General features: G+C 44.8%; 51 protein-coding genes, 1 tRNA gene and 1 riboswitch (2 of these 53 cut by a window edge). Of the genes, 10 read left to right on the top strand and 42 right to left on the bottom strand.

Going from position 1 to position 57,671, the window contains the following annotated elements; all coding sequences use genetic code 11:
- The 4 genes from H1230_RS22645 to H1230_RS22660 all read right to left on the bottom strand — a co-directional run.
- Positions 1 to 709, bottom strand: the 5' end (the start) of a protein-coding gene (locus H1230_RS22645; protein WP_239712129.1) for an ice-binding family protein. Its footprint begins 1,007 nt before the window's first position; the window shows 709 of its 1,716 coding nt (coding positions 1–709); its start codon is at positions 707 to 709; its stop codon lies off the left edge, out of view.
- Positions 710 to 838: 129 nt separating this feature from the next.
- On the bottom strand, positions 839 to 2,812 hold the full coding sequence (locus tag H1230_RS22650) for an FAD-dependent oxidoreductase (protein WP_239712130.1): 1,974 nt from the start codon (positions 2,810 to 2,812) through the stop codon (positions 839 to 841).
- 219 nt (positions 2,813 to 3,031) lie between these two features.
- A complete protein-coding gene (locus H1230_RS22655; protein WP_239712131.1) occupies positions 3,032 to 3,841 on the bottom strand; it encodes a MerR family transcriptional regulator in 810 nt (269 codons plus the stop codon).
- 162 nt (positions 3,842 to 4,003) lie between these two features.
- A complete protein-coding gene (locus H1230_RS22660; protein ID WP_239712132.1) occupies positions 4,004 to 5,962 on the bottom strand; it encodes an ATP-dependent DNA helicase in 1,959 nt (652 codons plus the stop codon).
- Between the two features lie 294 nt (positions 5,963 to 6,256).
- On the opposite strand from H1230_RS22660, the gene H1230_RS22665 reads away from it, so the two are divergent.
- Positions 6,257 to 7,915, top strand: a complete 1,659-nt coding sequence (locus H1230_RS22665) for a histidine kinase N-terminal 7TM domain-containing diguanylate cyclase (RefSeq protein ID WP_239712133.1) — start codon at positions 6,257 to 6,259, stop codon at positions 7,913 to 7,915.
- Between the two features lie 74 nt (positions 7,916 to 7,989).
- Here the strand turns inward: H1230_RS22665 and H1230_RS22670 are convergent, their stop codons facing one another.
- Entirely contained in the window at positions 7,990 to 8,424 is a 435-nt protein-coding gene (locus tag H1230_RS22670) for a MarR family winged helix-turn-helix transcriptional regulator (RefSeq protein ID WP_239712134.1), read from the bottom strand.
- Positions 8,425 to 8,516: 92 nt separating this feature from the next.
- Positions 8,517 to 9,554 (bottom strand): NADH:flavin oxidoreductase/NADH oxidase, encoded by a 1,038-nt coding sequence (locus tag H1230_RS22675; RefSeq protein ID WP_239712135.1) that lies wholly within the window; start codon positions 9,552 to 9,554, stop codon positions 8,517 to 8,519.
- Between the two features lie 149 nt (positions 9,555 to 9,703).
- On the opposite strand from H1230_RS22675, the gene H1230_RS22680 reads away from it, so the two are divergent.
- A complete protein-coding gene (locus H1230_RS22680) occupies positions 9,704 to 10,831 on the top strand; it encodes a GGDEF domain-containing protein (protein ID WP_239712136.1) in 1,128 nt (375 codons plus the stop codon).
- Positions 10,832 to 10,861: 30 nt separating this feature from the next.
- The gene (locus tag H1230_RS22685; RefSeq protein WP_239712137.1) at positions 10,862 to 11,695 is read left to right on the top strand and encodes a YihY/virulence factor BrkB family protein; all 834 of its coding nucleotides are present in this window, start codon (positions 10,862 to 10,864) and stop codon (positions 11,693 to 11,695) included.
- Between the two features lie 20 nt (positions 11,696 to 11,715).
- On the opposite strand, the gene H1230_RS22690 is transcribed toward H1230_RS22685, so the two are convergent.
- The 5 genes from H1230_RS22690 to H1230_RS22710 all read right to left on the bottom strand — a co-directional run bounded on the left by H1230_RS22690 (position 11,716) and on the right by H1230_RS22710 (position 17,825).
- Positions 11,716 to 12,159 (bottom strand): VOC family protein, encoded by a 444-nt coding sequence (locus H1230_RS22690; protein WP_239712138.1) that lies wholly within the window; start codon positions 12,157 to 12,159, stop codon positions 11,716 to 11,718.
- 52 nt (positions 12,160 to 12,211) lie between these two features.
- On the bottom strand, positions 12,212 to 14,041 hold the full coding sequence (locus H1230_RS22695; protein ID WP_239712139.1) for a UbiD family decarboxylase: 1,830 nt from the start codon (positions 14,039 to 14,041) through the stop codon (positions 12,212 to 12,214).
- Positions 14,042 to 14,070: 29 nt separating this feature from the next.
- Positions 14,071 to 15,570 carry a methyl-accepting chemotaxis protein gene (locus tag H1230_RS22700; RefSeq protein WP_239712140.1) on the bottom strand — a complete coding sequence of 500 codons (1,500 nt, stop codon included), beginning with the start codon at positions 15,568 to 15,570 and terminating at the stop codon, positions 14,071 to 14,073.
- 176 nt (positions 15,571 to 15,746) lie between these two features.
- On the bottom strand, positions 15,747 to 17,150 hold the full coding sequence (locus H1230_RS22705) for a flavin-containing monooxygenase (RefSeq protein ID WP_239712141.1): 1,404 nt from the start codon (positions 17,148 to 17,150) through the stop codon (positions 15,747 to 15,749).
- A gap of 321 nt (positions 17,151 to 17,471) precedes the next feature.
- Positions 17,472 to 17,825 carry a hypothetical protein gene (locus H1230_RS22710; RefSeq protein ID WP_239712142.1) on the bottom strand — a complete coding sequence of 118 codons (354 nt, stop codon included), beginning with the start codon at positions 17,823 to 17,825 and terminating at the stop codon, positions 17,472 to 17,474.
- A gap of 168 nt (positions 17,826 to 17,993) precedes the next feature.
- On the opposite strand from H1230_RS22710, the gene H1230_RS22715 reads away from it, so the two are divergent.
- Positions 17,994 to 19,262 carry a S8 family peptidase gene (locus H1230_RS22715; RefSeq protein WP_239712143.1) on the top strand — a complete coding sequence of 423 codons (1,269 nt, stop codon included), beginning with the start codon at positions 17,994 to 17,996 and terminating at the stop codon, positions 19,260 to 19,262.
- Here the strand turns inward: H1230_RS22715 and H1230_RS22720 are convergent.
- Positions 19,233 to 20,108, bottom strand: coding sequence for a glycosyltransferase family 2 protein (locus tag H1230_RS22720; protein ID WP_239712144.1), 876 nt, complete (start codon positions 20,106 to 20,108; stop codon positions 19,233 to 19,235). The genes H1230_RS22715 and H1230_RS22720 overlap by 30 nt on opposite strands.
- A gap of 170 nt (positions 20,109 to 20,278) precedes the next feature.
- Here H1230_RS22720 and H1230_RS22725 point away from each other — a divergent pair, with 170 nt between their 5' ends.
- Complete coding sequence (locus H1230_RS22725; protein WP_239712145.1) at positions 20,279 to 20,908, top strand: DUF1796 family putative cysteine peptidase; 630 nt, start codon at positions 20,279 to 20,281, stop codon at positions 20,906 to 20,908.
- A gap of 124 nt (positions 20,909 to 21,032) precedes the next feature.
- Here the strand turns inward: H1230_RS22725 and H1230_RS22730 are convergent, their stop codons facing one another.
- On the bottom strand, positions 21,033 to 22,922 hold the full coding sequence (locus H1230_RS22730; protein ID WP_239712146.1) for a substrate-binding and GGDEF domain-containing protein: 1,890 nt from the start codon (positions 22,920 to 22,922) through the stop codon (positions 21,033 to 21,035).
- Between the two features lie 204 nt (positions 22,923 to 23,126).
- On the opposite strand from H1230_RS22730, the gene H1230_RS22735 reads away from it, so the two are divergent.
- On the top strand, positions 23,127 to 24,218 hold the full coding sequence (locus tag H1230_RS22735) for a low temperature requirement protein A (protein ID WP_239712147.1): 1,092 nt from the start codon (positions 23,127 to 23,129) through the stop codon (positions 24,216 to 24,218).
- 82 nt (positions 24,219 to 24,300) lie between these two features.
- On the opposite strand, the gene H1230_RS22740 is transcribed toward H1230_RS22735, so the two are convergent.
- Positions 24,301 to 25,566 (bottom strand): alkaline phosphatase, encoded by a 1,266-nt coding sequence (locus H1230_RS22740; protein WP_239712148.1) that lies wholly within the window; start codon positions 25,564 to 25,566, stop codon positions 24,301 to 24,303.
- 133 nt (positions 25,567 to 25,699) lie between these two features.
- Here H1230_RS22740 and shc point away from each other — a divergent pair, with 133 nt between their 5' ends.
- Positions 25,700 to 27,595, top strand: a complete 1,896-nt coding sequence (gene shc, locus H1230_RS22745) for a squalene--hopene cyclase (RefSeq protein WP_239712149.1) — start codon at positions 25,700 to 25,702, stop codon at positions 27,593 to 27,595.
- 44 nt (positions 27,596 to 27,639) lie between these two features.
- Here the strand turns inward: shc and H1230_RS22750 are convergent, their stop codons facing one another.
- The 4 genes from H1230_RS22750 to nrdR all read right to left on the bottom strand — a co-directional run bounded on the left by H1230_RS22750 (position 27,640) and on the right by nrdR (position 29,800).
- Complete coding sequence (locus H1230_RS22750) at positions 27,640 to 28,077, bottom strand: hypothetical protein (RefSeq protein ID WP_239712150.1); 438 nt, start codon at positions 28,075 to 28,077, stop codon at positions 27,640 to 27,642.
- 12 nt (positions 28,078 to 28,089) lie between these two features.
- The gene (locus H1230_RS22755; RefSeq protein WP_239712151.1) at positions 28,090 to 28,527 is read right to left on the bottom strand and encodes a LytTR family DNA-binding domain-containing protein; all 438 of its coding nucleotides are present in this window, start codon (positions 28,525 to 28,527) and stop codon (positions 28,090 to 28,092) included.
- 597 nt (positions 28,528 to 29,124) lie between these two features.
- Positions 29,125 to 29,197 (bottom strand) — tRNA-Ala (locus H1230_RS22760).
- A gap of 129 nt (positions 29,198 to 29,326) precedes the next feature.
- Complete coding sequence (gene nrdR, locus H1230_RS22765) at positions 29,327 to 29,800, bottom strand: transcriptional regulator NrdR (protein WP_154118184.1); 474 nt, start codon at positions 29,798 to 29,800, stop codon at positions 29,327 to 29,329.
- A gap of 127 nt (positions 29,801 to 29,927) precedes the next feature.
- On the opposite strand from nrdR, the gene H1230_RS22770 reads away from it, so the two are divergent.
- Positions 29,928 to 30,146, top strand: a complete 219-nt coding sequence (locus H1230_RS22770; RefSeq protein WP_154117939.1) for an alpha/beta-type small acid-soluble spore protein — start codon at positions 29,928 to 29,930, stop codon at positions 30,144 to 30,146.
- Between the two features lie 80 nt (positions 30,147 to 30,226).
- Here the strand turns inward: H1230_RS22770 and H1230_RS22775 are convergent, their stop codons facing one another.
- The 17 genes from H1230_RS22775 to H1230_RS22855 all read right to left on the bottom strand — a co-directional run bounded on the left by H1230_RS22775 (position 30,227) and on the right by H1230_RS22855 (position 50,033).
- A complete protein-coding gene (locus tag H1230_RS22775) occupies positions 30,227 to 30,790 on the bottom strand; it encodes a lytic transglycosylase domain-containing protein (RefSeq protein WP_239712152.1) in 564 nt (187 codons plus the stop codon).
- Positions 30,787 to 31,383 carry a dephospho-CoA kinase gene (gene coaE, locus H1230_RS22780; RefSeq protein WP_239712153.1) on the bottom strand — a complete coding sequence of 199 codons (597 nt, stop codon included), beginning with the start codon at positions 31,381 to 31,383 and terminating at the stop codon, positions 30,787 to 30,789. The genes H1230_RS22775 and coaE overlap by 4 nt, the downstream gene beginning before the upstream one ends.
- Before the next feature lie 9 nt (positions 31,384 to 31,392).
- On the bottom strand, positions 31,393 to 32,145 hold the full coding sequence (locus tag H1230_RS22785; RefSeq protein WP_239712154.1) for a manganese efflux pump: 753 nt from the start codon (positions 32,143 to 32,145) through the stop codon (positions 31,393 to 31,395).
- Positions 32,146 to 32,264: 119 nt separating this feature from the next.
- On the bottom strand, positions 32,265 to 33,101 hold the full coding sequence (gene mutM, locus H1230_RS22790) for a DNA-formamidopyrimidine glycosylase (RefSeq protein WP_239712155.1): 837 nt from the start codon (positions 33,099 to 33,101) through the stop codon (positions 32,265 to 32,267).
- A gap of 51 nt (positions 33,102 to 33,152) precedes the next feature.
- Positions 33,153 to 35,822 (bottom strand): DNA polymerase I, encoded by a 2,670-nt coding sequence (polA, locus tag H1230_RS22795; protein ID WP_239712156.1) that lies wholly within the window; start codon positions 35,820 to 35,822, stop codon positions 33,153 to 33,155.
- Positions 35,823 to 36,014: 192 nt separating this feature from the next.
- Positions 36,015 to 36,674 (bottom strand): phosphate signaling complex protein PhoU, encoded by a 660-nt coding sequence (gene phoU, locus H1230_RS22800; RefSeq protein ID WP_154117944.1) that lies wholly within the window; start codon positions 36,672 to 36,674, stop codon positions 36,015 to 36,017.
- A gap of 71 nt (positions 36,675 to 36,745) precedes the next feature.
- Positions 36,746 to 37,501, bottom strand: a complete 756-nt coding sequence (gene pstB / locus H1230_RS22805) for a phosphate ABC transporter ATP-binding protein PstB (RefSeq protein ID WP_239712157.1) — start codon at positions 37,499 to 37,501, stop codon at positions 36,746 to 36,748.
- A gap of 270 nt (positions 37,502 to 37,771) precedes the next feature.
- Positions 37,772 to 38,500: a response regulator transcription factor gene (locus H1230_RS22810; RefSeq protein ID WP_239712158.1), complete on the bottom strand. Its 729-nt coding sequence runs from the start codon at positions 38,498 to 38,500 to the stop codon at positions 37,772 to 37,774.
- 137 nt (positions 38,501 to 38,637) lie between these two features.
- Positions 38,638 to 40,434 (bottom strand): two-component system histidine kinase PnpS, encoded by a 1,797-nt coding sequence (gene pnpS, locus H1230_RS22815; RefSeq protein WP_239712159.1) that lies wholly within the window; start codon positions 40,432 to 40,434, stop codon positions 38,638 to 38,640.
- A 275-nt stretch (positions 40,435 to 40,709) separates the two neighbouring features.
- Positions 40,710 to 41,930, bottom strand: a complete 1,221-nt coding sequence (locus H1230_RS22820; protein ID WP_239712073.1) for an IS110 family RNA-guided transposase — start codon at positions 41,928 to 41,930, stop codon at positions 40,710 to 40,712.
- A 239-nt stretch (positions 41,931 to 42,169) separates the two neighbouring features.
- Entirely contained in the window at positions 42,170 to 43,813 is a 1,644-nt protein-coding gene (locus tag H1230_RS22825; RefSeq protein ID WP_239712160.1) for a fumarate hydratase, read from the bottom strand.
- A 119-nt stretch (positions 43,814 to 43,932) separates the two neighbouring features.
- The gene (locus tag H1230_RS22830; RefSeq protein ID WP_239712161.1) at positions 43,933 to 45,810 is read right to left on the bottom strand and encodes a sensor domain-containing diguanylate cyclase; all 1,878 of its coding nucleotides are present in this window, start codon (positions 45,808 to 45,810) and stop codon (positions 43,933 to 43,935) included.
- A gap of 119 nt (positions 45,811 to 45,929) precedes the next feature.
- Positions 45,930 to 47,057, bottom strand: coding sequence for a 2-iminoacetate synthase ThiH (thiH, locus tag H1230_RS22835; RefSeq protein WP_239712162.1), 1,128 nt, complete (start codon positions 47,055 to 47,057; stop codon positions 45,930 to 45,932).
- 33 nt (positions 47,058 to 47,090) lie between these two features.
- Positions 47,091 to 47,858, bottom strand: a complete 768-nt coding sequence (locus tag H1230_RS22840) for a thiazole synthase (RefSeq protein WP_239712163.1) — start codon at positions 47,856 to 47,858, stop codon at positions 47,091 to 47,093.
- A gap of 155 nt (positions 47,859 to 48,013) precedes the next feature.
- Complete coding sequence (gene thiS / locus H1230_RS22845) at positions 48,014 to 48,217, bottom strand: sulfur carrier protein ThiS (protein ID WP_239712164.1); 204 nt, start codon at positions 48,215 to 48,217, stop codon at positions 48,014 to 48,016.
- 7 nt (positions 48,218 to 48,224) lie between these two features.
- A complete protein-coding gene (locus H1230_RS22850) occupies positions 48,225 to 48,833 on the bottom strand; it encodes a thiamine phosphate synthase (RefSeq protein ID WP_239712165.1) in 609 nt (202 codons plus the stop codon).
- 124 nt (positions 48,834 to 48,957) lie between these two features.
- Positions 48,958 to 49,059, bottom strand: a riboswitch (TPP riboswitch).
- A gap of 104 nt (positions 49,060 to 49,163) precedes the next feature.
- A complete protein-coding gene (locus H1230_RS22855; protein WP_239712166.1) occupies positions 49,164 to 50,033 on the bottom strand; it encodes an SDR family oxidoreductase in 870 nt (289 codons plus the stop codon).
- A 194-nt stretch (positions 50,034 to 50,227) separates the two neighbouring features.
- Between H1230_RS22855 and H1230_RS22860 the strand changes: the two genes are divergently transcribed.
- Positions 50,228 to 50,653 (top strand): NUDIX hydrolase, encoded by a 426-nt coding sequence (locus H1230_RS22860; protein ID WP_481857089.1) that lies wholly within the window; start codon positions 50,228 to 50,230, stop codon positions 50,651 to 50,653.
- A gap of 53 nt (positions 50,654 to 50,706) precedes the next feature.
- On the opposite strand, the gene H1230_RS22865 is transcribed toward H1230_RS22860, so the two are convergent.
- From H1230_RS22865 to H1230_RS22880, 4 genes are all read right to left on the bottom strand, one after another.
- Positions 50,707 to 51,132: a hypothetical protein gene (locus tag H1230_RS22865; RefSeq protein WP_239712167.1), complete on the bottom strand. Its 426-nt coding sequence runs from the start codon at positions 51,130 to 51,132 to the stop codon at positions 50,707 to 50,709.
- Between the two features lie 141 nt (positions 51,133 to 51,273).
- On the bottom strand, positions 51,274 to 52,215 hold the full coding sequence (gene mdh / locus H1230_RS22870; protein ID WP_239712168.1) for a malate dehydrogenase: 942 nt from the start codon (positions 52,213 to 52,215) through the stop codon (positions 51,274 to 51,276).
- Between the two features lie 172 nt (positions 52,216 to 52,387).
- Positions 52,388 to 53,683 (bottom strand): NADP-dependent isocitrate dehydrogenase, encoded by a 1,296-nt coding sequence (icd, locus tag H1230_RS22875; RefSeq protein ID WP_239712169.1) that lies wholly within the window; start codon positions 53,681 to 53,683, stop codon positions 52,388 to 52,390.
- A gap of 103 nt (positions 53,684 to 53,786) precedes the next feature.
- A complete protein-coding gene (locus H1230_RS22880) occupies positions 53,787 to 54,899 on the bottom strand; it encodes a citrate/2-methylcitrate synthase (RefSeq protein ID WP_239712170.1) in 1,113 nt (370 codons plus the stop codon).
- A gap of 404 nt (positions 54,900 to 55,303) precedes the next feature.
- Here H1230_RS22880 and ytvI point away from each other — a divergent pair, with 404 nt between their 5' ends.
- A complete protein-coding gene (gene ytvI / locus H1230_RS22885) occupies positions 55,304 to 56,419 on the top strand; it encodes a sporulation integral membrane protein YtvI (RefSeq protein WP_239712171.1) in 1,116 nt (371 codons plus the stop codon).
- 194 nt (positions 56,420 to 56,613) lie between these two features.
- Here ytvI and H1230_RS22890 read toward each other — a convergent pair whose 3' ends face one another.
- The 3 genes in view from H1230_RS22890 to H1230_RS22900 are tightly spaced (at most 41 nt apart) and all read right to left on the bottom strand, a layout consistent with a single transcriptional unit that may run on beyond the window.
- Positions 56,614 to 57,012: an FxsA family protein gene (locus tag H1230_RS22890; protein ID WP_239712172.1), complete on the bottom strand. Its 399-nt coding sequence runs from the start codon at positions 57,010 to 57,012 to the stop codon at positions 56,614 to 56,616.
- Positions 57,013 to 57,014: 2 nt separating this feature from the next.
- Positions 57,015 to 57,545, bottom strand: a complete 531-nt coding sequence (locus H1230_RS22895; protein WP_239712173.1) for an acyl-CoA thioesterase — start codon at positions 57,543 to 57,545, stop codon at positions 57,015 to 57,017.
- 41 nt (positions 57,546 to 57,586) lie between these two features.
- Positions 57,587 to 57,671, bottom strand: partial view of an MFS transporter gene (locus tag H1230_RS22900; protein ID WP_239712174.1) — the end only. Its footprint extends 1,091 nt past the window's final position; only the last 85 of its 1,176 coding nucleotides appear in the window; its start codon lies off the right edge, out of view; it ends in the stop codon at positions 57,587 to 57,589.

A 57,671-nucleotide genomic window follows, 5' to 3' on the forward strand; every position in this document is an offset into this window, starting at 1 on the left:
ATGCTGTTGCGGTTGGAGTTGGAGTAGCAGTTGCCGATGGATCAAGTGTACCAGCTGGCGCAGTTGCAGTCGGTGATGCTGATCCCCCTAAGAAGGCCATACTACGATCGAGCACCACTACTGCTTCTGCACGGGTGATTGAATTCGTTGGTTTAAAGCTATGGTCCGCTGCATACCCATTCAGTATATTACTGGTTGCTGCCGCATTAACCGCCCCTTTAGCCCAGGTAGCAATTAGGCCTGCATCTTGAAATGACGCTTCGGAGCTAGCCGTTGTTGGTAGACCTAGCAACCTAGCAATGATCACAGCAACTTCCTGTCTGCTGATCGGTTTACTCACCCCAATGGTTCCATTCTCATAACCTGTTATATATCCTGCTTTAACAGCTTTGGCAACTTCAACATACGCCCAGTTTCCTAGAGCTACATCACTGAATGAAATCGCTGCTTCTGTACTAAAGCCAAAAGAACGGTTGATCAAAGCCATAAATTCCGCTCTGGTTATTGTATTGTTCGGTTTAAAGCTGCCGTCCTCATACCCTTTAATGAAACCTTTGTCTATCCATTTACTGATTTGACTCTCCGCCCAATGCCCCTTTATATCTGCTTTTGATGGAGCAGTAGCAGCAAAGGCAGAACTCAGTGACAGCAACAACATACTTACGATTAAAAATGATGATAAAAGCCTTCGAAATGATTGGTTCTTCATATTTTTCCCCCTGATGATTTTGCCTTTTCAGCTATGGAGACAATAGACCTACATAAAAACGCAGAAAATTGTAGGCAAAATGTATTGTTCTTCAATCATCATATAACCTAATTAGGGACTTTTGAACCTTTATTGGACTTTCTTTAATGCACTGCTGGAGGCATCTTCACCGCCAAGACGCCCTGATGTGAAGGAATAGCCAATGCCAACCCCATTTCCAACATAAGTATCATTGAATAACACACCCTCAGATTCGAGACCTACTGCATATAGACCAGTAATCGGTACGCGCTTGTCATTAAGCACCTGGAATTTGGTATTGACTAACAATCCACCGACAGATCCCAAGTTATTGATCTCCGCAATAATTGCATAATAGGGGCCTTCAGTGCCCATAGGAATCAGATAATCCGCTGCTTTACCGAATTCAGTATCTACACCTGTTTTGGTCGCTTCCTGATATTTATCAAAGGTTTCCTTGAAAATCTCAGGATCCATACCGGCATTTTTGGCTAATTCCTCAATCGTATTCCCCTTGTATCCGTCACCGTTTTTAACCATTGCATCAAATACTTGGTCTGCATTGCTCCAAGGATTCTCCAAGGTAAATTGATCTGCAAATTCAGCATAGAATTCTGGAGGCATTCCCGGAAGACTTGGGGCCTTCACTCCACTCATCCCTTTAGCCATCAATGAATTGAGTTGTGATTTAGATACAATAACTAAATGATAGGCACCGTTAAAGGCACTGGTATTAGCCGCTGCAACCGATTCCAGCGTTGCTGCTTCATCTCTAAATCTTGCTCCGGAGGAACCTACATTCATGAAATTCGGTAGATAAGACAGCATAAGCGGATAACTTGCTTCGAACGGTTTATACTTTGTTTTCAAGTTTTTTGTGGCTCTGACTAAAGTTTGGTGCAGCATTTGTCCGCCAAAATTGTCCGGGACCTTCGCTCCAGCTTCCCAGGACATTTTTAAGCCTTCTCCTACATTTTGGCCCAATCCTCCATTGATCCCTTCGAAACCGAAACTCTCTTTAACCATTTCCGCATTAGCCGCATAACCGCCTGTTGCCATAACAATGCTCTTTGCTGTGATTTCCAGCGTAGTGCCGTCCAGTTTCTCGGCCGACACACCGGTAACATCCCCAGCTTCGTTCTTGATCAGCTTTTTGGCAGTAGTTTCAGTAATAACCTGACCACCGTTTTTTTCAACAGATTCAGCCAGCATTTTTCGCAATGTGACTTCACGAGTTTCATAGGCTGGCAGTACGTGCAATTGCTCTCCAGCAAAGTTGAGGAAGCTTGTAATATAGCCTTTTTTAGTAAGCCAGTCGTAGGTTTCTCCCGATTTGGTGACATATTGCCGTATTGCCGCTGCGTCTACTCGCCAGTGATTATTGACAATCCAATCCGAAATTTCTTTCTCGACATTTACTTTCACTCCATTTTCGGTAGCCGTGGAAGAATTATAGAACTTCCCGGCCCACGATAAATTACTCGCCCCACCAATAGTGGCTGTCTTCTCGATGATGATCACTTTCGCACCTTTATCAGCCGCGGTAACGGCTGCGGACACACCGGAGGCTCCAGCACCCACTACGACAACGTCGGCTTCCAGCTTTTCCGTCTTTCCCTCGCCAGCTTTCTTAACACCGCCTGCCTTTAAGGCTGCCACATCGCCGCCTCCTTGCTTAACAGCGGTTTCAACAGCTTCCATCATGGCCGTACTGGTAAGACTTGCACCACTGACTGCGTCAATAGCTAAGGTTTGCCCATCCAATATTTGCTTCTTAATTTGTTCAAGCGCAGCACCACCGATACCGCTGGTTTCCTGGCTGACAATCTTAATATCGCTAATCTCATGTTCACCCAGAGTCACTTCAACCTTGATAACCCCTTCTTTACCTTGGGCTTCGCCAGTGTATGTACCTGCTGTAAAAGACAAGGCCTCGGCTGCCGGTGAATCTGTCGGTGCTGATGTTTCTGCTGTAGTGCTATTGCCATTATTATTACCGTTACATCCACTCAGCATCGCTACCAGCAACAACATACAAATAGAGAACATGAGCATTTTGTTGGCATTATTCTTCTTACGCATTCTTTTTATTCCCCCTGTTTATAATATAGCTATAACCTGTTGATTACGTGAACATTTTCACAATATTCATCGCTCTCCCACAACATAAATAAATAGGCTATACGCTGCAGTATAAACATTGGTGCAACACCAATGTCAATGCACAAATGTTGGCCTGTACCGAGTTACAGCGAACAAAAAAACATCTGCTCCTCCAATGAGGAATGAACAGATGTTTTTTTAAATAGGGATATTCACTTCTAAATAGGTTCTACTTTCTCCCTCGATTTTTTCGGTAAGGATTATCTTCCCCACTATATCTCCTGCAATTGAATATTGATGTTCTTCTAGATAATCCAGCATAAATTGCAGGGAGTCTCGCCTGATAGATTCTTCACCAGAGCAGGCAATGACGGCCGATATACATGTAGTAGGGCTAATATATTCCACGTTCTCGTCTATTTCAACATTAAGCTTATGTACCTCATCTTCCAACAAACTAAGTCCCCAGTTATAATCACAGCATGTATTAGCCTCGGATAAAATATCACTATTCTCGATTCTGAAAGAATAAAAGGAGAACGGAAGCATATTCATCCACTCATTTACCGTATCCTTCAAATAATCATTGATCAACAAATCATTCTTATGGGTTTGTCTCAAGCGATAAATCCCCGGTACCTCCTTGAGTGTGCATATGTTTAATGATCTTTCAATCTGCTTGAACTCATTATTAATCTCAATTATCTTATTAAGCAGCATTGTGCTTCTCTTGATTTCTGCTTCCAGGTTCAACTGTGTCTCTTGAAATTTCTCTATGATATGTTCTGAAGAAGCATCCTTGATGAGCAATGCCACATCCTGTAATGGAATCTGCATGCTCCTATACCATCTGCTCATTAGCAAATCTCTAGCATCCAAATCATCAAAATATCGGTAATTATTGCTATTATCTTTTATCGGTCTGACAATATCATGTTTCTCATATAATCTCAGTGTGTCTGAGGTAACGCCTAGTATTGAAGCAAATTCACCAATGCAATATTTCAATCTATGTCCCCCCCTATCTTTTCCTAATTTAATGATATAGGGCCTTACCCAGATATGATATGAATTATTTTACGTCAATTGCCAACAACGCAAAAAACCACCTTCTTAGGAAGAAACGGATTCTACTCCGTCTAATCAGAAAGTGGTTTGTTTATATAGTTTTTAGTTTCGCTGTCCGGTCAAGATTTGAAGCTGAATCCCCTTCGGCAATACAGAGGTAATATACTCGTGTACCGGATGCTCTCCGTCCTCTTCTGCCAGCACGGTTACAATTCCCTTATCTTCACTGGTGCGAATCAGACGACCCATTCCTTGCTTCAGTCGCAACAGCATATAGGGCAGGTCTACATCCTCGAATGGAGAAGTTGTCTCCGAGCGCTTCGCCATAAACACAGGGTCCAGCGGAGGATACGGTAGCGACCAGATAATAACATTGGACAGTGATGGACCAGGTATATCAAGCCCTTCCCACAACGTAACAGCACAGAGCACACTGTGCTCATCCCGTTGAAATGCCGAGATCAAATAGCTAATCTCCTGATCTCCCTCATAAAGGAAGGAATACTTCCCGCTTTCCGGTCTAAGCAGACATTCCTGCTTAAATAAGAAGAGTTCCTCACGTGTACGGAACAGCAGCAGTGCTCTGCCTTCCGTCCGCTCAATGAGCTTCAGGGAAATTTCGAACTTTTCCGCAAAGTCACCCGTCAACGGCTCTGGCACATAGACATCCATCTGAGTGCCATAATCATAAGGAGAGTCTACCGAGAATGACAGGTAGTTCTGTACACCCAAGCCTTCTCTTAAATATTCGAATGATTTATCGACCGACAAGGTGGCTGAGGAGAATACGATCGGCATATTTTGGCTAAACATACTTTCCAGTACCTCTTTCACATCACGCGGCATTACGAACAGTGACACACCATCACTATCTTCTGTCGCCCAACAGATCAACGCTCCTGAATCTTCAAACAGCTTCAGGGCAACTTCCATCATCTCCAGGCGTTCTTCCACAATCCGTAATTGGTATTCATCCAACGTGTATAGCTCACTTTCAAACACCAGCTCTTCCTCGATGGAGGCAATGATGGTGCGCATGCGATGCACGTCACGCAATAAGCGCTCATTCAGTTCAATACTCATCCGATCTGAACCCGGAATACTGTGACTTTGGCGGCGAATGCTATCGAACATAATCTCACTTTGTTCAATCGCTTCATCAATAAGCATAGCCAGCGCTTCACGGATATCATTCTTCAGCAGACGGGAGATCAGCTCTTCAAATACGACATGTTTTATTTTATAGCCCAATGCCTTCATTGCCGCAGATTCGAGCAAATGCCCTTCATCAAACACAACAGCACAGTGGTCCGGCAGAAGTGGAATTTGTCCTTCTCGCTTACGGGCTTCATACGTCCACACATGCTCCATATAATAATCATGGGAACAAATAACCAGATCGCCGGCCTTACGATAATGATCACGTGAGAGTGTCTGGCCGCAGCGGTGGCGCACATCACAGGTAAAGCAATCCTGAAATGAATCCCAATTGATTTTGTTCCACTGTTCGTCATTCAGATCTGAATAATCCCTACGGTCGCCATATGCATGGAACTCCTGTAGCGCTGTATGTGAGTGCACGAAATCCGGCAAGCTCTCATACAGGTCCTCCAAAGGCAAACTCTCATCATCGTTATTCCGGGCCTGATCCAGCTTCTTTAAACACATATAATGATCCGGTGATTTGGCAAGTCTGGCGTCAATCTCCATATTCAAGTGCCGTGAAAGTTTGGCAATATCTCCTTCAGGCTTCACAAGCTGCTCAATCAACGACTCATCTGCACACGCGATAATAGCCGGTTTACCGGTATAACGTGCATAACAGATGCTGTATAGCAAATAAACCAATGTTTTACCGGTTCCAACACCTGCCTCGGCAAAAATCGTCTTCTTATCTGCAAAAGCCCGTTCCAGCTGATACGCCATATAAATCTGTTCATCACGGACTTCAAAGCCTGCCTTAGGAAGGATTTCATAGAACACTTCTCCAACCCATTCTCCCACCTGCTCGATAAAAGGTTTGGTACGATCATACGCAAAAGGATACTGATTCGCCAACAAGCCTACCTCCAATATTAAGATCAGGCACTTCTATCATGCCATGAAAGATTATAAACCAACAGGAAAAACTTAATTATCTCATAAATTCGAAATAAACACAAAGTTATTCTCTGTTTATAAAAATATAAATTAACTTAGCGCATTGCTGCTTTCCACTCCTAAGTTTTATTAGGTATAACGTGTGAATATTGTTGTATTATTTTCACTCTACTTATATATTGGTATTATAGTTATAAGCCTTTTGGCCCAAATTAGCTGAACAAATGACTACTATTACATAAGAGGTGTTATAAATTGGGCCTAATTCCATGGATTGACTTAACGTTGTGTTTGCTTTTATTTGTGCTATTTGTTTATGTGTTTGCGTCTGTAACCATTACTAACTTACATAAAGCTTATCTAGTCTTCCACTTCTCCATGATGTTATGGCCTTTCTGCCAGTTTGCTATTAAAACAACTGACAGCCCAAAGTATCAATTGTTTTACGTAAAGCTCGCTTTTATCGATACGTCTCTGCTGGCTATTGGCTGGCTTTTGTTCACCATTTTCCTCACGGGTCATTCGTCATTTTTACGAAGAAAAAATTCCTTACTACTGTTTATTCCAGCTCTATTAGTGGCGCTCGGTGTGATATTCAATCCAAACGGCTGGTTCGTTCAACCTGTGTATGGTACGTATATCCAGAGAACTTACGGGCCTCTTTTCTGGTTCAATATCACCATATTGATAGCTTATGTAATTGTTTCGCTTTACATTATGTATTTAGCTTTGGTATCCGACAAGGCACTCCGTATCAAAAAGCAAATTAAACGCGTGCTTCAAGGGATTATGGTGATGACTGCATTCATCTTGTCGGACATCATCCTCAATGTGGGCTTATCCCGTTTTCTACCGGTCATTCCAGGATTGACATCTCTGGGCATTCTTTTATCTGCCGTCTTTTTTATCATTGCCATTCATCGTGATAAAGTATTTGATATTGTGACCATCGCTCATCAGGACATTTTTGACACGATCGCGATTGGAATTCTGGTAATTGATGATAATGACACCGTTGTAGAAATAAATCATTCACTGCTACCCTACGTCCAATTGAAATTAGGGGACCGCTTCAATATCGAAGCTATTCTGCCAAAGAACTCTGACCAAACGGAAACATTCCTCGATACTTACCGGAACCGACCGCTGGAAAGAACGGAAATGGAATTAACATATCATGGAATTTCACAGCCACTCCATGTCAATATTCAGGCTGCCCCAATTATGGTTAGCGATTTAAGGGTAGGACGAATTATCACATTTCAGGATAGAAGTGAGCTTCGTCGTCTCATCGATGAGACTAGTAATCAGAACCAAATTCTGCAAGTCCGGAATCAATCTTTAATTGGAATTCAGACGGAACTTTTTCAAACCAATCAGAAACTAGAACAGATGGCGATAACCGACAGTTTGACCGGTTGTTATAATCGCCATTACTTGACCCAACAGCTGGAGCAGGAAGTTATGAAGAACATGAATTTCCAACTACCGTTTGCGATACTTCTCTTAGATATCGACTACTTCAAACTAGTCAATGATAATTACGGCCACTTGGTCGGCGATGAAGTGATATGCAGGACTGTGAAAGCCATCAATATGGCTCTGCGGCGGACTGATGTTCTGGCCCGTTATGGCGGAGAGGAGTTTATTATTTATTTACCCAATACGAATCAAGCACAGGCTACCCTCTTGGCTGAACGCGTCAAATCCGCAGTCGAATCCAATAAAATGATCATCCCTAATATAGCTACTTCAATCTCGATTACGATAAGTATGGGGTTGTTGTCCATTACTACGTTTGCCATTGAAAATCTCCAGAATTCATATATAAATGAGTTATATGAATCTGTGGACAAAGCCTTATACCAAGCCAAAAAAGAAGGCCGCAACCGGATTGTTAGTATCTCCAGATAAAACAAAAACTAACCGACCTGTAGCCTAAAGAAACGGGCTACGGAGTCAGTTAGTTATAGGAATATTATTATCTCTTATTGTTGTTTGACATGGAGCATGTCTTGCAGCAGCTGTGCTACTTCTTTTTCGGGAAAAGCCGCCACTAGAATCTCTTTAACTGTCCCTTGCGCTTTATCGATCTTGTCTTGGCCTATTTGGGTCAAAGATGTATAGATGCTTCTGCGATCATCGTCACAGGCAGTTCTTTGCAAGGCTCCACAGCCCTTGGCTTCAAAGCGGCTCACAAGTCGAGATACGGCACTCTGGCTTAAGCCCACCATCGACTCCAGTTGCTGCAGTTTCAATTTCTTCTCTGATGCCTCAGACAGAAACAGTAGCAAATAAAATTCCTTCAAAGACAAGTCATGCCTCTCTTGCAGCTTCGTTTCCAAGGCATTGGCAACGTTCATTTGTATATGTGTCAAAGTCAACCAGTTAGTTATAAGGTTACGTTCAAGGTTATCCTTCATCTCATTATTCCTTTCTCAGGCGTAAGTCCTACGATGAATTTTATTAATCTTTCCTTATCCCATTATAACACTGGCCACTGGTCACTAGTCACTCATCTCTTTATTCTTGGAAATCCCTGCTCATACTGTTTAGGAAGTCCAGCCTCTTTATCAAGCTGTACGCCTGCCTCCAACGTCCAATATGGATTTCTTAGCATCCCCCGTCCAATGGCAACAAGGTCTGCTTCATCATTACCGATCACGGCATTGGCAAGTACCGGCTCATCTAATCTTCCTACTGCAATAACTGGAACATTCAAGCTGTGCTTGATTTCTCTAGCCAATGGAACTTGATAACCCGCATGCGTGCCTGGTTTTCCTGCAGCGGCAATTGGACCTTCTCCACCTGCACTAATATGAAAAATATCTGCGCCAGCGTCTTTATACACCTTGCTGAATTCCAGACTCTCGTTAATTCCATAACCGCCCTCTACATATTCTTTAGCAGAAATACGCATGATCAAGGGCATACCTGCTGGCATTTCACTCTTAGCCGCCAGAATAACTTCTTTACCGAACAAGGTTAAATCTTGGCCATATTCATCCGTTCTATGGTTAGTCAGTGGGGAATGGAATTGGTGAATTAAATAACCATGCGCACCATGAAGCTCAATCACATCAAATCCGGCTTGAATAGCGCGTCTTACACCCATACGATATTTCTCTACCATGGCCTTCACTTCTTCAGTCGTTAATTCCTTGGGAGTTTTGGATTCCGCATTAAAAGCAATTGCCGATGGTGCTACTGGCACTGCAGCGTCTTCGGCTTTGCGCCCTGCGTGGGCAATTTGGATACCGACTTTGGCACCATACGAATGACATGCCTCAATAATTCTAGCCAATGCAGGGATCTGCTCATCAGACCAAATGCCAAGATCATAATCAGTGATGCGGCCATCCGGCTCTACATCAGTCATCTCAATAATAATTAACCCAGCTCCACCAATAGCCCGACTCACATAATGGTTATAATGCCAATCCGTAGCAATTCCATCTTTATTAGTAACTGAATATTGACACATTGGAGGCATAACCACACGGTTCTTCAGCTTCAAATCCTTCAATTCATAAGGGGTAAATAAATCCTTCATACTCTCTCTCCTCTTTGAATATTATATGCATGCTCATGCATTTAAATATATAGAACAAAAAAGCTTCTGTCAACTATAAAGAAGCAACTATGGTGGATTTACGTTATGGTATAATTAGTTGCCCGAATATATAAGGAGTGTTATTCATTATGAATGTCTTACTTCAGGTCCAAATAAATATTGTTTCATCTATTTTAACTACTATTATTTTAGGGCATGCTTATTTCAATATGAATAGAAAAAAAACACGCAATAGAATATTTCTTTGGATTCTCGGATTAACTTTGCTCACTTTAGTATTAGAGACTTTTAGTATTTTGTTGGATGGACCAGCTATGAAGCCATATATCGTATTACATAAGTTAGTCAATATATTGGGTTTTTCAATAGCTCCTGTTATTCCGTTTCTAGGGTATATATTTAGTAAAGAATGGGTTAATAGATATCAGAAAGAGAAGATCAAGAGCAACTATTTTCTACTCCTCCTCCCATTGGTCATTAACTTGGTAGGTACTTTGTTAAGTTATAAGGGAAGCGGACTCTTTCACATCACCGGTACAAATAATTATGAACGTGGGCTTTTATTTTTTATTTTACCCACTATCTCTTACATGTACTTCAGCTATAACTTATATTTCATCTATAAGTTACGCCAAAAATTCTCATCTGCGGAACTCGTTATCTTCAGTACATTTTATATTGTGCCTGCTATATCTACTTATGTTCAGTTGGAATACGCTGCTTATTTGACCATTTGGAATAGTTTGGCAATTATTCTTGTCTTTGCTTATATTTTCATCCAAAATGAACAAGCCTATCGGGATAATCTGACTGGACTTGAAAATCGCTTGTCCTATGAGCATTATGCTCAGAATATAAATAAAAAAAGGCTGCGAAAGCTGTTTATCGTTTATCTGGATTTAGATGAATTCAAGATGATCAATGATCAATTCGGACATCTCGAGGGGGATGAAGCGATTAAGATCTTTGCTGATTTGATCGTGGAGAGCTTTCGGGTTAAGCATAAACGCTTGATTCGTTTAGGAGGAGATGAATTCTTAATTCTACTAAACGCGCAGCAACAAGAACAGGTTGAAGTTTATATCCAACAACTAATTCAACAGGTTGAGATGTATAATACTAGAGCTTTGAAACCGTATCAACTTAAATTCAGTTTTGGTTTGGCTGGGTATACAAAAGCTGTTGATTGTATTCATCAAATCTTAGAGACCGCTGATCAAGCGATGTATGCGCAAAAACAAAGTAGAAAAGGCTAACTAGCGCTAATTTCCGAGAAGGAGTGAAATATGAAAAAGGCTTCAAAAATGGGGTTCTTCGTTTTTCTCAGACATTTATTCAAAAAGATTAAAAATGATGATGTTCAAGGGATAAGCGCACAATTAACCTACTATCTCATACTATCTTTTTTCCCTTTTTTAATATTCATTATGACGCTTATTGGTTATGCCGATATCTCTATGGGTGAGAAGATCAAATATCTTCAAGAAATAATGCCTACAGAAGCAGTAACGATCATCGAGGAAATTGTAAAGGAAGTTTCAGAGGGACGGAGTCAGGCTTTGCTCTCATTCGGTATGCTTGCTACGCTGTGGACTGCCTCCAAAGGGATTAATGCAATTATGAAAGGTCTGAACAGAGCTTACGATATCGAGGAGAACAGAGTGTTTTGGAAAGTAAGAGGAATTTCGCTGCTGGCAACGCTGGTCATTGGTCTTGTCATTCTGCTCAGTACTCTGCTGCTCATATTCGGAAGCTGGTTAAAGACGAAACTATTTTTGCTGACCAATTTACCCTATGGCCTTTATCAACTATGGAGTTTGCTGCAATATGCCATTCCTCTGCTCATTATGTTTATTGTGTTTAGCTTGCTCTATTGGATTGCTCCTAATCGGAGAATAACCTATAAAGAGGTACTGCCTGGAGCTGCTTTTACAACCATCAGCTGGGTTACAACATCTGTACTTTTCTCTATATATGTTAACCAATTTGGAGATTTCACAAGAACCTATGGGAGCCTTGGGGGAGTGACGATCCTGCTAATCTGGTTATATTTCAGCTCCATGATTCTACTCGTAGGCGGTGAAATTAATGCGATCCTATTACACCGCCGAGTACAATAAGCACAGGTTCTAATGCCTGCTTAAACCTTTGGCATCTTAGTTACATCCATATACAATATATTCCAGCAATGCCCATCCAAATCAGCAAAACCAGCACCATACATCCAGCTTTGGTCTTGAGGCTTCTTTTCTTGGAGCTTCTCTTCTTTTACTTTATTAAAGCTTGTCCCCCCTGCCTCGACCGCCTTCCTTACCATTTCATCTACTTCTTCTCTACTCGCCGCATCAATGGAGAACAATACTTCGGTTCCTTGTGTAGTATCGGCAATTTCGTTTCCGGTGAAATTTTTGAATGTGGATTCTGGAAAAAGCATCACCATGATCTTGCTGTCTCCGACAACCATACCAGCCATGTCATTGCTATTTTGATGTCGCGGATCAAACGAAAACCCAATCTTGCTGAAGAACTCTTTCGACTTATGGAGATCTTTGACCGGCAAGTTTATCCATAGCTCTTTTGTCATTGTTAATTGCTCCTTTATTCCCAGATATTGGTCACTGCGTTTGTTGTGTGTTCTAAATACCATTTAAACTCGCACCTTTAGCAAATAACCGTTCGATATTCTTGGCTACAGTTGGGTCCAATAGCAATGGAGGGGCCTGATGCGGCTTAACACGAGCATCAATAATTATATTATCACAAGCCCAATGCTTGTTCTCATTATAACTATTCACCCCATAAATATCATGTGAGGGATTGCTGCGGGTAAAGGTAGCCCACAGGAAATTATTGAGGGTCGCACACATAAAATCACTGTCATCACAGAGTATGATCATCGGACAAGTAGAGAGCTCGCCTTTTGCCAGAATAGCATCACTTAAGCCTTTTAGTTCTGTTTCCGCCTCTGTATAATTTGTGAATTTAGTTCCTTGAAGCGCCACAATTCCCGGTATCACCATTCGAGCCTCTTTAAATCCCTGCAGCTCCTGTAGAATATCTGGTACCTCTCTGCACAGCTCCCTTTTGGGTTCTCCAACGGCTGCAAATACAACCTTGCTACCACTGTTAATCCCTGTACCTGAATAATCAAGGGTGTCTATCGTCGTATTTGTATAAAAGTGTATATCCCGACGAAGATTGATCCGCTTCAGAATATAGGTTAAAAAACCTGCGATATCATGAATATCTATATTCTGATCCTCTTCTGCCGTAATAAACAAGAACTTCGCTAAGCTTAATTGGCCTGTACCCAGAATCCGATTCGCCATGGTGAGTATCTCTGCTGGCTGTTTCAATTGCTGGTAAGGCGTGTAACGTTCGCTGCCAATCGCTAAGAGCAATGGATGCACGCCCGCAGCATCTACTGCATGAACTTCCTTTACACCTGGGATTTCTTGCTTAATCGCTCCACCGGTCAGCTCATGAATTAATTCGCCAAATGATGTATCTTCCTGCGGCGGCCGTCCGACGACAGTAAAGGGGAATATAGCATTTTGTCTGGCATATACCTTATGCACTCTCATTACAGGAAAAGGGTGAGTCAGGCTGTAATAACCCAGATGATCACCAAAAGGTCCCTCTGGTTTGGTCTCGCCAGGATAGATCTCTCCGGTGATCACAAAATCGGCATCACTGCTAATACAATAACCATCTACATAGCTATAGCGGAAATGGCGTCCGGAGAGGAGTCCCGCAAAAGTTAATTCACTCATTCCTTCCGGCAATGGCATTACTGCTGACAGCGTATGCGCGGGAGGTCCACCTATGAAACAGCTTACTTTCAGCGGTAGCCCTTGTTTATTAGCCTTATCCTGATGGACACCTATCCCACGATGGATCTGATAATGAATTCCAACTTCTTTATTCAGTTCATATTCGTTGCCGTTAAGCTGTACACGATACATTCCCAGATTGGAATTCATAATTCCTGGCTTATCCGGGTCTTCTGAATACACTTGGGGCAAGGTGACAAACGCGCCCCCATCCTCTTTCCAGTGTTTAATAAGCGGAAGGTCGGATATTTGAATTTCCTGGAAGGCCGCTGACAGACCGCCTAATTTCCTAAGGGGCAGGGCTCTCCTTGCTGCCAATCCAGTCCCTATATATTTAAAAGGATTCTTAAGTGCTTTGATTGGATCGTTGCGCAATGCAATTACGTTCTGTGCTGTATTCCATGTGTGGCGAAATATAAACTTGCTACGCTCAATGGTCCCAAAAAGATTGGATACCGCACGAAACTTCGAACCTTTTACATTTTCAAATAGTAATGCCGGGCCACCAGCCTCATATACTTTCAGATGTATTGCAGCCATTTCAAGATCAGGATCAACCTCTTCTTGAATACGCAGCAAATGTCCATGCTTCTCTAAATCGATGATGCATTCTTCTAAATTACGATATGTCATTCTTTTACTCCAATCCATAGTTCATATTATTATACTGAAAGACTCTCCGTTAACACATTTAATTCATGCGCCAAATTATTCAGATCAGAAGTCGAATTATTCATATTATCTATCGAGATCTGAGTTTGCAGAGATGAGTCTGACACTCGTTGAACCTCTATTGCTGTATTCGCTGAGTTATTGGCTATATCCTCTATTGAGGCAGTGACCTGCTCGGAGCCGGCAGACATTTCTTCAGACGCAGCAGAGATTTCTTGGATTTGAAAAGTTACCTCTTTACTGCTCTCCAGAATCGTCTCAAACGAAACTTTTGCATTTTGAACCATAGAATTTCCTAGTGCCACCTCTTCAGCCCCTTCTTTCATAAGAATGGAAACATGGCTTGTAGAGGACTGTATCTTTTGAATTAATGCAGCGATTTTTTGGGCTGAATGATCGGTTTGACTCGCAAGTTTTCTCACTTCAGTTGCAACCACGTTAAAGCCTCTTCCATGCTCACCGGCTCTAGCTGCTTCAATGGATGCATTCAAGGATAAAAGGTTCGTTTGCGCCGCTATTTCTGATATGATCTCTGCGATACTCTCTACTTCATTGGATTGATTCTCCAAATCATGAACTGCTTGTGAAACCTTATCCGTGGATTGTTTTATTTTTGACAATTGTTGCATTGTGTCTTCCATAGATTCGTTTCCCAGCTCTGACTTTTTGAGCATGTTTTGCGCAGCTTCGGAGACTGCCGAAGAGTTCTCAGCTATTCTTTGAATACCTATAGCCATCTCTTCCATAGCCCTAGCACTTTCTTTCGAGGATTGTGCTTGATTATCCGTTCCTCGGCTTACATTTAGCATAGATTCAGTAACTTCTTGGTTCGCCTTCATAGTTCGCCCTGTATTTTCACTTAATGAATCTACCGATTCAACCAGTTTTTTGGAAGATAACATTAATTGATCTATAGTATTTTGAATCAGTACTTGTTTTTGTTCTTTCTCTTCTTCTAATCCCAATGTCACTTTCCGTGTACTAAGGATATGAATGATCGTTGCAGCCGACATCATAATTAAGAAGCCCGCGTGAATCAACATCATGGAGAACGTGTATTCATGATTCCCAAAAATAAACTCCGTAAGTATCCAATATCCTAAGATATGCTCGATCGCAAAGATGACTGTCATTATTATGATTAGTTTAATATCCTCATAGAACGCGATGATCGCAATAACTACGAAGATAGAGAAATGAAACTCAACCATACCATTGGCACCCACAACCATTGATATACTGGCAAAGGTCATACTTAGTGAATTATATAAGGGGATTTGTGATTCTGTCTTTATTAGTTTCGAATAATAGCTCAAAGCTAAGAACACTAGAGGCAATATAGCAACTATAATTGTCAGATATCTGTGTTCATTACTGCTTGTATGTTCAGTATGCTGCTGGTTCATTAAGAGAAATCCAATTTGAATAACTATCGACATAAGTGCTGTAAAGCTAGCGAACCCAAACATTAATCTTTTCTTATTACTCATAATATGACCTCCAATTATTTCTGAGCGCTGGTTTGTAATTCTTATTGTAGAGTAGACTCCTATAGGCAATATGTATAATTTATGAAAAAAGTATGAAGGGCTTCACACAAAAAATCCAGCTCTGGTCCAATTTATTGGAGGCTGGATTTTTGACAGTTTATTTTGTCCCCTGTCGATCATTGGCTGGTAAATTCGGCTTCATTATAAGTAATGAAATTATTTAGAATTTCTTCCTTGTCATCCAGGAACAGCTGATCTGCCACGGCTGAGACGAGCTTGGGCACTGCATTCTTTGTGCCTGAAATCGCTGAAGCTGAAAGACCGCAGCTGGCTAAAGCCGAATAGTTAAACACAAAAAGTCCATGCAGGAGCTTGCTGCCCGCTTCATCTCGACTTATGAACGCAAAGCCAGGACTGAGATAAGGATGCGCATCAAGCAGCACATTGCGCCTTTCAGCCGGAGCACTGTAGCAATCACTCCAGCGGGCAATATGACTTTCGACAAGCTGAAGCTCCGGACGTAACGCTGGGTCGCTAAGTAGACCGGTGCTGATAATCAGAAAATCAAAGGTATAATTGCCCTGTGGCGTAGTCACTACTGCTCCCTCAGCTGTTGCCTCGACATCAAGCCAAGGTGCGCCAAGATGTAGCTGAAATCCAGGCCAGGCAGCCGCACGCTCAAAGGTATCGTTGGTCGGTGGCTGATTGTACTTAAAGAAATGGGAAATCGTCGCATATTTATCAGCATCCGAAAGTACATGGAAGCGTTCGATCATGCCCGAAACTTCCATCTGGCGGATCGGGTTGACACTCGGCAGCTTATCACGGCGAACAAAGACATGGGCTTCTGACACACCTGTAGAGAGTAAGAAATTGGCGTTATCAAAGGCCGATGCCCCACCGCCCAGAATCGCTATTTTTTTGCCGCTCAGCGCTTCACAATCAATCATTTCCGAGGTATGTGCATAGAGGTGTTTTGGTAATTTCTCGGAAATCATCGGCGGTACATGCCATTCGCCACCCCCATGGATACCAGTGGCCAGAATGACCTTGCGCGCTAATAGTTGTGATGAGGGTGCTCCCGCCCCTTCAATATGTAGGTGATGAATGCCTTCTGCTGTAGGCTCGATTAACTTCAGTTTCACCTCATTAATAACGGGAAGACTCAGAACACGCCGATACCAACGCAAATAATTCATCCATTCCCCTCGCGGGATCTTATCCAGTTCATCCCAGCCCTGCGGTCCGAACTGCGCTTCCCACCATGAGCGAAAGGTCAGGGAAGGAATGCCAAGATCGACTGAGGTTAAATGCTTGGGTGTGCGTAAGGTCACCATTCGGGCGTAAGTTTCCCAAGGCCCTTCTAAACCTTCACTATTTTCATCAATGACCAGAATATTGGATATTCGCTCACGCAAGAAGCCAAAAGCCGCACCTAAACCGCTTTGACCCCCTCCGACAATCACTACATCATAGACATGTCCTGCAGGATGATCAATTGGGCGTACCCAATCCGTGCCTCCGAATGCGAGATAGGATAGATCGGTATTTACTCGTTTATTTAACGCCTCTAGACTCATAATTCCTCATACCCTTCAATAGCATATTTAAGATATATAATCATCCTCTAATTCGTATCAATGGACATATTATATCTTGTCTACTCTGTCATTTAAAAGTGTATGGCATGTTTATTGTCATTATATCTAAGTTTCTCTTTATGGATTGTATATAATAACTAACATATAGTGTCTAGGCTCTCGTCTTATTGACAAATAGATGTTTGCAGGTTCTTAATCTTCCTCATACTCTGGATCAATGCGAAGCAAAGCATGCAAAACAAGCAGCACACACCGATTAAATATCAGCACGTGCTGGCTGCTTTGCTTTTTAACTATTATTTAGAATCTAGCAACATAAAATTCTCGATCTGCTGGGATCGTTTTATTCGTTAATACGACTCCATTAGCATCTCTTATTCTCAAAATATAAGAAACGGTCGTTAAAGTAGTAATTGTAGGAAAGCGGACTACGCCGAAATCATCGAAATCCGCGGTAATTGTTGTTGTGCCAGTTGTTAATGAAGCTGTCCAACCCACAGAACTTTTAGGTACATTATTAAAATCCGTTGCAACTACAACGAATCTGTCTAATGTCTGTCTAATTCTCCGTTTCTTTGGAGTTGCAGATGCTCTCCGTTTGCTAGCCATAAGGGCTCTGTTATTCATTAATGGTTTCTTAACAACAGCTTTCATTTACTTCACCACTTTCTCATAGGATACAGTAATAAATGGAATAAGCGCGGTGCCTGAAACCCTCTATTGCCTATTAGTTGCGAAAATGAGCTTTTCTCCCAGATTAATAGAAATGTACCCACTGGTTCAGCAGTGCATACAATGCACTGGAGAGGTGAGCTATTAACCATGAATGGACAGATTTGGCTGCAAAAAAACACGGTAACAATCAATAGGCCTTTGCGAAAAAAGATTCAACAAGCGTATCTCCCCGGTCGTAAACAAGTGGAAATTCCAGTCATTATTCAATTCAAGCAAAAAATAACCTCAGTTGGGCTACGTGCCTTGCAGAAGCGATTAGGCCAACATAGCTTCCCCATTATCCGCCGTCTTCCCTTGCTTAATGCAGTATCGTCAAATGTTTCGGTAAAATGTCTGGAGCAGATGTGCAACTGCCATGAGGTTCAGAAAATATATTTGGATAGCATCAAAAAAACATCGCTTTATATTGCCACGCCTTCTATTGGTTCTACGGCTCTTCAAAGGAAAAAAGGGCTTACCGGAAAAGGGATTAACATCGCCATTCTCGACACTGGAGTATTTGCGCATCCCGATCTGACCCAGCCCGTGAACCGGATTATAGCCTTTAAGGATTATATCAATCACAGAAAACAGCCCTATGACGATAACGGCCATGGCACACACATTGCAGGGGATGCGGCAGGTAACGGTTGGATGAGTAAGGGGAAATATAGGGGGCCTGCCCCAGAAGCAGGAATCGTAAGTGTCAAGGTATTAGATAGTAACGGTTACGGGTATGATTCCACGATTATTAAAGGCATTGAGTGGTGTATTACGCAGCGAAAGCGCTTAAAGCTGCGCATTCTTTCGCTGTCACTTGGCGGTCCTGTAAATTCCACTTGCGAAGATGATCCTCTATGTCAGGCTGTAGAAAAGGCTGTACAGGCCGGACTAATCGTCGTTATTGCAGCGGGAAATAGTGGCCCTGGACGGGGGACAATCGAGTCTCCCGGAAATAGTCCAGCAGCAATTACTGTCGGAGCGGTGGATGATCACCGTAGCCTTAGGCAAGCAGATGACCGTATAACCTGGTATTCCAGCCGCGGACCTACCCTTAGCGGGCAGAATAAACCGGACTTAGTCGCACCGGGGGAGACGATCATCTCGCTTCGGGCCCCCTGCTCTAGGCTGAATCGCGAACTTCCTTACCTGCGGATTGGCAAGGGTTACTTTGTGCTATCCGGTACCAGCATCTCAACGCCAATCGTCTCCGGTGCGGCTGCTCAATTGCTGCAGCATAATCCGTCTCTTTCACCTTCACAGGTTAAAGCTTTACTTAAACGGAAGGCCTTTCGCCTAGGGCTTCAGTCCAACACAGCGGGAAGCGGCGAGATCAATGTGAGGTTTCTACTCAGATGCACTAAAGCATCGGGATAATATCGTATTTAATGTATTCTGTTCATATTTTTTCATCCGTAAATTTGCCTCCAGTATCTTATGAGCCCATGCTAAACATTTTTGATAGTGATCCAGTTCATGGACCCGGATCCGATAGTGACATAAATCTAAATGAATCTGATACTCCTCAAAGCTTGGATCTAACCCAAGTTGCCCAAACTGAAGTCTTCTGATTCTCTCAGCACTCTGTTCTTGCAAGCCTTGATAAACATTAGATACCTGGCCCGGATGCAGCCTGTAAATAAGCAGTACATTGGGAAGATTAGCAAGTTGGGTAACCTCCCCCAAACGGTTCCATATCTCATAATCCTCGGCATGGGCATACGGAAGATACCTGATTCCATGAGCATCCACTACAGACCTCCGAAAAATTACAGTAGGGTGTATAAAAGTGCAATGAAATAACTGCCAGCATATAATTTCCTCGTGAGTCGTAGGTTTCTTCGTAATCATATCGCTACCCAATATTTGCGCCTGCCCGCCACAAACGCCAATATGCCAGTTAGCATCCATGTATGCTACTTGCTGTTCTATTCGATGAGGCAGAGAGATATCGTCACCGTCCATTCGTGCAACATACTCACCGGTGCATAACGAGAGGCCTTCGTTCAAAGATTTCACCAAACCTATATTAGTCCCATGAGCAGTCACTTTAATTCTGTTGTCGCTAATCCCCAGAATTTTCTCCAAGGTTCCATCCGTTGATCCATCATCAATAACAACTAATTCAAAGTCTTGATAAGTTTGCCGTAGAATACTATGAATTGACTCTTCGATATAGGCTGCGGCGTTATATACAGGTAATAGTACCGATACTTTTTCCACTATTGTTCCCACCCCAATCTTAGGTACCGTGTATATCATATTATGTATTTAAGTTTCGAATCGATATACATATCCGCCGCCTTCATCTAAATAAAAATAAGTTAAAGCGTCCAAACTCTTTCCCCCCGTTAATAATCTAATAATAGTAAAAAGTGCGGGAGGGAACCACTTTGAATTTAACAGAAATAAAGGGCACCTATGACGTAATATTCAGTTTAGGACACAATTGTCTAGTTGCAGATCAGTTGTCCCGTTCTATGTTAAGAACCGTAGGGGGTGTTTTGGATTGGGTGGAATCGCCGATTCTAGCAGGAGTAAGTAATCTATTACGCAATCACTTCTTATACTTCATGGAACTCCCTAATCTCAGTATTACAGGTATCAATGACAAAGCAGGCTGTTATATCGTAAGAGATGCTGCCTACCATATTTTCTCCCATCATGATTTCCCTTTAATTGAGAATACACCTGAGCAGCTTACGAGCTACCCTAAATTACAAGAAAAAATAAACCGCCGAGTTCCGCGGTTTCTGGAGACACTCCTCAACGCTGATAAGATATTATTTATTCGCACGGAAGGGACAATACATGAAACTAATGAGCTATTAGGCATATTACAGGGGATGGTAAAAGGAGAGTTTAATTTGCTTGTAATAAATCATGCCCCCGTAGATGGAATTATTGAAACCCCTTGGCCCTTTCATAATGTTTGCGCACTACAAATCCCGGAGGTTCCAGATATGTTCTATGATAATGATCATCTTTGGAGGGTCTTATTGAGCGGATTAAGAATCAAGTAAGACTACAAACAGCGCTACTCAACATGCCGTTTATTCAACGTTTGTGGTGGGTAGCTCTTACAGTCTGGGTAGTTGGAATAATTTAGAACGTTGGCAAAAGTACTGGAAGAGCATCTAAATTAGTTTACTTCCTATCCCCAAAAATCGTATATGAATTCCCCCTCTTCTTCGCTTGATACATAGAGTTATCCCCATATTTGATCAGTGTTTCCAGTTCATCAGTGTCTTCAGGAAATTGACTAATTCCTAAGCTGATTCCCACCCTAATCTCATGCTTCTGAATCCAGAAGGGATCACGAAATGACAAGTTAATCCTGTTGGACAATTCAGCCAGAAATTCCTTACAAAAGATCTCGATAATGGCGGTAAACTCGTCACCACCCAGACGAAAGATGGCTTGGCGAGCAGTTGTGACATTGCTGAAGTTCAGCGGTATGAATGCAGTTCCATCTAACAGCAGGCGAATCCGGTTGGCAATCTCAATTAGCAGCAAGTCTCCAACTCCGTGGCCATATTCATCATTGACTGCTTTGAATCCATCTATATCCATGTACATTAGGATAAATGACTGCCCTTCAGCGGCAAGTTGAGTCAGAATCTCATGGAAGGAGGTGCGATTGTATAAATCTGTCAACTGATCAAATTGGGCTAACTGATATAGCCGAATCTCATTCTGCTTCTTGTTTTCAATCTCCAGTTCCAGCTTGGTGATCAGATTAATTGATTTAATAGCCGTACTCAGATGACTGGCCAGTGACAAGTAATTTAGAATATCCAGATTGGAGAACTCAATGAGCATGAAGCCGAAATGATCGTCAGCAACATGAAGCAGTTCTGCTAAATAGGTAAATCTTCGACCCGCTGGAAAAAGAGAATTTCCCTGTCGTTCCTCAAACGTTATCGGAGCTTGGGATACCATGCCTCGACCTTCAGAAATTTCAAATTCCAAAATACAGTCCTTGAAATTCCGATTCTCAGAAGAATAACGGAATATCATCCCATTGGTAATTTTCAGCTTATCCATCCCTACCGTAAGCACATGATATAAGTTCTTCTTATCGTATGAGGTCATAATCATCTGATCTATTTCTTCTATTAACAGGTGGTAATAATCTTTTTCCTCATTCTGTTTGGCAAGCTCGACTAACTCTTGTTCGAATTCTTCCATTCTTCGCTCCAGGTGACACCCGCAGGATTCCCGATATTCAATTCCGCCGGTAACAGCACTGATCAGTGTCGTTTCGCCCGTTCGTATATATTCCAGCAACCGCTCGGTGCCCTGGAAGGCAAGCTCTCTGGTAGGGTAATAAATACTAGTTATACTTGGCGATGCGTACCGCATACGTTGCCCATCCTCATAAGAACAAATAGCGATATCATCGGGAATATGGTACCCTCTTGATTTTAGCAGTATCTGAACGGTATATGCCTCCTCCATTGTCATGGCGACAATAACATCGGGAACCCTCTTTCGTTCGTCCAGAAGAATAGAAACTGCGCGCTGAGCCCGCTCGTACATATTTAACCCTTTGAGTTCTGACTCACTGATATACAACTCGGGATCGAATAAACCATACTTATCTAATGTCCGTTTATAAATGTCATTTCTACCATCATAGGACCAGGGGCAAATGTACGCTATTTTTTGGTAACCGTGATGTCGAATCAAATGCTGAATCAGCTTCCGTAAATAATAGCCTCCATGCATAAAATTGCTTGGAATATCCTCAAGTTTCTGCCCAATACTAAACATAGGCACATTTACCATTTGCCTTAACCTGTCCAGGTTCTCACCTTGAACAGGAAGTGTCCAGCCGAGAAAAATCAATCCGTCAAGGTTAAATTCCTTTATTAAATCAGTAATCACAAGATGCTGTGACTCTACATGTAACAGCTCGTTAGCATTCATATAACCGAACCGAATCAGATTAGCACCGTATGTCTCACAGGCATTAGCAACACCTTGAAACAGGTGGCTAACATTTTCATTCTTTAGCCAATTGTTTTCTGCCATTAGTCCAATAGTAATCCGTTTCAGGTTATTCGTCTCCCTTAATGTCAAATAGAGTCCAGAGTTAAGCGCTTTCTATTCTATAATTCTACAGTACAATTTCACAAAATAGAATAGTATCCATTTATGCAAAAATAGAAAGACATTTCCCTTAAAATTTTATAGAATTAAAATCAAATAATATCTGCAAAGGAGTCTCTTGATAAAATGGCAGAAAAAAAAGTAACTTGGCTGGAGCTCTTCTATGACCTGTTGTTTGTAGCTGCTGTGTCCAAAGCGACTCATGTATTATTGCATGTCGAGCATGGCAGTATTTCAATAGAGCATCTGGAAAAATTCATGCTTATTTTTATTCCGATTTGGTGGGCTTGGGTAGGACAAACTGTTTATAACAATCGATTCGGTCGAGATAGTACCACTCATCGGATCTTTATGATTCTGCAATTATTTTTTGTTCTGATCATGACAGCCAGTCTGGATGCGGACTTTGACGCGAATTATGCACCTTTTTTAGTCGGCTATATAGGATTGCGGGGCTTAACTGCCGTTCAGTATTTAGTGTCTGCCCGTAGGAGGGATACTAAACTTAGACAGGAAACCGCCATTTTTTTGGGAACCTACTTCTGGTTGGGGATTGTGATCTCTTGTTCCTCACTCTTTTTTGACTCTTGGGTCAGGTACTTGATTCTGTATGCTGGCATTGCTGTAGATATCATTGTACCTTTGATCGGCCGAACCTATCTAATAAAAACACCTATCCATACTGCACATTTATTAGAACGGTTTGCTCTCTTTACGCTGATCCTGTTAGGTGAATCGGTAATAAGTATGCTCTCCGTCTTGCAGTCTGATAAATTCACAAGCTCATCCATTTTATTTGCTGCCTTGGCTTTTATATTAGTAATTGCAATCTGGTGGCAATACTTTGAGAATGTCGAGAAGCGCGTAGATAAGTCGAAACAAACGGCAGGGCAGACGATTATCTACGGGCATTTATTCATCTATTTTTCACTCAGCATGATTGCTGCTGCGATACAGCTCCTGTTTGTTGAGCAATTGGAGTATATCTTTATCCTTTGCTTCACTTTCGCCTCTGTTCTCATCTATTTCTTGTCGGTTATGTTTGTATTTCATCAATATCGATTCCATCATCTCAAACTAAGCCTCAAAGTTTTTCTTTCCTTAACCGGAATGCTCTGTGCTTTATTCCTCTTGGATTTATTCATAACTGCTTCCCCTCACCTCATATTAGGTGAAATCATGCTGTTTTTTATCGTTTTCGCTAAAGCAACGGCTTAGTTGCACTAAATCATTGCATGCCGATCCACACAAAAAAGCATCTGCCCTTTGAATGGGCAGATGCAATAGGTGGAGATGTAGGTTATTTCACTTTATATCCTAGCGACTGCATAAGCTTCGTGAATACTTCAGTATTTTCGTAAACTCCAGTAAACAACTCAGAGTTTCTACCCATTGCTGTGATAGGAATATCAACCGCCGTATGTCCCGAGGTTGTCCAATCTACAACAAAGTTGAGCTTGGAGTTGGCAATGGCGAACGGACCATCTTCTTTGGAAATCCCGTCACCGGACTCATCATCAGCGTTAACTTCTTCAATAGAGAAGCCACCCGTTTCATGATCGGCAAGCACGAGGACTAGTGTGTCTGGATTCTTTTTAGCAAAATCCTTAGCGACTTGAACCGATTTATCCAGCTCCTGGCCCGCTTTAATCGTCATTTTGGCGTTGTTTTGGTGGGCAAATTCGTCCGTGCCTTCTTCTTCAACCATCAGGAAAAAGCCATTTTTATTAGCAGCAAGTGTATCTATCGCCTTTTTAGTCATTTCTGGCAGAGAGACAACCGGGTTATAAATGTCCCCTTCACCTTCTGGTTTTTGCTGGAACATTTCCTCATTTGCAAACAGCCCCAGCAGCTTGCCGCCTTTTGCTTTTTGCATATCGGTCTTGTTCGTCACATAACTGTATCCTAATTGTTTAGCTTTGGTTATGAGATTGCCCTGTGTCCCTTTGCTTTTTTCCGTTGGATCTTCAGCAGGTTCATCCTTGAATTTACCAGGCTCTCCTGCCGGATACCAGAAATCCTCACCACCACCAAGGAGCACGTCAATCTTGCTCTTGGTCAACAGCTGCAAGGCGATGTCACTTTGTTTAGAACGGTCTTCTACGTGTGCGCCAAATGCAGCACCCGTAGCATCGGTAACTTGGCTAGTCGTTACTACTCCAGTAGATTTCCCAGCGTCTTTAGCATATTCCATGATCGTTTTTACGGATTTTTTGTTAGCATCCATACCAATAGCTCCGTTATACGTCTTCACTCCGCTGGCATACGCTGTAGCTGAAGCCGCCGAATCCGTCACCGGGATAGTAGAACTCGTATGAATTAATCCAAGGTATGGCATCGCATCCATAGCCAGCTTCCCTTTTTCACCTACGGTCGCCAGGCGGATTGCATCGCGTTGGGCTGTTCCCATGCCATCACCGATAAACAGAATTACATTCTTCGTCTTTGCAGACGCCGCGTCTGCAGAATTTGATGCTTGAGTAGTGACTACGCTTGTAACCAAAAGTGCACTCGCTGCAGTAACCACCATCGCAGCTTTGAATCTATTCTTGTTCTGTGATTTCATATATTCCCTCCTAAGGTATGTTTACTTCCTTATAGTAATGTACATTCGTTAGGAGAATGTTTTCGTGATATATCAATAATGTTAATCCCTCAACCATATAATAATTAAAAATGACTTGGGAGGAACCAAGGGGATGGCCAATGTATTAAGCAAAGTCGATGAGGAAATGGATCGACTGACAGCAACCCTTATTCAGAAACAAGAACCCGAAGGAACTTGGCATTTTTGTTTTGAGAATGGAATCATTATAGATGCTTATGTGATCATTCTCTTTCAAACGTTGAACATTGAGAATGAGGTCCTTATTCGACAGCTGCATGATCGTATTCTAGCCGAGCAGCAGCCCGAAGGCTGCTGGAAACTGCACTTCGATGATGATGAAGGAAACTTATCTGCTTCAATTGAAGCCTATTATGCCCTGCTCTATTCCGGTTATAGTGTGAAAACGGATGAACCTATGCAACGTGCCAAGCGTTTTATCCAATCCAAGGGTGGTCTTGGGAAAGTCACCAGTATCTTAACCAAGACCATCCTCGCCGCTACCGGACAAATGAATTGGCCTGCTTCCATCTCTTCCATACCGCTTGAAATACTGCTTCTCCCCACCTTTTCTCCAATCAACTTTTATGAGTTTTCCGGGTATTCAAGAGTCCATCTTACCCCGATGCTAATCTTGGCCGATCGTCATTTTTCAATAAAGACCGCGCAAACTCCTGAACTAGATGATCTTAAGGTAGATCGTATCCACACCGATGAACCTCATTCTCGGGAATACCAAGAGCTACAGGACAGTATACACTCCGAACTACGCAGACTTATAGGCACTCCCCGTTCGATCCATGAAGCTGCTATAACAAAGGCCGAACAACTCATTTTGCAACGGATTGAACCTGATGGAACCCTATACAGCTATGCCAGCAGCACCATTCTAATGATTTTCTCCCTACTTGCGCTTGGGTATGATAAACACCATCCTCTCATCACACATGCCATTCAAGGTATAACAGCTATGCAGTGCAGCGTGGACGACAAAACCACAATACAAAACTCACCCTCTACCGTATGGGATACAGCTCTGCTCGCCTACGCCATGCAAGAATCTGGAATCAACAATGGCCATGAGGCGATTCGGAAAGCTGCTGCCTATCTACTCTCCAAGCAGCATCACAAAACAGCGGATTGGAATATCCACAACCCCAATCCCATCCCCGGAGGATGGGGATTCTCAGACAGCAATACCCTTAATCCGGATGTGGATGATACCACTGCAGCTTTACGAGCAATCCAAACCTTATCGGAGACTGATCCTTTGTATAGAGAATCATGGAATCGTGGTCTGAATTGGGTTCTATCCATGCAAAATGAAGACGGAGGCTGGCCTGCTTTTGAAAAAAACACAAATAAAAAAATGCTTACTTGGCTGGCAATAGAGGGTGCTAAATCTGCCGCTATAGATCCCTCGGAGGCTGACCTTACAGGACGCACCCTAGAGTACCTCGGGAATTTTTGCGGCCTTGATATTCAGCACAAGTTCATCAAATCTGGAACGAAGTGGCTCTTAAAGCATCAGGAAAAGGACGGTTCTTGGTATGGACGATGGGGGATTTGTTACATTTATGGTACGTGGGCTGCTCTAACGGGCTTAGAGGCTGTAGGGGTCTCCTCTAACCATACTGTAGTACAGAAAGGAGCCCAATGGTTATTACGTATTCAGAACCCTGACGGGGGATGGGGGGAATCCTGTAGAAGTGATCGTCTTTTGCGCTATGTGTCTTTAGGGGAAAGCACACCTTCTCAGACTGCCTGGGCGCTAGATGCACTCATTGCTGTTCATCCACAGCCAACAGCCCAAATAAATAAAGGAATATATAGACTTATCGCTTCATTGCAAGAAGATAACTGGATGACTTCTTATCCGACAGGTGCTGGTCTTCCGGGCAACTATTATACTCACTATCACAGCTATCGTTATATCTGGCCGCTCCTTACGCTGAGCCATTACAGAAATAAATATGGAGACTACAGCTAATATGCTGATTGTCCCCTTAGTCAGATGATACTTTAAACCTTATTTTATTTATTCTCACTATTCTTATACTCGCTCAGCTTTTGATTGAGTTGTTTGGCCTCATTCTGCCCATCAATATGCATCATTGTGAAGACCACCCCTTTAACAAGAAGAATTACAATCGTATACGATAATAACAGATCCCTATCAAAAATTTGGCGGGAGCTAAAAAACCATAACCATAATATTAAAAATACATCTGCCATTAGAAAGCTAACATAGAAGCTGATTATTCCAGCTTTTCTCCCCAGTTCATGTGTATTCACTAAAGCATACTTGAAACAAGTAAACGCTGAAGCAATTAAGACGATTTGCCCGAGTAATGAAGCTTGAATCGTTCCTGAAGAAGAGAGGGCCAACACTATTGCAGCAATGACTGTCAAGAATCCACAAGCTACCAGAAAATCCTTCAACATATACGATAGATATTTGCTGATTTTCATATTGAAGCCTCCTTAGAGTCCTAATTTTGTTTTGAGCACCGGAACATATTGTCTGGAAATGAAGACCTTTTCACTATTCTGAAGCAACGCTTCAAACCTCCCATACAGAATCGGGCTTACCGATTCAATTTTTGAAATATTAAGGATGGTAGATTTGGATGCTCTAAAAAAATCCCAATGTTCATATTCCGTCTCAATCTCATAAAGCTTAAGTCTGGATTCAAAAACCTTCTCTTGGCAATAAATAAATACTTTATTGTCTACGGCTTCGAAATAAAAAACATCATTGGGATTGATAATATGCATCTGTAAATCCAGGATTCCAACAAGCTTTTTGGAAGTTGATTTAATGGAATAAATTAGTTTCATCAATGATTCATCAGGCTCGTTACATCGGATTATGATCTCAGGTTCACTTCCTGGTGGGATATTCTCAATCGTAACTTTCATCCTGTCACCCCATTTTTTGATATTGGAACAGTCGCAATTCTGTCAATGCCAGCTTGAGTTCCTGCTTACAGTTACAGTATATTTCACGGAAATTTATATTCAATAGGTGCTAAAGTAAGCTGCAATAGTGGAGAGTTAAGCTGCAGAATTCGAGGGTAGGTTGATTATACTGCCTCAAAAAAAAAGACCGCCCTTTCGCAAGGATACGGTCAATCTCTGTCTGTGGAGTCATGTTAGTACACTTTCTAGGTGTTTTATTCAAAGTTGAATCTCAGCCTTAAACACAATAATCGCTCTTCCTCCAACCTTGACTAGTGAGGGTTCTCCCTGTTCATGGATAGAAAAAGGTGGAGAAAACTCTATTTCGCCTTAAGTCATGACTACAGAATAATCGTTGCCTTCATTTTGATAAATCTGCACAACCCTCATCTAGTCTGCTCTATTCCTAGTTAAAGTAACGTTTTCTTATTGCATTCTACATTCGACCAAGCCCCAAAATATTCCTACCATTGCAATAGACCATCCACAACGATTCATGTAGTCCTTAATGAAACAGCAAAAAAACGGCATCTCTGCCGTTTCATGTTAAATCTATTATGGAGAATAGGGGGCTCGAACCCCTGACCTCATCGCTGCCAGCGATGCGCTCTCCCAGCTGAGCTAATCCCCCGAGTTGCTGGTATTTATATTTGCTTATGTACCCGTTTACGCGGTAAGCACTGTCACTCACTTAAGCTTAAGCTCTGTAGGCGACTCCTATATAATATAAAAAATCGCCTATGGTGTCAACAGTTTTGTTTTACAGCCCCTCCAGCTCTTCGCTCTTTGACAGCAGTCCCTTCAGTTCCTTCATGAACATGTTGATGTCCTTGAACTGTCGGTAAACCGAGGCGAAGCGGACGTAGGCGACCTCGTCAACAGGGTAGAGCTCTTCCATCACCAGCTCGCCGATCTGGCGACTCTCGATTTCGGCCAGAGCGATACCGCGCAGCGCTTTCTCGACCTCAGACACGATAACCTCTAGCCGTTCAACGGACACAGGGCGCTTCTCACAGGCTCGGATTAGACCGCGCAGTATTTTGTCACGGCTGAATTCCTCACGGCTTCCATCCTTCTTGATAACGATTAGAGGGGTCTCCTCAATCATCTCAAAGGTAGTAAAACGCTTGCTGCACAGCTCGCATTCACGCCTCCGTCGGATCGACTTATTCTCGTTAGCCGGACGCGAGTCCAGCACTTTGGTATTGGTATGATCGCAGTAAGGGCATTTCATAAGTTTAATCACTTCCTTTGCATTAATGGTGTAAATATTTTTTCCATAAATCACCGTATTTTTGTTGTTATGAATATGGCAAGTCCAGCACATAATACAGTTACAAACCGATAGGAGGTGAACAGCAATGAGCCAAAACAACAGCTCCAACAACCTGGTAGCTCCTAAATCCAGCGCAGCTTTGAATCAATTGAAATTTGAAGTTGCCCAAGAACTGGGTATTACACTTTCCCCAGATGGGTATCAAGGCAATAAAACATCTTACGAAAACGGTTCGATCGGTGGTTACATCACTAAACGTCTTGTAACCCTGGCTGAACAGCAACTGGCAGGTCAATACAAATAACCTGTCTGCATACGCTTGCCTAAAGAAGTATTAAACGGCTTACAGGCTGTTTAATACTTCTTTTTATTAAGGCGCACGGATCAGAACTCACTATAAATCTCCGTGTACTGATCATAATAATAAAGAACACGCTGCACATAATGACGGGTCTCTCCAATGGGAATATTCTTAACCGTAGCTTCAGTTCCATCCCAAGATCCTTCTTCCAGCCAGTGCTTCACATTACCAGGCCCTGCATTATACGCAGCGATGACCGCCGTGCGGTTGCCTTCGAACTGACGGGACAGATTGGACAGGTACCAAGTCCCGAGCTCAATATTCTCAGACGGCTTCTCCTTCAGCTGAACCAAGGAGACATCGGGCAGCTTGGCCATTTCGAGTGCCCACTTGGCCGTATCCGGCATAAGCTGCATTAGTCCTAGTGCTCCTTTTTTGGATTCACGTCCGGTCTTATAGTTAGTCTCAACACGGATAATTGCTGCCACCAGGAAAGGATCCATCTCATAAGTAATGCTATGCTTACGGATCTCTTCTTTATAATAAATGGGATAGAACCAAGACATCCAGTTTGTGCTTAGAAACAGTATTGCCGTAAAACCTACGAACAACAGGAGCAGCACCCTTTTTTTACGCAGCCATTTCATGATAAACCCAGCCTGTCCCACAAAGTGGCAACCTGCAGCTCGGTATGAGTGAGGTCCAGACTATTGTCAATCACATAACTCGCCTTGCTGCGCTTCATCTCAATGTCCATTTGAGCAGCCAAACGTCCTTCCGCCTGTTCACGTGATAATCCGTTACGCTCCATTAAGCGGTCAAGCTGAATTTCAGGGGGGACATACACCACCACTATCTCCTGAAACAGATCCTCAAGCCTGGATTCATATAGTAATGGGATATCAACTATAATTAACCGTTTAGGCTCTTCCTGCTCCATTCTGTACATGCGATCTTTGATCTCCTGCCGAATCGCCGGATGCGTCAGATCATTCAGCACCTGCCTTGCCTCTGCATCTTTAAAAACAATCTCACCCAATTTCGCTCTGTTCAGCGCTCCATCTGGCAGAAGAATTCCGTTTCCAAAATAACGCACGGCAGCAGCCAGCACCGGAGATCCGGGGAGCATAACTTCTCTGGCGATAGCATCAGCATCAACCAGTCTTGCTCCCTTATTTACAAATAGTGTGGATACCGTGCTTTTTCCAGATGCAATGCCTCCGGTTAAGCCCATAATCATGAATTCACCTCATAACAGCTTCATTATTCCCATTGTAATTAATAATAACGCAGGTAGCGCTGCAGCATGTTTCATCCAGTAACTTCCGGCGAATCTAAGTCCTGTTTTCATGCCCATCATCAGAAATGAGCCACTGAACAGGGCAATCATAAGTGCAGTCCAAATTGGGTTGAAGCCCAGTAATGCCGCTCCAAGTCCTGCTCCAAAAGCATCCAGTGAGAGCGCAATACCAAGCACCATCGCTTCCATTGACGAAATGCTTCCAGAGGCATCCATATCCGCTGACGATGGAGTACGGAGGATCTGGACCACAATTCCCAGGTGCCGCAGCTCAAGTGAGAATACAGCTGATTTGAGAGGTTCCTCTGCTGCCGCACCGATAAACTGGGCTGAGTTCCCCTGATCAGCCGATGCCTGCAGCCACGTTTTGGCAGCGGACGATTCTGTAACGTTTCCCAGCAACTTTCGTTCGTTAGTATGTTCTCTTTCTCTCTGCATCAGCATCTGGACTAAAGACCAACAGCCCATCAGGACGAGAATAACAGCTCCGACTGCAGAAGCAGCATGTGGAGAGACTACCTTAGCTAGCAGTACACCCACCTGCATGGAGACACCAATGACTACACCTGAACAAAGCGAGATGATCAGGATCGAGAGCAGTGGTATCTTCATTGAGCGTAAACCATATGTAATGCCAACACCAAAACCGTCTAAACTCAAGGCAAACGCCAGCAGCAGCAGTGAAAAAAATGGGCTGAGCACCCGCAATCCCTCCTGTGAAGAACGAGAGCCTAAGCGGATAATTCCGCAGCCTCTCTTCGCTCGATTAAGCATTCTTCACACAGTATATGGGCGGGACAGGTTGTGAGTGCCTACCAATATCAGATTGTAGTTGGACGCTGGCAGTTGGGACAATAATGCGTGCCGCGGCCTCCTACTACAGTCTTCTCAATCATCGTTCCACAGGAAACGCACGGCTGGTCTTTGCGTCCATAAATCAAATGCTGATCCTGATAACTGCCGCTCTCTCCTTGACCGTTCACATACGATTTCACAGATGAACCCCCGGCGTTTACCGCCTCTGTCAACGTAGTCACAATGGCTTCATACAATTTATCCAGCTGTTCACCAGAAAGCACTTTGGCGCTATCCTCCGGATGAATACCCGCCCGGTGCAGCGACTCGTCTACATAAATATTACCGATGCCAACAACATATTCCTGATTAAGCAGCAGCGACTTGATTTTCGTGCTTTTGCCAGCCACAATCTCCTTGAACCTCTCCGGAGTAAAAGCAGGCTCCAGCGGCTCCTGCCCCAGCTTGTTCAGAGGCGGTAGTCTGAGATCTTCACCCGGCTGAAACAGATGCATGGTACCGAACTGGCGCACATCTGTGTATCGCAGCTCCGTACCATCTGTAAAATGAAAAATAACATGTGTATGCTTGTCCAGCGGGTCATTCTTCTGAAACAGCCCATACCGCCCCTCCATCCGTAGATGAGACACGAGTACCAGACCGTCCAACACGATACGTAAGAACTTACCTCTTCGCTCAACATTCACCACGCTATGACCTGCCAGCATATTGGCAAAGGCCTGAATATCATCCGGACGTTGAATAATTCGCGCTAACCGGACGGTTACATACTCTATCTGCTTTCCTTTAACTAAAACGTTAAGTGTTCTCTTGACGGTTTCCACTTCCGGTAATTCCGGCATTATATCTCACCTCTACTCCATTATAGCGGATATACACACTATGCGGGGAGCCTATTTCGCTTCATACCAGTTGCTGCCAAAACTTACCTCTGCCTTTAAAGGTACAGACAGCTCTAATGCACCCTCCATCACTTCCGGCAACAGCTGCTTCATCAGTTCCAGCTCATCGGCCGGCACTTCAAAGACGAGCTCATCATGAACCTGAAGCAGCATGCGACTCTTTAGCCCACGTTCGAACAGCGCTTTATCCATGTGCACCATAGCCAGCTTAATAATGTCCGCTGCAGTTCCCTGTATCGGTGTATTCATGGCTGTACGCTCGGCAAAAGAACGCAGGTTAAAGTTCTTCGCGTTAATCTCCGGCAGGTAGCGGCGGCGCTCCAGCATCGTCGTCACATAGCCATTCTTCCGTGCTTCCAGCACAATATCGTCCATATAGCGGCGCACGCCCTTGAACACCTCAAAATATTGTTCAATAAATCGCGCGGCTTCCTTGCGGGGGATATTCAGATTCTGCGAAAGCCCATAGTCACTGATGCCGTACACAATGCCAAAATTGACCGCCTTGGCTGAGCGGCGCATATTACTGTCCACCTGTTCGGCGCTTACTCCAAATACATCCATCGCCGTCTTCGTATGAATATCCATGTCATTGAGGAAAGCTTCTTTCAAATTCTCATCATCCGAGATATGGGCCAGCACCCGCAGCTCGATCTGCGAATAATCTGCCGCCAGAATCGACCAGCCTGGTTCGGAAGGAACGAATACCTTGCGGATCTTGCGGCCTTCCTCCAGGCGGATCGGAATATTCTGCAGGTTCGGAAATTGACTACTGAGCCGCCCTGTAGCCGCGATGGTTTGCCGGTAGAAGGTGTGTACCTTGCCTGTCTGCGGGGAAATTTCCTTCAGCAGTCCTTCTACATACGTAGACTGGAGTTTGGCAAGGGTACGGTATTGCAAGATCAGGCGTACCGCATCATGATAAGGAGCCAGCTTCTCTAGCACCTCAGCGTCCGTAGAATATCCGGTCTTCGTCTTCTTCACTACGGGCAGGCCAAGCTTCACAAATAGGATTTCACCCAGCTGCTTCGGTGAGTTCAAATTAAACTCTACACCACAGGTTTCGTATATTCCTGTCACCAGCTTGGAGATTTGCTCTTCTAATTCCTTGCCAAGCTCTTTAAGCTCTTCTTTATTTACCGCTATTCCCTGCTTCTCCATATCCGCAAGGATGCGTGATAAAGGCATTTCCAGATCTACAAACAGACCCGTCATCGCCGTCTCAATCAGTTCTTGCTTCTGTCTTTGTACAATACCGAGTACCGTCGCGCTTTTGCGCGCCACATGATTGCCCAGTACTTCCAGATCCGGGATTCTATATTTCGCGCCCTTACTGAATATCTCTTCATCTGCTGACAAGCGAGGTAGTCCATACTTGGCATTCAAGTCGTTAAGATTCTGATTGGCTTCGGTCGGGTCCAGCAAATAAGCTGCCAGCTGTACATCATTGGCGGCTCCGGCAAAAGCAATTCCCTGCCAATGCAGCGCAAGATCGGCACGGTGCAGATCGTACCCACTCTTCGGTGCATGCTCGTCTCCCAGCCACTCCCGCAGCTTGGCCGCTTCAGGGGCTTGCAGCAATGCGAACGGCACAAAGTAATGCCGCTCCGGTGAGGATAGACCCAACCCTATCACCTCGGCCCGATGTGGATTGTCCCCATTCGACTCCACGTGCAGCGCCGATATACCGGGAAGGGCTGCAATTAGCGCAGCCAATTCTTCAACGCCGACAATGGTAATATCAAGCGCGGCTGCTTCCAACTCTGCTTCCGTTTCCTCACCGGCAACGGCTGGCGCATAAGCGCTCAGTGACAGACGCTCTAGCAAGGATCTGAATTCCAGCTTGGCAAAAGCCGGTCCGGCGGTGTCCGCCTTAATTTCACTAAAGACCATGTCTTCCCACGAGTGCTCCAGCGGAACCTCGCGATAAATGGTCGCCAATTTCTTGCTCATAACAGCGTCATCCGCATGGGCCTCCAGCTTTTCTTTCATTTTTCCTTTTAGCTCGCCAGTTCCAGCAAGCACCGCTTCCACGGATCCGAACTGATGCAGCAGCTTGAGTGCGGTCTTCTCACCCACACCCGGCACGCCCGGAATGTTATCACTGGCATCGCCCATCAGGCCTTTAAGGTCAATAATCTGCAGTGGTGTAAGATCATATTTCTCACGGATCTGCTCCGGTCCATACAGTTCAATATCCGTAACCCCTTTACGAATCAGAGCTACCGTCGTATGCTCGGACACCAGCTGCAGCATATCCTTGTCTCCCGACACGATCATGACCTGCCGTCCTGCCTCATCCGCCTGACGGGAAATGGTACCAATAATATCATCAGCTTCATAGCTGGCAATTTCAAACTGAGGTACACCAAGTTCACGCAACAGCTCCTTCAACATCGGGAACTGTTCGGAGAGCTCCGGTGGTGTCTTCTCTCTTCCACCTTTATATTCCTGATATCCTTCATGGCGGAAGGTTACTTTCCCCGCGTCGAACGCCACAATCATATGAGTAGGCTTATGCTCCTCGATTAACCGAAGCAGCATGGTAGTAAATCCGTACACTGCATTCGTCTGCTGCCCAGCTGTATTCGTGAGCGGCGGCATCGCGAAGAATGCGCGATAAATAATGTTATTACCATCTATAAGAATCAACTTGTCCACTTGAGCACCTCGCCTTTATGTTGCTTACTTCTTACATATTACCATATGCTCCGTCTAAAAAAGAACCTAAGTAGCCTTGTTATTCCATGACCCTCAACATCTGAGTTGTCCTATGACCAGAAAAAAGCAAGCTCCCCAATGAAGGAAAGCTTGCTTTAGAAGTTATCTTTACGTTGCTTTAATATACTCCAATTACTGATTCAGATCCGGACGTTTACCTGTTACCAGATAAACAACGCTCTCTCCGATATTAGTAGCATGGTCACCAATCCGTTCGATATACCGACCTACCAGTGTCAGTACGATTACTTGCGACAGAGCATCCGGCTTCTCGAGCATGAAGGTGTACAATTCATTAATCATAGTGCTGTATAATTGGTCAACCTGGTCGTCGTCCTGGGCCATTTTGTAGGCTAAATCCGTGTTCTCATCCAGATAAGACTGAATAGAGTCCGTAGTCATAAGAGTAACGATCTCAGCCATACGGGGAATATCCACCAGCGGCTTAATTAAATGCTGCCCCTGCAGGCGCATGGTTACTTTGGCAACGTCTAGCGCCAAGTCACCCATCCGCTCGAGGTCATTCGATATTTTGAACGCAACAAGAATACGACGCAAATCCTTGGCTACCGGCTGTTGAGTAATGATCAGCCGCGAACCAATTTCCATAATTCGGTCTTCCATGGCATTTAATCGTAAATCTGCTTTAACTATGTCCTGAGCACGTGTAGTATCCAGGGTCTGCAGAGCGACAACTGCACCTTCAAGAGCATCTGTAACATGCTCACCCATTTGCTGCAGCAAGCTGCGCAGCTCTTCCAAGTCCTTATCAAATTCTTTTCTGCGAATCATATTAAGAGCGATCCTCCTCAAACTTATGGTCAGCTTAGCACTTTCAGGTGACAGGCCTTTTCCGTAGGCCGTTAGCCGAAACGCCCGGAAATATAATCTTCTGTACGGGAATCCTTAGGGTTAGAGAACAACAGCTCTGTATCCGCCGCCTCCACAATCACACCGTTCAGGAAAAATACCGTTCGGCCCGATACACGTGCCGCCTGATGCATGTTATGCGTGACCATAACGATTGTATACCTGTCTCGTAATTCTTGGACTAACTCTTCAATTTTCAGGGTGGATACTGGGTCCAGTGCAGAGGTCGCTTCATCCATAAGCAGAATATCCGGTTGCACAGCGAGTGCTCTAGCAATACACAATCTCTGCTGTTGGCCACCTGATAAACTGAGTGCTGATTTCTTCAGGAAGTCTTTTACTTCCTCCCAAAGGGCAGACTGACGCAAGCTTTGCTCCACAAGCTCATCCAGCTCGCTCTTGGAACGGACGCCATGCAGGCGCGGACCATAAGCTACATTGTCATAGATCGATTTTGGAAAAGGATTCGGCTGTTGAAAAACCATACCTACCTGCTTGCGCAGGCTCTCCACCTCTACCTCAGGACCATAAATGTTTTTGCCGCTAATGTTCACAGTTCCTTCAATTCGTGTGCCGGGAATCATATCATTCATTCGATTCAATGTACGCAGCAGTGTAGACTTTCCGCAGCCCGAAGGACCAATAAACGCGGTTACCTGCTTCTCAGGAACTTGCAAGTCCACGCTCTTCAACGCGTGAAAATTGTCATAGTAGAGATCTAGTTTCTCTATGTCAATGATGGATTTCATTAGTTTTTCTGTCTCCTTCTCATCATCTTCGTTCCCCATGATAAGCCTTTAGTGTAAATAGAGTTGACGAGAATTGTTAACGCATTGTAAAATCCACTTGAGATATTTAAAAATCCAATTATTCAATTTATCATTCGACCCCACCACATCTTTTATACTTCATAACTATTAACAAGATGAAACGGCATCTCCGTCCTTTATATGGACGGCCCTGTTTCTTATTGCGTGAAACATATAAATCCTTATATTTCAAAAAAAGAACTCCGTCATTTAAACGACTGGAGTTCTCTTTTTGTTAACCACTAACTTGTAGCCTACCCCGCGGATGGAATCAATATGGACCGATTCGGGATCAAGCTCCAGCTTCTTGCGAAGTGAACTAACATGCACATCAACTGTCCGCTGTCCGCCGATATAATCGAAGCCCCATACAGCATTCATTAGATCGTCACGCGTCAGCACAACACCTGGTTTACGGGCCAAATACAGCAATACCTCGAATTCTTTGGGACGCAGGTTTATGCTCTGTCCACCCAGTGAAACCTCATACCTTTCCGGGTATATTTCCAGCTGTCCCAGAATAATCGTTGATGCTGACACAGCTGTTTCGGGCTGAGCCTCTTCGGCAAGACCAGAGATCCGGCGAAGCACGGCGCTAACTCGGGCGAGAAGCTCAGAGACGCCAAAGGGTTTGGTTATATAATCATCCGCACCGGATTTCAATCCCCGAACAACGTCCTCTTCCGCATTCTTGGCGGTAAGTACGATAACAGGCGTGCGGATGCCTTGTCCACGCAATTTATCAAGAATATCAATCCCGTTCATCCCCGGCAGCATAAGATCCAGAATGATCAGGTCAAAAGGTTCTCTAGTTGCACGATCATATCCTGCCGTTCCATGATCTTCCACCGTTACCTCGTAACCTTCCTGCGTTAAATTATAGGACAGCAGTCGGGCCAGTGTCGGTTCGTCTTCAATGACAAGCAATCGTTGTGCCATAGGTTCCCCCGTCTTCATATGTTTTTAAATTTACAAAACAACAACAAAGCTATCATATCACCAGATTGTTAACTTAGTGTAAAAAAGAGAAACACTTCTGCATTTTAACCTGCTGATCTTCAATTCTGCAATTCTGCTCATTCCCCTTCTTCTTCCTGCAGTAAGGGCAATTCCAGGATGAACGAGCTTCCAATCCCCAGGTCGCTTTCTACTGAAATAACTCCGCGGTGCAATTCTACCAGATGCTTCACAATAGAGAGTCCAAGTCCGGTGCCACCGGAACTTCTAGACCTTGCTTTATCCACCCTGTAGAAGCGTTCGAAGATGCGTGGTAAATCTTTGCGTGGAATTCCCATGCCAGTGTCGCTGACTGTGAAGATCACACTTTCTGTACCATCCGGTTTCAGGTGGTTGATGACGGATACTTTCACATGACCCCCATCATGCGTGTAATTAATAGCATTAGAGAGCAGATTCATGAAGATTTGACGCAGCTTATCCTCGTCGCCCTCAATAAATAGCTCCGCTGGCACAGTACTGCTAAGACTGATATTCTTTTTCTCAGCTACCTTGCTGAGCGTCTCTAGCACGGAATCGAAGAACTCAATCAAATGTATAGGTGAGCATTCCAGCTGTACTCGTTTGGATTCTATCTTGGAAAGCTCTAGAATATCACCAATCAGACGATTCAAACGCTCATTCTCATCATAAATAATTTGCAGAAAAGAGTTAGCGGTCTTCTCGTCCTTAACTCCACCGCCAAGCAGCGTCTCGGCAAATCCTTTGACAGCCGCCACCGGCGTCTTCAGCTCATGGGAAACATTGGCCACGAATTCGCTACGCATTCTTTCCAGCCTGCGGATTTCAGTTACCTCCTGCAGCAGGAACAACATTCCCCGATAGGTCCCATCCTGGATCATCGGGACACCATCCAGTCGTACTATCCGTTCTCCCGGATTATAGATACTTCGCTCCTCATGAATTGGCTCCTTGCGGGCTACGCCTTCTTCAACCAACTTCGTAAGCTCATAGTGTCGCTTAAGCTCGCGGAAAGAATGGCCAGCCATCTTGCTGTTATCAACATCAAGCAATCGCTCTGACGCCCGGTTCAGAAGTGCGATTTCGCCCTCTGCATTGATCATCACAATACCGCCTGTCATATTGTCCAACACGCTTTGCAGCAGATCTTCGTTATCACGAATCGTCTTCAGCTGGGTCTGCAGACTATCCGCCATCGCATTGATTGCAGTCGCGAGCTGCCCTATCTCATCCTTGCGTTTCCAAGGTACACGGGCATCATAATCAAGATCGGTAATCCGGCGGGCTACCCTAGTAATCTGTTCAAGTGGAGAAGTCATACTAGATGCTACTTTATAGCTTACAAGCGTCGCGGCGATAAATAACAATATCAAACCTCCAGCCATAATCGTCCAAGCCCGGTTCAACCCTTCAGTTACTGCTTCCAAATTCATGGATAGCCGAATGAAACCATCAAAGCCTTGATCGGAGACCACTGCTCCTGCCACATACAGCATTTTCTCATCCAATGTGTCGCTATAGCGGATTGCGCGACCTATACCTTCCTTGGCAGCAATAACCTCTTCCTCACGGGTGGAATGGTTGTCCATCTCGCGCGGGTTTTTTTCCGAATCCCCAATAACTTTACCTTCTTTAGTAATAAAAGTAATTCGGGAATTCGTCAGCTTCGCAATGCGCTCAGCTTCCCTCGTATAATACGTGATTGCATCCGTCCCGTTCATATCCTGAAATTGAAATGTACCCGATAGGAGCTTTATTTCCCGGGACATATTCTCTTCCAGTGCGGCAACATGAGAATTCTTGAACAAATGAGCCATTGTAAAGCCGGCACCAATCATGGAAATACCGATCAGAGCCATCAGTATTAGCGTAAGACGAATGCGAAACGGTTTCATCAGTAGTGCTCCTCTTTCTTATAATCGAGATATTCTTGAAATTAATCCTAACTCCATTCTCTTGAAAATACCAGCCTGGTATTTATCATAGGAACTCGCCCAAGAACAAACGGGTACCGCCCTATATAATGGACGGTACCCGTTTGTTCGAGAAATATAAGGATAAGTTATCGTGTGAAACCTATAAATTCTGCCCTGAAAATAAAATTGCTCTAGAACACTAAAATTACGCATACGAAAACAAACCCCATGTTTTGTTTTTTTAATTTCGGCCGTCAGGCCGTTTGCTCACTCAGATTCACTTGGTATCCCAAGGATTCCAAACGTTTAATAGAACGGTTCATTACCATATCGTGGTTTCGTTGGTCGAAGTAGTCAAATCCTAGTTCCTTATATTCTTGTCTTCGCGTTAACAAGATGTATACAATCGCTAAAATGCTGTGTCCAACGGCCACGGCCGCTCTGTTTTTCCCTCGCCTGCCTGCGATTCGGTGATATTGCGCCGACAGGTAGGTGTTCTTTTTTCGTCCTGCGGCTCGCGCTGATTCTACGAGTGCACTTCGTAGTTTTTTGTTCCCTTTTCGGGTTTTGGCGGATCTCTTCTTCCCCGCACTTTCATCGTGACCTGGAGTCATCCCTGCCCAGGAACATAAATGTCCTGCACTTGGAAACCGTGTCATGTCTGTCCCAATTTCCGCCAGAATTTGCTCAGCGGTTCGCTTACCGACACCGGGGATGGTATCCAACAACTTCAGATCCTCAGCAAAAGGGCTCATTCGGCGCTCGATCTCTTCATCCAGTTCCGTGATTAACTCATTCAATTGGTCGATATGCGACAACTGTTTTTCCAGCATTAATAATTGATGGGGACCTAGGCTTCCCTCCAGTGCAAGTTTCAATTGCTCTTTCTTGGCCTTTAACTTCTTTTGCGCAAAGTCAGCCAGGATGGACGGATCACTTTCTCCTTGAATCATCGCTTCCAGCATGTTTCGTCCAGACACGCCTAGCACATTAGACGCTACCGACGAAAGTTTGATATTGCCGCCTTCTAGTACCTTTTGCAGCCGGTTCACTTCACGCGTGCGTTCTTCAATGATACTTCGGCGATAACGGATAATTTCCCGAAGTTCTCGTTGATCCCGATTCGGAATGTAGCTGCCTTGCACCAACCCATGCCGGAGTAATTTCGCTATCCATTCTGCATCTTTCACGTCCGTTTTGCGTCCTGGCACGGCTTTGATATGCTGGGCGTTTACGACCAGTGGCTCAAGGTCTTCCATTTCTAGCAGATTATAAATGGGTTTCCAGTAATCTCCGGTACTCTCCATCGCGACATGGGTGCACCGTTCGCTTTTGATCCAATCTACCAGATCAATCAGCCGACGAGTCAATGTTTCAAAACTCCGAATCTCCTTTCCTTTCGAGGTGATGATACATGCTGTGATACTCTTCTTGTGCACATCCAATCCACAGCAACGTTCAATGAGTATTTCCACGGTTTGCGTCTCCTGCCTGCTGGCGGTAATTAAGGCTGGTGCAAAGACCAATGCTAAGGTTATTCTGCCCTGCGTGCTTCCCCGTAGGGAGCAACAATCTGTGATGCACCGGGTCGTTGGGGTCCGTCTTATATGCGGGTTCGTGACACCAAGAATTTCCGACCTACCTTCGCCAGCCCAGTAACCAGTATAGACAATATTTTCATTCCTCAGTGATGCCGCGCAGCGGCATGGGTGTCTTATATTTTAAATACAGGTTCCCGGAACTGAGTCAGCTTCGCCGCCGAATCCTTCTCCACATCCGCATGCAGACTGTTGCCGTGAGCATCCATGGTAACAATAGCTGCGAAGCCCTCCACATCCAAATGCCACATCGCTTCAGGTATGCCAAATTCCATGAAATCAACAGCATTCACCTTCTTGATGCATTCCGCATAATACTGTGCGGCTCCACCGATTGCATTGAGGTATACACCTCCGTGCTCTTGCAGGGCTGCCAGCGTCTTGGGTCCCATGCCTCCCTTGCCGATTACAGCACGGATGCCAAATTTCTTGATAATATCCCCTTGATAAGGCTCCTCGCGAATGCTTGTTGTCGGTCCAGCCGCCTTCACATGCCAGCCTTCCTCATCCTTCATCATCACAGGACCGCAGTGATAGATCACAGCCCCATTTAGATCGACCGGAGCCTCATGATCCATCAAATATTTATGCAATGCATCACGTCCGGTATGCATCTCGCCGGATAGAATAACCACATCTCCTACGCGAAGACTGCGAATATCCGCTTCGCTTATTGGCGTGGTAAGGCGCACTTCACGCGAGCTGCCTGCAGCATCGGCATCTGCTTTTACAGCAGCCTTTGCAATTTCAGCCGGAGCTCCAGCAATGGAGGCATCCTCTGTAGTGACGCCAGTATTGTTAGCTGCAGTTGCAACAACGGGTTCAGGTTGCTGAACACTCCCGTCTTCTACCGAAACCCCAGTCCCACTCTCGTACAGCCACTCCTTAATATTTCCTGTTGCTGCCTCAACAAGTACCCCTTGGCGGCGGAAGGCCCAGCAATTGTATGCTACGGATACGAAGAAGCTGGCTGGAAGCCGGTTCATTACGCCAACCTTACAACCAAGCAGCGTGACTTCGCCGCCAAAGCCCATCGTACCGATTCCCAGCTTATTGGCGTTCTCCATAATATAATCTTCCATTTTTTGCAGATCTTCAATGGGATTTACATCCTCAACCTTACGGAAAAGCTGCTTCTTGGCCAACTCATAGCCGGTTGTGCGGTCACCACCGATGCCGACACCGATAAACCCTGCGCTGCATCCCTGACCTTGCGCCTGATAGACAGAATGCAGAATACATTTGCGGATACCGTCCAGATCACGGCCCGCTTTGCCCAATCCTTCCAGTTCAGCAGGAAGACTGTATTGAATATTTTTATTTTCGCAGCCGCCGCCTTTAAGAATAAGTCTTACGTCTACGCTATCCTCTTCCCATTGCTCAAAATGAATAACTGGAGTACCCTCACCCAGGTTGTCACCGCTGTTCACCCCTGTAAGAGAATCCACTGAATTCGGGCGCAGCTTGCCGTTCTTGGTAGCCCGTACTATGGCGTTATAGATATCTTTTTTCATCTCAATCTGGTTAATGCCTATAGGTGTATGAATGATAAACGTCAGCATCCCTGTATCCTGACAGATAGGTGATACCTGTAGTTCAGCCATTCCAATATTCTGTGCAATCGTAGTCAAAGCCAGTCCTGAACGGGTAGCCTTATCCTCTAAGGCTCGTCCTTTGGCGACTGCCCGGCGCACATCCCCCGGCAAATTCGTGGAGGTTTCTACAATCAGGTTATAAATACTATCTTCAAATTGCTGCATGTTCACACAAGCTCCTCTCAGTCCGTTCAAGGTTGTCAATAATATCTGATACATTTACTATAATAATAATATCATATTGAGCCTCGTATGAAAGGGTTTACTTTAGAGTTGAACTACTGCTACATTTGTACAGCCTTCTTCATGCCTGTGAGTGAGGGAATTGAAGTTACCCGATCTCTACCCGTAGCCTTACTTACATATAGAGCTTCATCAGCCAGTGTCAGCACTTCATTTTCAGTGAGTCCCGACGCAGGAATTCCACTGGCAATACCGATGCTGATGGATACGGTTTGCTTATCTGAAGCTGTATGCGGCAGTTGAAGATCGGCCACGCTTTTGCGAATAGCCTCTCCAAAGACAGCTGCGCCTTGCAGATCTGTGCGGGGCAAAATAACTACGAACTCCTCCCCACCAAATCTTGCGACAACTCCATACCTCTCACAATTCCCACTTATAGCTTCTGCAACTTGACGAATACACCAGTCACCCGCTACATGACCATAAGTATCGTTATAATTCTTAAAATAATCGATATCGCAAATCAGCACCGATAATTCCGCTTGTTCAGCTATATGCTGCTTCAGCTCCTCCTGGAGAGCTTGATCCAGATATCTCCGATTATATAACGAGGTAAGACTGTCCAATCGTGATAATTTCTCCAGCTCTGCGTTTGCGATCTCCAGCTCACACGTCCGCTCCTTTACTTTCTCACTCAACTGGTGCGTGAGGTCCTTCTGGGATTGCAGTGCCGCCTGTTCCACCACGATAAGTCGGCTTTTCAGCATATTGATCTTATTTGCCAAGGCAATGGACACAAGAGCTATTTGCAAGGTAAAACCAATCTGCAAGGAATATTCCGTGATTGCATTAAAAGGCAAAACCCCAAACTGCTTGAGCAAATAAATCATTCCTCCGATAAAAGAAGGGATAAAGGAAAACAGATATGAAGCTGCAAATTCCCCCTGCTTGCGAAGCATTAGAACACCGATCAATACTGCGAAAGCTACACTAGGAAAATTTATAAACGGCAATAATGTTCTGCTGGTGACAAAATCCAATCCCAACGAGGCAGCAACCCCGATAGAGCAGTAGACAATCCAAAACCTGATCAGCCTGTCCAGTCTCGGCGCAAATTTCCGAGTTTCCAGAAAACTGCGAATGAATAGGAATAGGAGTACCATCGTTACCATGTTAAAAAACATATAGCTTCTCGTTTCCCAAAATGGCTGAGCTGGCCATATATATTTGAACGCTGTACCATTAATGACCATGAAGAAGAACCAGTTACTCAGTACAAGCAAAATGTAATACAGATAGGTTTTCTCTTTTAGGAAGAGCAGCAGAAAGAAGTTATACACAAACATAATCAGGAAAATTCCATAGGTGATTCCTAGCAGGAGAGCATCTCTTGTGTTTTTTGCGATATAGCTGTCCTGATCCCACAATGTTACCGGGAATCTTACCAGCAATGACGCATTTCTCAGGATGACCTTCTTGCTCTCATGTGGAAGCAGCTTGATCTCATAGGCGATATTCCGGTATTTCAAACCGCTTTGCTGATACGGATATTCGGTTCCTGCAAGCTTTCGCGTGAAACCTCCGGCTGCGTTCTCAATAAATAGCTCTACATGTTCATTTCTGCCAGCAATATCATAGACCGTTGTTACTTCCTTGTCGGTATCATTGACGATTTCAACATAAGCCCAATAGACGCTGTCCGTCCGGCCAAAGTTCATCTTTGGGTCTGCCTGGGGTTTAACCGTGCCGCTCTCTACAGCCTTTAAAATATCTTGTATATCTTTGTTTTTATCTTTGTCCTCTATAATCGTTAGGTAGGAATCAAGCTTGAGGCTAAAGCCCTGCTCTTGAACTTTCACTATAGATGCAGAAGCAACTGCTGACTCTGTGTGAATCAGCAGAACTACAGCACATATAAATATCCAGAATATAATGGTTCGTTTGCCTGAAAAGTAAACAAAAAGAAATCTAGGTTTCACTGGTGGTCCTCTCTCCTGCTTGAAGTAAGACGAGTATACCACCATAATCTAAATTGTAACATTCTCATTTTTGAATGATTTCTCATGCTTCAGAAGAGCCTTCCTGACCCTTTATCTCCTCAGATAGAAAGGCTGGCGGGCATCGTGAGTATATCCCAATCCTTGAATACGGGTTGCAAATGGTTCGCATACAGCATATCTGTAATTTCCTGAACACTACGTCCATCAGAAATCTCAAACTGCGGGGTTCCACCTTCATTCGTATGTCCGCCTACCTCAGTCGATACCCCAGCCGACATTTTGGTAATGCCCAGATGAATCAGATGGTCACGAAGAACAGCAGGTTCTCTTGTCGAAAGAGTGATCCCTGAGCGGGGCAGAAACAGACGGTAGGCCAAAATAATCTGCACCAACGCGCGGTCGGTTACGTCACTCTCTGGATTGAACTCTCCCAGATAAGGCCGAAAGCGGGGTGGCGACAAGCTGATTTCGCATTCTGGATAGCTGTTCTGCAGATACCGGGCATGCATTGCTGTCATAAAAGCTTCCTTCCGCCAATCGTGCATGCCAAGCAAGGCGCCGATATTGACGGAACGGAATCCGGCCTGACAGCCACGTTCAGGAGCATCCAATCTGTTGCGATAATTTCTTTTGGGACCCTTAACATGCAGCGCTTTATAGGTATCCTGATGATATACTTCCTGATAAAGCGTGAGACCGTCCACGCCCGCTAGCAGCAGTTCCTTATATTCAGCGGTAGTAAGTGGGTTGATCTCAATGCTGATCGATGTGAAGTATTGTCGCAGTACCTCAACACATTCCTTGATGTAGGAGACCGGGTTCTCCCTGCGCGATTCCCCGGTCAGGATCAAGATGTGACGCAGGCCTGTGGCAACAATCGTCTCTGCCTCTCGCTTGACCTCCTCCATCGATAGCTTCTTGCGTGGAAAGTCATAAATAGAGCTGAAGCTGCAATAGGTACAGTGATTGACACAGAAATCGGCCAGATACATCGGAGTAAACAGTTGTATGGCCTGTCCGAAATTTGAACGGGTAATTCGCTGCGCTTTACCCGCCATCTCCTCCAGATACGGCCCAGCAGCCGGAGAGAGCAGCGCCAACAAGTCCCCTTCATCCATCCGTTCTTTTTGAAGTGCCCGCTTAATATCTACCTCGGTGTATTGCTTCCATAGATCCTCATAAGGATACTTCTCTAAAGCAGTCAACGTTTCATAAAAACTCATCATTATCCCCCATTTCCTAGTACCGCTTGAATTCGATCAACCCAAAAATCCGGTTAACGGTGAAGAGGCTGCCGCGCTTTCTTCAACAGGACCTAGGCCTGCCAGATAAGCCTTACGACCAGCAGATACTGCCTCACGAAAAGCTTCCGCCATCCCCAGCGGATCACGCGCTGTAGCGATGGCTGTATTCAGCAGTACTGCTGCTGCCCCCATCTCCATTGCCTCGGCTGCTTCCGAAGGCCTGCCGATGCCGGCATCCACAATAATCGGAAGATTCACCTCTTCAATAAGGATGCGCAGCAGTTCTTTGGTTCTAAGCCCGCGGTTGGTACCGATGGGCGACCCAAGCGGCATCACGGCGGCGGCACCCACATCCCGCAGCCGCAAAGCGACTGAAAGATCCGGACTCATATACGGCAGGACAACAAAACCCTCAGCTGCGAGAATTTCTGTCGCCCGAATCGTCTCCAGATTATCTGGCAGCAAATATTTCTGGTCATTGATGACTTCGATCTTGACCCAATTCCCTAGCCCTGCTGCTCTTGCCAGCCGAGCGATACGCACAGCTTCCTCGGCCGTACGCGCACCAGAGGTATTGGGTAAGAGCTTCATATGTTCGGGAATATGATTCATAATATTCTCTGTGCCTCCAGCAGGGTCTACCCGGCGGAGTGCAACCGTAATCACCTCTGAGCCAGAGCAGGCAATGACCTCAGGGATAAGTGTGTTGCGGCTATATTTGCCGGTTCCAATGAACAGCCGACTGGATAAGACAGTGTCTCCAATGACTAAAGGATCAAACATGAGATCAGCCTCCTGAATTAAATTCTAATTTCTTACAAACGAATTCGAACATGCGATCAACGAGATAAACATATCAAACCTGCATAGTTGCAGATCAAGTCTGGCGGACTCAGAAGACGCTAGATAGCGCCAACCATCGCGCTGATTGTTTGCCCTCAGCCACCCCCAACGAAATGAACCAGTTCAATGCGGTCTCCATCGTTAAGACATACATTTCCATATTCCTCTCTGCTGATTATTGCTCCATTCAACTCGACAATAATCAGACGTCCAGACCACTCGGAACGACTAAGTAACTCGGTCATGGTTCTATAATCCTCAGAATATTCACTCGCTGTTCCGTTGATCCATAGTTTCATTCACCCTTCACCTCCTTTGCATCGCTGTGCGATATGCATTCATAGCAGTCACAGGATCTTCGGCGCCGCAAATGCCGGACATTACCGCTATTCCCGCAGCCCCCTGCTCCATCACCCTGGCCACATTGCTCGGCTTAATTCCACCAATGGCAATCACCGGTATGGCACTATTCCGTACAACATCCGCCAGAAGCTCCAGCCCACATCCCCGTTGTCCCGGTTTACTGGCCGTGTCATATACATGACCGAACAGGCAATAGTCCGCACCCTGGCGGGCTGCTTCAGACGCCTCTTCCGAAGAGTGAACTGAGCACCCCAGACGCAGGCGAGGTCCCAGTACTCTTGCTGCAGCAGGCCTCAGACTGTGCCAAGCCAACTGCACACCACCAGCGCCCAATGTCACTGCAACGTCGATGCGGTCGTTAATAAACAGCTTGGCGGCAGGGATACCTGCCAGCAGCAGTTGCTCACCCACTGACAATAGCTCACGGGCGGAGAGATGCTTTTCACGTAGATGGATATAATCTGCTAGAGGATGCAGCACGGTCATTTTTTCAATAAAATCCCTTAAAGGGAGCTTGCCATCTGAAATTAAATGGATCTCGCCTTGCACCATACCTGGCCCTTCTTCCGTTAATTAGTAGACTGCTTATTTCTCAGAAAACACAAAAAAACCGCCTCCCGTTAAGGAAGGCAGTCGGAATCTGTAAAGGATAAGCTGATTTATAAGCCTGATTACAGTCATTCGTTCTCCACTTCCCTCCGCTGGTATAAACCAGATCAGGTTCAAAGGGTCCGGAATGATTCTCCGTCTCAGCCTTGCGGCCCCCCTAGTGACAACATCATATTAAATTACTATTTGAATTAACTATTGAATATGAATATTATACTAACATAATATTCCTCTTAGAAACATCTATTAATAGGGTTCCATGCTTGGAATTATTTATCCGTTTACGATTTCCCCGCCGTTTACATGCATAACCTGGCCGGTTACATAGGTCGAATCGTCGGAAGCCAAATATACGTATGCCGGTGCCAGTTCTTCCGGTTGTCCGGGACGTTTCATGGGTTGTGTTGCACCGAACTCACTGACCTTTTGTGCATCAAAGGTTGAAGGGATCAGCGGAGTCCAGATAGGTCCTGGAGCGACAGCGTTGACACGTATGCCTTTATCCGCCAGATTCGTGGACAATGAACGTGTGAAGCTGAGAATCGCCCCCTTGGTGGATGAATAGTCCAACAGCTGTGGACTGCCCCGATAGGCCGTAATGGAAGTCGTATTGATGATTGTAGAACCTTCCTTAAGGTGGGGCATTGCTGCTTTGGTCAAATAGAACATGGCAAAAATATTCGTCCGGAATGTACGTTCCAGCTGCTCTGAGGTAATATCCTCAATTTTATCCTGTGGATGCTGTTCTGCGGCATTGTTGATGAGAATATCCAGCTTGCCAAGGCTTTTTACCGTTTGGTTGATGAGATCCTGACAGAAGGCTTCGACACCGATATCCCCAGGGATTAGGACGCATTTCCGTCCCTCCTGCTCAACCTGCCGTTTGGTTTCCTCCGCATCGGAATGCTCATTGAGATATGATATAACTACATCTGCACCTTCCTTGGCAAAAAGAACCGCCACAGCTCGTCCGATTCCACTGTCGCCTCCCGTAATAAGGGCCGCCTTACCCAGCAGCTTACCCGCTGCTTTATAGTTTGCCGGCTCGTATTTCGGCCGCGGGTTCATTTGACTTTCAATCCCGGGCTGCTGATCCTGCTCCTGTGGGGGTAAGGTTTTCTGTGTTTGATTGTTACTTGACATACTCCCTATCTCCTTTCACTTTGCAATTGGGTATTAGCCGAATCGTCTTAGGATGGCTTAAGGGTCTTGGTTTATACATTTCTTACAATATGTTTTTACCACGGTATCACGAAAATTAAACAGTAGGTTTATTGGTCAGGGTATGAATTATAATTAGTTAAGCGTTTGATTTAAACCAAAGAGGAGCAACAATTATGATAAAAAATAGCCATAACATCGTTGTCGCTGTAAAGGGAGTTATATTGTTTGAAGGCAAAATGCTGCTCGTTCAGCGTGCCGCAGACGATTATGTCGGCGCTGGCACTTGGGAGTGTGCCGGTGGAAAGATTGAATTCGGAGAAGATTTGGAAGCCGCTCTCATACGGGAAATTGTTGAGGAAACTGGACTAACGGTAACTGTCGGGCATATTTTATATGCAGCTGCATTTATGTCAGATCCAGCGAGACAGGTTGTTATTCTTACCTATTCATGCATAAGCAAACAGAATACGGTTCGATTGTCCAGAGAGCACGTAGATTACAAGTGGTGTACCAAAGAACAAGTAAAGACGTTATTGCCGCCGCAGATTACTGCAGATTTTGAGAAAAATAATATTTTCGAGCTGAAAGGCCTGATGTAAAAGCCCGCTCTCCACATAACGGAGGCGGGCTTAACAAACTTTATCCACAACGATTAAATAATATGTCTATACACCATGAAGAACACCATCACGACCAAAGCAACTGCTAGCAGCGCACTTAAGGTGCGAATCTTGCCGGTCTCGCTGGAGACATCACGATTCTCGCGCATGCCAACAGCGGCAAGACGCAGCGGCTTGCTGATAATACCACCAAGGGCAAACATCGCCAGCAACAGCAGGACAACAACGATCATCCAAGGTACAGAATAGTCACCCTTGGTCATCATGTAGCCGCCGGTAAGCAATTGGATGACCAGTCCATATTGAGCGAAGCGGTTAAATCCACTAACTGCACTGAGCGTACCTTCTCTTGCCGGAACGGAGAGCTTCTCAGCACGGCTGAGAATAAAGGGCAGTACAAGGTAGAACCCCAGCGCCAATGTCCCGATCATATGTAGTAAAAAGAAGACTTTTTCCATACCATAATTCCTCCAATGTTTTCTGTGATATTAGTTACATTTAAGTATACCCCAATATTGGAAATTATGACAAGAAGAAAGGATATCCCAGCCATTAATCATGGACTTGGGATATCCTTTTCTTAGGATTAAACCTCAAATTTAGAGGGTCACTGCAGCTGTTACAGCACGTACGGAGTCAGCAGACTTATCCAAAGCCGCCTTCTCTTCCGCAGTAAGCTCCAGTTCAAAGATTTTCTCAATGCCATTCGCGCCAAGCAGAGCCGGAACGCCCATGAACAAGCCCTCATATCCAAATTCGCCTTCAAGCAGAGCGATGACTGGAATGATCCGCTTCTTGTCCTTCAGGATAGCTTCCGTCATCTGTACCAGAGAAGCCGCAGGCGCATAATAAGCGCTGCCGTTGCCTAGCAAGCTGACGATTTCGCCGCCGCCCACACGTGTGCGTTGCACAATTTCAGCGATTCGTTCCGCAGGAATCAACGTGTCGATCGGAATGCCTCCAACGCTGGAATAGCGTACAAGCGGAACCATATCGTCCCCATGACCGCCAAGAACAAAGCCGCGTACATCTTCAACAGAGACGTTAAGCTCTTGCGCAATAAAGGTACAATAACGAGCCGTATCAAGCACACCCGACTGTCCAATTACACGATTCTTCGGAAAGCCCAGCGCATTGTATGCAGCATAAGTCATCGCATCAACGGGATTGCTCAAAATAATCACGATGGATTCGGGAGCTACACGTTTGATGTTCTCACATACTGATTTTACAATGCCTGCATTGGTATTGACGAGATCATCTCGGCTCATACCCGGCTTGCGGGCAATGCCTGCTGTAATGATGACGATATCGGAATCAGCAGCATCTTCATAACTCGATGTTCCTGTAATCTGACTATCGAACTTTTGCACAGGACCGGCTTCCTGCATGTCCAGCGCTTTACCCTTAGTTGGATTCTCCAACTGCGGAATATCAAGCAGAACTACATTACCCAGTTCCTTCTGAGCTAGCATAAGGGCCGTGGTAGCGCCGGTAAAACCGGCACCCACGACTGTAATTTTATAACGTTTGATGGCCACGAATTGCCCTCCTACAAGTTTTATGAAGCTTTACTACTTGATATTACTTCGCAATAAAACTACCTCGTAAGCATACGCTTTAAGTTTTGTAAGCATAGACTTCATTGAACAGCTTCGTACAAAACTACCTCGTAAGCATACGCTTTATGTTTTATGAAGCTTTACTATTTAATTACAGGTGGTTGATGACTTCGTCAGCAAAGGCCGAACATTTCAATTCGGTTGCGCCTTCCATTTGACGAGCAAAATCATAGGTAACAGTCTTATTATTGATAGCGGTGCTCATACCTTTGTAGATGAGATCAGCCGCTTCCTGCCAACCCAAATGCTCAAGCAACATTACACCCGACAAAATAACAGATCCTGGATTTACTACATCTTTATCCGCATATTTTGGAGCCGTACCATGCGTTGCTTCAAAAATAGCATGACCGGTCATATAGTTAATGTTCGCTCCTGGTGCGATACCGATACCGCCGATTTGTGCAGCCAAAGCATCAGACAGATAGTCACCGTTCAGGTTCAATGTAGCTATAACGTCGAAATCTGTTGGGCGTGTAAGCACCTGTTGCAGAGCAATATCAGCTATAGCATCCTTAATAATGATTTTGCCAGCCGCTACTGCTTCGGTTTGGGCAGCGTTCGCAGCAGCTTCACCTTCACGCTCTTTGATCACATCATATTGATTCCAAGTGAAGACCTTATCCGCAAATTCCTCTTCAGCCACTTCGTAGCCCCAGTTCTTGAAGGCACCTTCGGTGTATTTCATGATATTGCCTTTATGCACAATAGTAACACTCTTGCGTCCGTGCTTGATAGCATAGACGATTGCGGCACGCACTAGACGTTTCGAGCCGTCTTTGGATACGGGCTTGATTCCGATACCGGATGTTTCCGGGAAACGGATTTTGTTGACACCCATCTCATTCTGCAGAAAATCAATCAATTTCTTAACTTCAGCAGTTCCTTCTTGATATTCAATTCCGGCATAAATATCTTCCGTATTCTCGCGGAAAATAACCATATCAACCAATTCTGGACGTTTAACCGGAGAAGGTACACCATCGAAATAACGTACCGGACGCAGACATACATATAAGTCCAACTCCTGGCGCAGCGCCACATTCAAGGAACGAATACCGCCCCCGATAGGCGTAGTCAGTGGACCTTTAATCGCCACAAAATATTCACGGATTGCTTCTAGAGTATCATTCGGCAGCCATTCACCATATGTATCAAAGGCTTTCTGGCCGGCAAATACTTCGTACCAAGCAATTTGTTTAGTGCCGCCGTATGCCTTCGCAACTGCAGCGTCTAGAACCCGTTTGGAGGCTTTCCAAATGTCACGGCCAGTACCGTCACCCTCGATAAAAGGAATAATCGGACGATCAGGAACCTGTAACTTACCATCTACTATTGTAATTGTGTCGCCTTCTGTCGGCAGATCATACTTATCGAATTTCACCATCTGTGTGTGTTCCTCCTAAAAGTTTTGTTAGCATACGCATTATCTTTAGTTCTGTACAGGTTAATTCTACTAAATTAGAGAAGTGGCCTGCAAGGCCACTCTATTAACGTTCATCAATCGGGTTATATTTCTGTTCTACAAGGCCCGTATATTCCGCACGTGGACGAATGAGACGGTTATCCTCATATTGCTCCAAAATATGCGCAGTCCACCCCGAAGCCCGGCTGATGGCAAAAATCGGCGTAAATAACTCTCTGTCGATACCCAGCTGCGTATATACGGAAGCTGAATAGAAATCAACATTCGGCTTCAGACCTTTTTGCCCAGTGATCATTTCTTCAATCTTCACGGACATATCATAGAGCGTAGTATCATTCTTCATTGTGCCAAGCTCCAGCGACATCTTCATCAGATGTTTCGCACGCGGATCGCCATTCTTATATACACGGTGACCAAAACCCATGATCTTCTCACGGCGCTCCAGCTTCGCACGGACATAAGGCTCAACGGCTTCCAGACTTCCGATTTCCTCGAGCATCTTCATTACAGCCTCATTGGCACCACCGTGCAACGGACCTTTGAGTGCGCCTATCGCCGAGGTAACACCAGAATAGATATCAGATAATGTAGCAACCGTAACCCGTCCGGCAAAGGTAGATGCGTTCAATTCGTGGTCGGCATGCAGCACGAGTGCAGTATCAAGTGCCTTCACGGACACGAGATCAGGCTGCTTTCCCCATAACATGTAGAGGAAATTTTCGGCAATGGAAGCGCTCTCCTTTGGAGCCACCGGCTCCAAGCCTTTGCGAATACGGGCCAACGCCGCTACAATCGTCGGAATTTGGGCCTGCAGTTTCACTGCTTTGACTTCATTAGCCGCACGGCTCATATCTTCTGCCTCTGCATCATAAAGAGCAAGACTTGATACAGCAGACCGCAATGCGGCCATCGTATTGGCTTCTTTCGGATACAATTTCATTTGGGCAATCAGTTGCTCCGGAATGGGAGCGAACTTGTTGAGATCACGCTGTAACGCTTGTAGCTCAGGCGCTGTCGGCAGCTTGCCGAACCAAAGCAAATAAGCGGTTTCTTCGAAAGTGGCATTCTCCGCGAGATCATCGATATCAAAACCGCGGTAAGTTAGCACACCGTCAACAATAGAGCTGATGGAAGAAGTTGTTGCAACAATACCTTCAAGGCCTTTGGTTGCTGTCATAAGTAGATCTCTCCTTTGCACAAAAGAGTATTTAAAAGCCATTCCTTAAATTCATGAAAACATTTACAACTCTAAGTATTGCAAGTAATTGAATGAGCGACGATAAACCAAACCTACCAGGATGCAGCTTTACTTTCGGAATTAGAAGCTCTAATCATCATACCGGATTTTGACGGTTATGTGAACAACGTGGAAGCTTTGTAGCGCATCAAATGATTTTATCGGAGAGATAGAAAAAAAAATCCATCCTTTTGTTTCATGATTGCGCTTTCAGTGTATAGAGGATGCTCCTATATTGCTTTTCCCTTGTTTCGTAGTCTTTAAATATGATCTATGAATATACATAAGACGAGCTTTTATTCCTGTAAGTAAAATAGATTAATGGATCTGAGGAGGCAAGCAGCATGGACCGATCGGTCTTAAAAAGGCTTCTGCGCGGCCTGTGGGTCGTGCTAGCCACCACTTCTTTACTGCTGGCGCTTTATGTACTTCTGCCGCTATTATACCCCTTGCTGCTCGCTTGGCTGCTTGCTTACATCATGCACCCACTCGTGCTAATTCTTAAAGGCTTTAAGCTGCCATCCTGGCTAGCAGTGTCCTTATCGCTGCTGTTCTACATTGGCGGAACCGCACTGGTGCTGACCGCTCTGATTACCCGGCTTGTTAAAGAACTGATTGTGCTGCTCCAGACCTTTAATCTCCATACCGAACAATGGCGGGAGCTGCTGCTATCCTGGAGTCGGAATGCCAGCATTCAGAATATTATTAACCAAATCAATCAGTTCTACCACGATAATCCCGGTTATCATTCCACAATTGACAGCAATATCAGCAGAACTACAGAAACAGTGGGTTATGCCGTAACCCAGCTGGTTACCGGATTCTTCAATGTGATTCTAAAGCTGATCTCGGCGCTGCCCAGCATGGGCACCATTCTGATTGTGGTCGTGCTGGCTGCATTCTTCCTCAGTACGGGCTGGGAGCGGCATAACGACAGATGGACGGGCTTGCTGCCCACTCCACTCCTGAAGCCGGTGTCGGCTATCTGGAGGGATCTGCGCAAAGCACTCGTCGGCTATCTCAGGGCACAAGTAATCCTCATTTCCATCACAGCGGTAATCGTCAGTATAGGTCTGCTGCTGCTCGGTGTAAATTCCGCATTAGCCCTCGGGCTGATGATCGGCTTTGTCGATTTGCTGCCTTATCTCGGTGTAGGCATCGTAATGCTGCCCTGGGCACTCTATTCTTACATGACTAGCAATCTGGGATTAGGTATAGGATTGTCGGTACTGTACGCAGTTATTCTCGTCACCCGGCAGGTGCTAGAGCCAAAAGTGCTCGCCAGCAGCATTGGACTGGACCCGCTCGCCATGCTGATCGGAATGTTCGCCGGGCTGCAGCTATTCGGCATGTTGGGTCTGATTCTTGGCCCCGTTTGTCTCGTGATTCTTAATGCATTTAACCGCGCGGGCGTATTCAGGGCCTTGCACAGCTATATCGTCAGCGGCAGATTGCACTGAAGCAAGATGAAACGGCTTCGCCGTCCTTTATATGGACAGCACCCGTTTCTTCGAGAAATATACGGATAAATTATTGCGTGAAACCTATAAATTCTTATATTTATATAAAAAAACAGAGCAGTTCCCGTCTCTTGGCGACAGGCTCCGCTCTGTTTTTTGCTTTATGGCAGGACCCTTACTTAAAGGCCCCACTTTTACCGCCGGTAAAAGGTGAATGTGCCATTTTTCATTTTTTTCTCGATCCATTTTAAAAGAAATCCACGGTACACTGGCCGCGTCAACGGAAACACCAGGGTAAATCCGATAATATCGGTGACGAATCCGGGCAGAATCAGCAATAAGCCGCCGAAAAACACGCATAACCCATCCAGCATCATCCGGCCAGGAACCCGGCCCTCCTGCATATGCGTTTTACTATCCTGCAGCACCTTCTTGCCCTCGAAACGCATCATCAAAAAGCCGATAATGGAGGTGCCTATCACCAGCAGCAACGTTTTGGGTGCTCCTAGATAACCTGCTACATATATAAACCCTAATAATTCCACGGCCGGGACGATAAACAATGCTGCCCAAAGCCACTTGCTTCTAATCATACTTAACTCCCTTCTTGCCGCAGCACTCCTGTTATTGCCTGAAACAGTTCCGGTAGAGCTCTATCCAGCCTAGTCGGTCTCCAATCCTTATTCAACCAGACATGGCTTGTAGAACCGGTGACAAGCAGCTTTCCCGAAGGATGAAGCGGATTAGGCAGGCTTTCCTGCTCTTCAGTGTTCGAAAAGCTTTCAGTCCCGCCATACTCCTCCTCCGAAAGCAGCCGTACTTCATACTCGTATACAACTCTCAGCGCGGTAAACGTAGTCAACCGCGCATAAATGGCGATACGATCATCATATCTCGCCGGACTTTTAAATTGCAAATCTGCAGCGGTAACGGGAAGCAGTATTCCCTTGCTCTCCAGCCCACGGTAGGTGAAGCCCAACTGGCGAAACATCTCCGTACGGCCGCATTCAAACCAGTTTAAATAGTTAGCATGATAGACCACACCCATTTGATCACTTTCCTGATAACGGACGCGAAAAGTACTCGCATACCAACGACTGGGCAGGCCTAGATCACGTGATTCCATAAGAACAATGCTCCTTTCTACTTGTTAGCAGTGAAAAGGCTCTAGACGCCAATTCCTTTTGAAGCTACAGGAAGCTTGCGTTGGGAGCTTCTGGCCACATACAGCAGCAAAGCCGCTCCTGCGATT

Source organism: Paenibacillus sp. 19GGS1-52, from assembly GCF_022369515.1.
Taxonomy (GTDB): domain Bacteria; phylum Bacillota; class Bacilli; order Paenibacillales; family Paenibacillaceae; genus Paenibacillus_AQ.

Excerpts from the sequence above, each read along its gene's own strand:
- H1230_RS22750 (WP_239712150.1), bottom strand. The coding sequence starts at position 28,077 with ATGAAAATCAGCAAATATCTATCGTATATGTTGAAGGATTTTCTGGTA.
- H1230_RS22650 (WP_239712130.1), bottom strand. The coding sequence starts at position 2,812 with ATGCGTAAGAAGAATAATGCCAACAAAATGCTCATGTTCTCTATTTGT.
- H1230_RS22670 (WP_239712134.1), bottom strand. The coding sequence starts at position 8,424 with ATGAAGGATAACCTTGAACGTAACCTTATAACTAACTGGTTGACTTTG.
- H1230_RS22895 (WP_239712173.1), bottom strand. The coding sequence starts at position 57,545 with ATGGAATCACGTGATCTAGGCCTGCCCAGTCGTTGGTATGCGAGTACT.
- H1230_RS22755 (WP_239712151.1), bottom strand. The coding sequence starts at position 28,527 with ATGAAAGTTACGATTGAGAATATCCCACCAGGAAGTGAACCTGAGATC.
- H1230_RS22690 (WP_239712138.1), bottom strand. The coding sequence starts at position 12,159 with ATGACAAAAGAGCTATGGATAAACTTGCCGGTCAAAGATCTCCATAAG.
- H1230_RS22705 (WP_239712141.1), bottom strand. The coding sequence starts at position 17,150 with ATGAGTCTAGAGGCGTTAAATAAACGAGTAAATACCGATCTATCCTAT.
- phoU (WP_154117944.1), bottom strand. The coding sequence starts at position 36,674 with ATGATTCGCAGAAAAGAATTTGATAAGGACTTGGAAGAGCTGCGCAGC.
- shc (WP_239712149.1), top strand. The coding sequence starts at position 25,700 with ATGGCCAATGTATTAAGCAAAGTCGATGAGGAAATGGATCGACTGACA.
- H1230_RS22740 (WP_239712148.1), bottom strand. The coding sequence starts at position 25,566 with ATGAAATCACAGAACAAGAATAGATTCAAAGCTGCGATGGTGGTTACT.
- H1230_RS22695 (WP_239712139.1), bottom strand. The coding sequence starts at position 14,041 with ATGACATATCGTAATTTAGAAGAATGCATCATCGATTTAGAGAAGCAT.
- H1230_RS22890 (WP_239712172.1), bottom strand. The coding sequence starts at position 57,012 with ATGATTAGAAGCAAGTGGCTTTGGGCAGCATTGTTTATCGTCCCGGCC.
- nrdR (WP_154118184.1), bottom strand. The coding sequence starts at position 29,800 with ATGAAATGCCCTTACTGCGATCATACCAATACCAAAGTGCTGGACTCG.
- icd (WP_239712169.1), bottom strand. The coding sequence starts at position 53,683 with ATGGTGAAATTCGATAAGTATGATCTGCCGACAGAAGGCGACACAATT.
- thiS (WP_239712164.1), bottom strand. The coding sequence starts at position 48,217 with ATGAAACTATGGATCAACGGAACAGCGAGTGAATATTCTGAGGATTAT.
- H1230_RS22880 (WP_239712170.1), bottom strand. The coding sequence starts at position 54,899 with ATGACAGCAACCAAAGGCCTTGAAGGTATTGTTGCAACAACTTCTTCC.
- mutM (WP_239712155.1), bottom strand. The coding sequence starts at position 33,101 with ATGCCGGAATTACCGGAAGTGGAAACCGTCAAGAGAACACTTAACGTT.
- thiH (WP_239712162.1), bottom strand. The coding sequence starts at position 47,057 with ATGATGAGTTTTTATGAAACGTTGACTGCTTTAGAGAAGTATCCTTAT.
- H1230_RS22860 (WP_481857089.1), top strand. The coding sequence starts at position 50,228 with ATGATAAAAAATAGCCATAACATCGTTGTCGCTGTAAAGGGAGTTATA.
- H1230_RS22865 (WP_239712167.1), bottom strand. The coding sequence starts at position 51,132 with ATGGAAAAAGTCTTCTTTTTACTACATATGATCGGGACATTGGCGCTG.
- coaE (WP_239712153.1), bottom strand. The coding sequence starts at position 31,383 with ATGATTATGGGCTTAACCGGAGGCATTGCATCTGGAAAAAGCACGGTA.
- pnpS (WP_239712159.1), bottom strand. The coding sequence starts at position 40,434 with ATGAAACCGTTTCGCATTCGTCTTACGCTAATACTGATGGCTCTGATC.
- H1230_RS22730 (WP_239712146.1), bottom strand. The coding sequence starts at position 22,922 with ATGGCAGAAAACAATTGGCTAAAGAATGAAAATGTTAGCCACCTGTTT.
- H1230_RS22825 (WP_239712160.1), bottom strand. The coding sequence starts at position 43,813 with ATGCAGCAATTTGAAGATAGTATTTATAACCTGATTGTAGAAACCTCC.
- H1230_RS22770 (WP_154117939.1), top strand. The coding sequence starts at position 29,928 with ATGAGCCAAAACAACAGCTCCAACAACCTGGTAGCTCCTAAATCCAGC.
- H1230_RS22855 (WP_239712166.1), bottom strand. The coding sequence starts at position 50,033 with ATGTCAAGTAACAATCAAACACAGAAAACCTTACCCCCACAGGAGCAG.
- H1230_RS22850 (WP_239712165.1), bottom strand. The coding sequence starts at position 48,833 with ATGGTGCAAGGCGAGATCCATTTAATTTCAGATGGCAAGCTCCCTTTA.
- H1230_RS22840 (WP_239712163.1), bottom strand. The coding sequence starts at position 47,858 with ATGTTTGATCCTTTAGTCATTGGAGACACTGTCTTATCCAGTCGGCTG.
- H1230_RS22700 (WP_239712140.1), bottom strand. The coding sequence starts at position 15,570 with ATGAGTAATAAGAAAAGATTAATGTTTGGGTTCGCTAGCTTTACAGCA.
- H1230_RS22710 (WP_239712142.1), bottom strand. The coding sequence starts at position 17,825 with ATGAAAGCTGTTGTTAAGAAACCATTAATGAATAACAGAGCCCTTATG.
- H1230_RS22675 (WP_239712135.1), bottom strand. The coding sequence starts at position 9,554 with ATGAAGGATTTATTTACCCCTTATGAATTGAAGGATTTGAAGCTGAAG.
- H1230_RS22685 (WP_239712137.1), top strand. The coding sequence starts at position 10,862 with ATGAAAAAGGCTTCAAAAATGGGGTTCTTCGTTTTTCTCAGACATTTA.
- H1230_RS22715 (WP_239712143.1), top strand. The coding sequence starts at position 17,994 with ATGAATGGACAGATTTGGCTGCAAAAAAACACGGTAACAATCAATAGG.
- ytvI (WP_239712171.1), top strand. The coding sequence starts at position 55,304 with ATGGACCGATCGGTCTTAAAAAGGCTTCTGCGCGGCCTGTGGGTCGTG.
- H1230_RS22810 (WP_239712158.1), bottom strand. The coding sequence starts at position 38,500 with ATGGCACAACGATTGCTTGTCATTGAAGACGAACCGACACTGGCCCGA.
- pstB (WP_239712157.1), bottom strand. The coding sequence starts at position 37,501 with ATGAAATCCATCATTGACATAGAGAAACTAGATCTCTACTATGACAAT.
- H1230_RS22775 (WP_239712152.1), bottom strand. The coding sequence starts at position 30,790 with ATGAAATGGCTGCGTAAAAAAAGGGTGCTGCTCCTGTTGTTCGTAGGT.
- H1230_RS22735 (WP_239712147.1), top strand. The coding sequence starts at position 23,127 with ATGGCAGAAAAAAAAGTAACTTGGCTGGAGCTCTTCTATGACCTGTTG.
- H1230_RS22680 (WP_239712136.1), top strand. The coding sequence starts at position 9,704 with ATGAATGTCTTACTTCAGGTCCAAATAAATATTGTTTCATCTATTTTA.